The 56099-nt window shown below is 71.0% G+C and carries 53 protein-coding genes; 34 read left to right on the forward strand and 19 right to left on the reverse strand.

The annotated features are described in order from the left end of the window. A partial coding sequence (locus ACZ6SA_RS46695; RefSeq protein ID WP_465835758.1) for a hypothetical protein occupies positions 1-930 on the reverse strand: 930 nt, incomplete at its 3' end. Between ACZ6SA_RS46695 and ACZ6SA_RS46700 the strand changes: the two genes are divergently transcribed. Beyond that, entirely contained in the window at positions 883-2007 is a 1125-nt protein-coding gene (locus ACZ6SA_RS46700; protein ID WP_465835760.1) for a hypothetical protein, read from the forward strand. The two genes, ACZ6SA_RS46695 and ACZ6SA_RS46700, sit on opposite strands and share 48 nt — an antisense overlap. Before the next feature lie 93 nt (positions 2008-2100). On the opposite strand, the gene ACZ6SA_RS46705 is transcribed toward ACZ6SA_RS46700, so the two are convergent. Then, on the reverse strand, positions 2101-3027 hold the full coding sequence (locus ACZ6SA_RS46705; protein WP_465835762.1) for an MBL fold metallo-hydrolase: 927 nt from the start codon (positions 3025-3027) through the stop codon (positions 2101-2103). Positions 3028-3139: 112 nt separating this feature from the next. On the opposite strand from ACZ6SA_RS46705, the gene ACZ6SA_RS46710 reads away from it, so the two are divergent. Continuing rightward, entirely contained in the window at positions 3140-3559 is a 420-nt protein-coding gene (locus ACZ6SA_RS46710) for a single-stranded DNA-binding protein (protein WP_465835764.1), read from the forward strand. Positions 3560-3698: 139 nt separating this feature from the next. On the opposite strand, the gene ACZ6SA_RS46715 is transcribed toward ACZ6SA_RS46710, so the two are convergent. Further along, on the reverse strand, positions 3699-5474 hold the full coding sequence (locus tag ACZ6SA_RS46715) for a DUF1015 family protein (protein ID WP_465835766.1): 1776 nt from the start codon (positions 5472-5474) through the stop codon (positions 3699-3701). Positions 5475-5584: 110 nt separating this feature from the next. Between ACZ6SA_RS46715 and ACZ6SA_RS46720 the strand changes: the two genes are divergently transcribed. Then, complete coding sequence (locus ACZ6SA_RS46720) at positions 5585-6007, forward strand: tetratricopeptide repeat protein (protein WP_347644772.1); 423 nt, start codon at positions 5585-5587, stop codon at positions 6005-6007. 361 nt (positions 6008-6368) lie between these two features. Further along, a complete protein-coding gene (locus ACZ6SA_RS46725) occupies positions 6369-7340 on the forward strand; it encodes an HAD-IIA family hydrolase (RefSeq protein ID WP_465835769.1) in 972 nt (323 codons plus the stop codon). Between the two features lie 21 nt (positions 7341-7361). Here the strand turns inward: ACZ6SA_RS46725 and ACZ6SA_RS46730 are convergent, their stop codons facing one another. The 3 genes from ACZ6SA_RS46730 to ACZ6SA_RS46740 all read right to left on the reverse strand — a co-directional run bounded on the left by ACZ6SA_RS46730 (position 7362) and on the right by ACZ6SA_RS46740 (position 9306). Continuing rightward, a complete protein-coding gene (locus tag ACZ6SA_RS46730; protein WP_347644770.1) occupies positions 7362-8138 on the reverse strand; it encodes an ABC transporter permease in 777 nt (258 codons plus the stop codon). Beyond that, the gene (locus tag ACZ6SA_RS46735) at positions 8135-8887 is read right to left on the reverse strand and encodes an ABC transporter ATP-binding protein (RefSeq protein WP_465835771.1); all 753 of its coding nucleotides are present in this window, start codon (positions 8885-8887) and stop codon (positions 8135-8137) included. The genes ACZ6SA_RS46730 and ACZ6SA_RS46735 overlap by 4 nt, the downstream gene beginning before the upstream one ends. Positions 8888-8958: 71 nt before the next feature. Continuing rightward, positions 8959-9306 carry an SCP2 sterol-binding domain-containing protein gene (locus ACZ6SA_RS46740; protein ID WP_347644768.1) on the reverse strand — a complete coding sequence of 116 codons (348 nt, stop codon included), beginning with the start codon at positions 9304-9306 and terminating at the stop codon, positions 8959-8961. A gap of 125 nt (positions 9307-9431) precedes the next feature. Between ACZ6SA_RS46740 and ACZ6SA_RS46745 the strand changes: the two genes are divergently transcribed. The 13 genes from ACZ6SA_RS46745 to ACZ6SA_RS46805 all read left to right on the forward strand — a co-directional run bounded on the left by ACZ6SA_RS46745 (position 9432) and on the right by ACZ6SA_RS46805 (position 22715). Further along, entirely contained in the window at positions 9432-9644 is a 213-nt protein-coding gene (locus ACZ6SA_RS46745) for a hypothetical protein (RefSeq protein ID WP_347644767.1), read from the forward strand. Beyond that, positions 9641-10453: a TlyA family RNA methyltransferase gene (locus ACZ6SA_RS46750; RefSeq protein WP_465835774.1), complete on the forward strand. Its 813-nt coding sequence runs from the start codon at positions 9641-9643 to the stop codon at positions 10451-10453. The genes ACZ6SA_RS46745 and ACZ6SA_RS46750 overlap by 4 nt, the downstream gene beginning before the upstream one ends. Further along, entirely contained in the window at positions 10450-11349 is a 900-nt protein-coding gene (locus ACZ6SA_RS46755; RefSeq protein ID WP_347644765.1) for an NAD kinase, read from the forward strand. Before ACZ6SA_RS46750 ends, ACZ6SA_RS46755 begins: the two co-directional genes overlap by 4 nt. A gap of 156 nt (positions 11350-11505) precedes the next feature. Beyond that, positions 11506-13215, forward strand: a complete 1710-nt coding sequence (gene recN / locus ACZ6SA_RS46760) for a DNA repair protein RecN (protein ID WP_465835830.1) — start codon at positions 11506-11508, stop codon at positions 13213-13215. A 73-nt stretch (positions 13216-13288) separates the two neighbouring features. Then, a complete protein-coding gene (gene steA / locus ACZ6SA_RS46765) occupies positions 13289-14485 on the forward strand; it encodes a putative cytokinetic ring protein SteA (RefSeq protein WP_347644797.1) in 1197 nt (398 codons plus the stop codon). Beyond that, positions 14482-15462: a copper transporter gene (locus ACZ6SA_RS46770; RefSeq protein WP_347644763.1), complete on the forward strand. Its 981-nt coding sequence runs from the start codon at positions 14482-14484 to the stop codon at positions 15460-15462. Before steA ends, ACZ6SA_RS46770 begins: the two co-directional genes overlap by 4 nt. Before the next feature lies 1 nt (position 15463). Then, positions 15464-16327, forward strand: coding sequence for a hypothetical protein (locus ACZ6SA_RS46775; RefSeq protein ID WP_465835777.1), 864 nt, complete (start codon positions 15464-15466; stop codon positions 16325-16327). A gap of 66 nt (positions 16328-16393) precedes the next feature. After that, positions 16394-18022, forward strand: a complete 1629-nt coding sequence (gene murJ / locus ACZ6SA_RS46780) for a murein biosynthesis integral membrane protein MurJ (protein WP_465835779.1) — start codon at positions 16394-16396, stop codon at positions 18020-18022. A 207-nt stretch (positions 18023-18229) separates the two neighbouring features. Beyond that, complete coding sequence (locus ACZ6SA_RS46785) at positions 18230-19678, forward strand: glycosyltransferase family 4 protein (RefSeq protein WP_465835781.1); 1449 nt, start codon at positions 18230-18232, stop codon at positions 19676-19678. A gap of 174 nt (positions 19679-19852) precedes the next feature. Then, positions 19853-20836, forward strand: coding sequence for a TerC family protein (locus tag ACZ6SA_RS46790; protein ID WP_347644759.1), 984 nt, complete (start codon positions 19853-19855; stop codon positions 20834-20836). 102 nt (positions 20837-20938) lie between these two features. Further along, on the forward strand, positions 20939-21592 hold the full coding sequence (locus tag ACZ6SA_RS46795; RefSeq protein ID WP_347644758.1) for a phosphatidylserine decarboxylase: 654 nt from the start codon (positions 20939-20941) through the stop codon (positions 21590-21592). Continuing rightward, positions 21579-22403, forward strand: a complete 825-nt coding sequence (gene pssA / locus ACZ6SA_RS46800; protein ID WP_347622288.1) for a CDP-diacylglycerol--serine O-phosphatidyltransferase — start codon at positions 21579-21581, stop codon at positions 22401-22403. Before ACZ6SA_RS46795 ends, pssA begins: the two co-directional genes overlap by 14 nt. Positions 22404-22439: 36 nt before the next feature. Continuing rightward, positions 22440-22715: a hypothetical protein gene (locus ACZ6SA_RS46805; RefSeq protein ID WP_347622287.1), complete on the forward strand. Its 276-nt coding sequence runs from the start codon at positions 22440-22442 to the stop codon at positions 22713-22715. Positions 22716-22733: 18 nt separating this feature from the next. Here the strand turns inward: ACZ6SA_RS46805 and ACZ6SA_RS46810 are convergent, their stop codons facing one another. Further along, entirely contained in the window at positions 22734-23390 is a 657-nt protein-coding gene (locus ACZ6SA_RS46810; RefSeq protein ID WP_347644757.1) for an MBL fold metallo-hydrolase, read from the reverse strand. Continuing rightward, positions 23387-24193 carry a maleylpyruvate isomerase family mycothiol-dependent enzyme gene (locus tag ACZ6SA_RS46815; RefSeq protein ID WP_347644756.1) on the reverse strand — a complete coding sequence of 269 codons (807 nt, stop codon included), beginning with the start codon at positions 24191-24193 and terminating at the stop codon, positions 23387-23389. The genes ACZ6SA_RS46810 and ACZ6SA_RS46815 overlap by 4 nt, the downstream gene beginning before the upstream one ends. Positions 24194-24422: 229 nt before the next feature. Here ACZ6SA_RS46815 and uvrA point away from each other — a divergent pair, with 229 nt between their 5' ends. Continuing rightward, positions 24423-27263: an excinuclease ABC subunit UvrA gene (gene uvrA, locus ACZ6SA_RS46820; protein WP_465835785.1), complete on the forward strand. Its 2841-nt coding sequence runs from the start codon at positions 24423-24425 to the stop codon at positions 27261-27263. A gap of 51 nt (positions 27264-27314) precedes the next feature. Here uvrA and ACZ6SA_RS46825 read toward each other — a convergent pair whose 3' ends face one another. Continuing rightward, positions 27315-28076, reverse strand: a complete 762-nt coding sequence (locus ACZ6SA_RS46825) for a DUF2306 domain-containing protein (protein WP_465835787.1) — start codon at positions 28074-28076, stop codon at positions 27315-27317. Positions 28077-28240: 164 nt separating this feature from the next. On the opposite strand from ACZ6SA_RS46825, the gene ACZ6SA_RS46830 reads away from it, so the two are divergent. From ACZ6SA_RS46830 to whiA, 7 genes are all read left to right on the forward strand, one after another. Next, positions 28241-28714, forward strand: a complete 474-nt coding sequence (locus tag ACZ6SA_RS46830; RefSeq protein ID WP_347644753.1) for a Rieske (2Fe-2S) protein — start codon at positions 28241-28243, stop codon at positions 28712-28714. 151 nt (positions 28715-28865) lie between these two features. Continuing rightward, complete coding sequence (locus ACZ6SA_RS46835; RefSeq protein ID WP_465835790.1) at positions 28866-29315, forward strand: Rieske (2Fe-2S) protein; 450 nt, start codon at positions 28866-28868, stop codon at positions 29313-29315. A gap of 46 nt (positions 29316-29361) precedes the next feature. Next, positions 29362-29823 carry a Rieske (2Fe-2S) protein gene (locus ACZ6SA_RS46840; protein WP_347644751.1) on the forward strand — a complete coding sequence of 154 codons (462 nt, stop codon included), beginning with the start codon at positions 29362-29364 and terminating at the stop codon, positions 29821-29823. Positions 29824-29930: 107 nt separating this feature from the next. Then, positions 29931-31835: an excinuclease ABC subunit UvrC gene (gene uvrC, locus ACZ6SA_RS46845; RefSeq protein ID WP_465835832.1), complete on the forward strand. Its 1905-nt coding sequence runs from the start codon at positions 29931-29933 to the stop codon at positions 31833-31835. A gap of 127 nt (positions 31836-31962) precedes the next feature. After that, a complete protein-coding gene (gene rapZ, locus ACZ6SA_RS46850) occupies positions 31963-32829 on the forward strand; it encodes an RNase adapter RapZ (protein WP_347644750.1) in 867 nt (288 codons plus the stop codon). 485 nt (positions 32830-33314) lie between these two features. After that, positions 33315-34232, forward strand: a complete 918-nt coding sequence (locus ACZ6SA_RS46855) for a gluconeogenesis factor YvcK family protein (protein ID WP_465835792.1) — start codon at positions 33315-33317, stop codon at positions 34230-34232. Between the two features lie 71 nt (positions 34233-34303). Further along, the gene (gene whiA / locus ACZ6SA_RS46860; RefSeq protein ID WP_026214667.1) at positions 34304-35284 is read left to right on the forward strand and encodes a DNA-binding protein WhiA; all 981 of its coding nucleotides are present in this window, start codon (positions 34304-34306) and stop codon (positions 35282-35284) included. 399 nt (positions 35285-35683) lie between these two features. Here the strand turns inward: whiA and ACZ6SA_RS46865 are convergent, their stop codons facing one another. Further along, the gene (locus tag ACZ6SA_RS46865; RefSeq protein ID WP_347644748.1) at positions 35684-36328 is read right to left on the reverse strand and encodes a hypothetical protein; all 645 of its coding nucleotides are present in this window, start codon (positions 36326-36328) and stop codon (positions 35684-35686) included. 186 nt (positions 36329-36514) lie between these two features. On the opposite strand from ACZ6SA_RS46865, the gene gap reads away from it, so the two are divergent. From gap to ACZ6SA_RS46890, 5 genes are all read left to right on the forward strand, one after another. Further along, entirely contained in the window at positions 36515-37519 is a 1005-nt protein-coding gene (gene gap, locus ACZ6SA_RS46870) for a type I glyceraldehyde-3-phosphate dehydrogenase (protein WP_347644747.1), read from the forward strand. A gap of 123 nt (positions 37520-37642) precedes the next feature. Further along, positions 37643-38839 (forward strand): phosphoglycerate kinase, encoded by a 1197-nt coding sequence (locus ACZ6SA_RS46875; RefSeq protein WP_443153438.1) that lies wholly within the window; start codon positions 37643-37645, stop codon positions 38837-38839. A 1-nt stretch (position 38840) separates the two neighbouring features. Next, a complete protein-coding gene (tpiA, locus tag ACZ6SA_RS46880) occupies positions 38841-39623 on the forward strand; it encodes a triose-phosphate isomerase (protein WP_347644746.1) in 783 nt (260 codons plus the stop codon). 99 nt (positions 39624-39722) lie between these two features. After that, positions 39723-39953 carry a preprotein translocase subunit SecG gene (secG, locus tag ACZ6SA_RS46885; RefSeq protein WP_347644745.1) on the forward strand — a complete coding sequence of 77 codons (231 nt, stop codon included), beginning with the start codon at positions 39723-39725 and terminating at the stop codon, positions 39951-39953. Positions 39954-40027: 74 nt separating this feature from the next. Beyond that, complete coding sequence (locus tag ACZ6SA_RS46890; protein ID WP_132632554.1) at positions 40028-40372, forward strand: RNA polymerase-binding protein RbpA; 345 nt, start codon at positions 40028-40030, stop codon at positions 40370-40372. A gap of 65 nt (positions 40373-40437) precedes the next feature. On the opposite strand, the gene ACZ6SA_RS46895 is transcribed toward ACZ6SA_RS46890, so the two are convergent. Beyond that, entirely contained in the window at positions 40438-42039 is a 1602-nt protein-coding gene (locus tag ACZ6SA_RS46895) for an amidohydrolase (protein WP_465835797.1), read from the reverse strand. A 160-nt stretch (positions 42040-42199) separates the two neighbouring features. On the opposite strand from ACZ6SA_RS46895, the gene ACZ6SA_RS46900 reads away from it, so the two are divergent. After that, entirely contained in the window at positions 42200-43222 is a 1023-nt protein-coding gene (locus tag ACZ6SA_RS46900) for a GNAT family N-acetyltransferase (protein WP_465835799.1), read from the forward strand. Here the strand turns inward: ACZ6SA_RS46900 and ACZ6SA_RS46905 are convergent. Beyond that, positions 43214-43810, reverse strand: a complete 597-nt coding sequence (locus tag ACZ6SA_RS46905; RefSeq protein ID WP_465835801.1) for a Clp protease N-terminal domain-containing protein — start codon at positions 43808-43810, stop codon at positions 43214-43216. The genes ACZ6SA_RS46900 and ACZ6SA_RS46905 overlap by 9 nt on opposite strands. A 74-nt stretch (positions 43811-43884) precedes the next feature. Here ACZ6SA_RS46905 and ACZ6SA_RS46910 point away from each other — a divergent pair, with 74 nt between their 5' ends. Next, positions 43885-44649 (forward strand): hypothetical protein, encoded by a 765-nt coding sequence (locus ACZ6SA_RS46910; protein ID WP_465835803.1) that lies wholly within the window; start codon positions 43885-43887, stop codon positions 44647-44649. 140 nt (positions 44650-44789) lie between these two features. After that, complete coding sequence (locus ACZ6SA_RS46915; RefSeq protein WP_465835805.1) at positions 44790-45668, forward strand: oxidoreductase; 879 nt, start codon at positions 44790-44792, stop codon at positions 45666-45668. Positions 45669-45670: 2 nt separating this feature from the next. Here ACZ6SA_RS46915 and ACZ6SA_RS46920 read toward each other — a convergent pair whose 3' ends face one another. After that, complete coding sequence (locus ACZ6SA_RS46920) at positions 45671-46417, reverse strand: class I SAM-dependent methyltransferase (RefSeq protein ID WP_465835807.1); 747 nt, start codon at positions 46415-46417, stop codon at positions 45671-45673. Between the two features lie 94 nt (positions 46418-46511). Here ACZ6SA_RS46920 and add point away from each other — a divergent pair, with 94 nt between their 5' ends. After that, positions 46512-47531 carry an adenosine deaminase gene (gene add, locus ACZ6SA_RS46925; protein ID WP_465835809.1) on the forward strand — a complete coding sequence of 340 codons (1020 nt, stop codon included), beginning with the start codon at positions 46512-46514 and terminating at the stop codon, positions 47529-47531. Between the two features lie 104 nt (positions 47532-47635). Here the strand turns inward: add and pgl are convergent, their stop codons facing one another. The 6 genes from pgl to tkt all read right to left on the reverse strand — a co-directional run bounded on the left by pgl (position 47636) and on the right by tkt (position 55809). Then, entirely contained in the window at positions 47636-48409 is a 774-nt protein-coding gene (gene pgl, locus ACZ6SA_RS46930; protein ID WP_465835811.1) for a 6-phosphogluconolactonase, read from the reverse strand. A 67-nt stretch (positions 48410-48476) separates the two neighbouring features. Further along, a complete protein-coding gene (locus ACZ6SA_RS46935; RefSeq protein WP_347644736.1) occupies positions 48477-49391 on the reverse strand; it encodes a glucose-6-phosphate dehydrogenase assembly protein OpcA in 915 nt (304 codons plus the stop codon). A gap of 61 nt (positions 49392-49452) precedes the next feature. Then, entirely contained in the window at positions 49453-50982 is a 1530-nt protein-coding gene (zwf, locus tag ACZ6SA_RS46940; protein ID WP_347644794.1) for a glucose-6-phosphate dehydrogenase, read from the reverse strand. Between the two features lie 73 nt (positions 50983-51055). Next, positions 51056-52681 carry a glucose-6-phosphate isomerase gene (locus ACZ6SA_RS46945; protein ID WP_465835835.1) on the reverse strand — a complete coding sequence of 542 codons (1626 nt, stop codon included), beginning with the start codon at positions 52679-52681 and terminating at the stop codon, positions 51056-51058. Next, complete coding sequence (gene tal, locus ACZ6SA_RS46950; protein WP_465835814.1) at positions 52681-53772, reverse strand: transaldolase; 1092 nt, start codon at positions 53770-53772, stop codon at positions 52681-52683. The genes ACZ6SA_RS46945 and tal overlap by 1 nt, the downstream gene beginning before the upstream one ends. Before the next feature lie 6 nt (positions 53773-53778). Continuing rightward, a complete protein-coding gene (tkt, locus tag ACZ6SA_RS46955; protein WP_465835837.1) occupies positions 53779-55809 on the reverse strand; it encodes a transketolase in 2031 nt (676 codons plus the stop codon). Between the last annotated feature and the right edge of the window lie 290 nt (positions 55810-56099).

Genomic DNA, 56099 nt, shown 5'->3' on the forward strand with positions numbered 1-56099 from the left:
CGTCGTGAGGGCGAGCGTGGTTCGCGGCGTGAGGGTGGGTTCGACCGTGGTCCCCGTCGTGAGGGTGGCTATGGGGAGCGGCGTGAGGGCGGTTACGGTCCCCGTCGTGACAGTGATCGTGGTCCGCGGCGTGAGGGTGGATACGATCGCGGTCCCCGTCGTGATGATGACGGTCGTCGGCCGTTCCGGGATCGGGATGATCGTGGTTCGTGGCGTGAGGGTGACGATCGTCGGTCGTTCCGGGATCGCGATGATCGGGGTCCGCGTCGCGAGGGTGGTTACGGTTCTCGTCGTGAGGGCGAGCGTGGTTCGCGGCGTGAGGGTGGGTTCGACCGTGGTCCCCGTCGTGAGGGTGGCTATGGGGAGCGGCGTGAGGGCGGTTACGGTCCTCGCCGTGACAGTGATCGTGGTCCGCGGCGTGAGGGTGGATACGATCGCGGTCCCCGTCGTGATGATGACGGTCGTCGGCCCTTCCGAGACAGGGATGACCGTGGTCCGCGTCGCGAGGGCGGTTACGGTTCTCGCCGTGAGGGTGGATACGACCGTGGTCCCCGTCGTGACGATGACGGTCGTCGGCCGTTCCGGGAGCGGGACGATCGCGGCCCTCGTCGCGGCGGTTATGGGGAACGGCGTGAGGGCGGCTACGGCGCTCGCGGCGACAGCAGCTCTCGCGGTGACCGGCCGTTCTCCCGCGACGACCGTGAGGAGCGCACCGGATCCCGAGCCAGGTACGGCAGGTCCGATCGCGAGGCCGAGGCGCCACAGCGCGAGCGGTTGCCCGAGGTCGCGCCCGACATCACCGCGGACGAACTCGACAAGGAAGTCCTGGAAGAGCTCCGTTCGCTGCCCGGTGACCTCGCCGACCTCGTCGGCCGGCACCTGGTGGCCGCCGAACGCGCGCTCGAGGACGACGACCCCGACCGGGCGCATGAGCACACGAAGGTCGCGCGCAGGTTCGCGGCGCGCATCGGTGTCGTACGCGAGGCCGCAGGCATCGTCGCCTATCGCGCGGGCCATTTCTCCGAGGCGCTGAGCGATCTGCGGGCGGCCAGGCGGATGACGGGCTCGGATGTGTACCTCGCGGTCATGGCCGACTGCGAGCGGGGCCTCGGCCGTCCGGAAAGGGCCATCGACCTCGTACGCTCGCCGGAAGCCGAACGTCTCGACAGGGCCGGACGCATCGAGCTGACCATCGTCGAATCCGGGGCCCGGCGCGACCTGGGCCAGCACGACGCCGCCGTGATCACCCTGCAGCGCCTGCCCGAGCTGCGCGACCCGCAGCCCAAGCCGTGGTCGGCCCGGCTGGCCTTCGCCTATGCGGACGCACTGGCCGATGCCGGCCATCAGGAGGCGGCCACCGACTGGTTCGGGAGGGCGATGGCGTTCGACGAGGACGGGGAGACGGACGCGGCGGAGCGGTACGCGGAGCTGACCGGGTCCGTTATCGAGGACCTCGAGGAGGACTTCGACGAAGAAGTGTCCGACGACGGCGGGAGCGAGGCCGGCGACCGCGCTGCGGGGAGTCTCCTGGAGAGGGAGGCGGAGCAGGTCAGGGCCGTCGACGTGCCCGACGCGGAGCAGGCGGACGTACCTGATGAGAAGGGCGCGGCCGCTGAGGAGGAGCCCAGGACGGAGCGAGCTCCGGCAGGCGTTCAGGGCGTCGAGGCCCGGGAGGCGGAGGTCGAGGCTCCCGAGGCTCGTGACGCCGGCGTTCGGGACGTCGAGGTCCGGAAGGACGATGCGGATCCCGAGGTTCGTGACGTCGATGTGGCGGACGCGGCGGGTCGGGTCGAGGACCGAGACGTTCGGGACGCGAAGCCGGCAGCTGAGGGCGAAGGGCCGGAGCAGGGCGAGAAGTCACCGGGTCGCGCTGCTGACCGGCAGCATGCTCCTGCGGCCAAGGACGAGGATGGCGAGACCCCGGCTATCACACCGGCGTTCATCGAGCCTGACTTCGGCGACGTACTTGATGAGCCCGCCTCGGACCGGCCCAAGACGGACGACTGACACCGGACACCCCGCCGCTACCCGATCCGGGGCGGCGGGGTGTCGCGTCCCCAAGGCTGCTGTCGGCCCTGCGTCACGCGCGATGATCACCCGTTACGGTGAGACGCGGTCGAGCCAGTGGAGAATCCCCGCCACGTTCGAGGGTGCTCCGCTCAGCAACTCGAAGTGCTCGGCCGTCGGGTCGTCGGCCTTGAGCGCGGTGTAGCGCTCCTTGGTGCGGTCTCTGACCATGGCGACGGCGTGGTCCAGGTCCATGCCTTCGGAATGGGCCTGCCGGGTGAGGTCAACCCAGACGCGGAGCTCTTCGGCGGACCGCTCGAGAGTCTCCTGAACGGCGTCGACCGGCCCGTAGTGGCTGAAAAGCAGACGTTGTGGCCCAAGCGCCTCGAACAGCGCGATCGAGTCGAGCGCCGTCCGCAGGTCGAAGTCCGGCGGGGGCGTCGCGGGGCGTAGGTCGCCCGTCTCGGGCAAGTAGACGCCTGCGGCGTCGCCGACGTACAGATCTCCGGTGGCGGAGTCGACCAGCCCCACGTGGTGTTTGGCGTGTCCGGGCGAGTAGTGGCTGCTCAGCGTGCGCCCGTTGCCCAGGTCGATGGCGCCGGTGTCGCCGAGGGCGACGATGCGCTCGGACTCGGTGGGGGACAGCTCGCCGAAGAGCGTGTCGAGACGGTCACCCCAGACCATGCGCGCACTGGCCATCAACCGGGCTGGATCCGCGAGGTGCCGGGCCCCTTTCTCGTGGACGACGACCTGGGCGGAAGGGAAGAATCTGGCGATGTCCCCCACGCCTCCGGCGTGATCCAGATGAATGTGGGTCACCACGACGGTGGCCAGGTCCTCCGGCCCGACGCCGAGTGACGCGAGCGCGTCACGGACTACGGGAGCGGACGTCGAGGTGCCCGTCTCCACCAGGCACGGTCGATCGCCCAGAATCAGATAGCCGGCCGTGATGCCCGAGTATTCCGCCATTTTGGTGTCGATCTCATAGACGTCGCCGCCCAGAGCGGTGATGTTGTCCACAGGCACTCCCGCGCGTTCAGCCGCTATCCCCAGAACAGCATTCCAGCCGGTCCGGCTTTCTCCTCATCGTAGAGAGTGATCTCCACCAGAGCACCGACAGGGAGGATGACAAGTGGACCGCAACGAGGTCTTGCTGGTGGGAAGGCTGTCAGCGGCGGCCGAGGAGCACGCGCTGCCGAGCGGCGACACCGTGACGAAGTGGCGTGTCATCGTGCGCCGCCGACGGCACAGGCGCGGCGCCGCCCTGACGGACAGCATTCCGTGTGTCACCTTCGACCCGGAGGTCGCCGCCATCGTGCGCACTGTCGAACCACGCGACTTCATCGAGGTGACAGGGGCATTCCGCTGCCGGGTCTTCGGCCCTTCCGCGGCCAAGATCTGGAGGTACGAGGTGGAGGTGAGCTCCGCCAAACCGTTCGAGGCCGAGCTCACCGAACCCGCCGACCCGGCCGCCGATCCGCCCTCCGGCTCCGAGGGGACCGTCACCGCTCTGATCCCCAGGCAGGTGGCCTACCTGGCGCGCGCCAGCTGACCTCGGCCACTCGCCCTGGTCCGCCCGGCCTCGCGCCTGCACACCGCGCAGGGCCCGTACGCCAGCGCGCACAACCCGCAGGGTCGCAGGGCTGCGCGTCCGCGCGATTCCGTACGGGGCTTCGAGGGAGGCGGGGGCCTCAGTCGATCGCGAACGTGCGCAGGACCAGACCGGTCCTGGGTTTCGGGCCGAAGGAGGTGCTCTTGCGGGGCACCCGTTCGCCGCCGGCGGCGACGGCAAGCACCTCTTCGGCCTTGAGAGGGTTGAGGATCACGGCGGTGCCGCCAGAGCGGGCAGCCAGCCGCGCCGCTGCCCGCGCGTCGTGATGCACGATGCGCACGGTTCGCTCGTCGTCGCGCATTCCCCACACCTTGGGCATGACGAACTCGGAAAGGACGGAAGTGTTGAGGGAGTTCCAGCGGCCGGAGCGGTCGGGCGGCATCGCGTGGGCGAGTTGCACCGGGTCGGGATCGGTGAGCAGGTGCGCACCGCTCTCCCCGGCGAGCAGGAACGCCGGCTCCGCCGCCGTCTCGAGCGCCGCCAGCCCCAGTGCAAGGTCGTCATAGTCGTGCACGCGCCACGATCCCTTCGCCCTGGCGGCCGCCTCGTCCAGCGGAAGCCCGGGGATCACGCGGTGGATGGCCTGCAGGTCGGGTGGGTACGCGGAGGTGTCGACGAGCAGGGCCAGCCCGAAGTCCCACGGCCCGGCCGTCGAGCGGCCAGCGTCCGCGGGGCCGTCCTCACCGGCCTGGGCGCCATCGACCTGGGCAGAAGGGTCGTGCCGCCCAGCCCCGGCGCTGTCGACCCGTTGCGACGCCTGATCGATCGGCTCCGGCACCGGACGGATCGGTCCGGCTGCGGGCCCGGTCCGGTCCGGCGCCGGGCCGGTCGGTGGCGGCGTGGGCTCGTCCCCGTCGGGGGCCGGCTCGCCGGCCGGGTCGGCCTGAAGGTGGGATTCGTGCTCCTGGCACTGGAGGACGCGGTACGTCGCATACCTGTGGTGTCCGTCGGCGATCAGCGCCTGCCGGTCATGGAGGTCGGCATTGATGGCGGCGATCTCTTCCGGGTCCGTGATGGCCCAGAGGCGGTGTGTGAGGCCGTCCTCCGTGCGGGCCGACACCTGGGGCTGCCGATCCGAGGCCACCGCGTCGACCAGGCGGGTGGCGGTGCCGTTGGCGCCGTCGTAGAGGAGGAAGATGGGCTCGAGGTTGGCCTGAGTGGTGCTCATGAGAGCGAGCCGGTCGGCGACGGGGCCCGGCATGACATCCTCGTGCGGGAGGATGATGCGCTGCTCGGGGTCGGTCAGGCCCACGTCGCCGATGAGGCCGCGCTGCAGCACGCCTGCCCCGCTCTGCTCGTAGACGTAGAGCGCCGGCACGTCGTCGGCCACCAGCACGCCGGAGTTCAGCCACGCCTTCAGCGTGTCCCTCGCCTCGATGTACCGCGATTCGAGCGGCGCCTGGGCCGGCAGGGGAGTCACGGTGTCGGGTTGCCCTCCGAGCGGCGCCTGGGGTTGCGGGGAAGGCCCGGCGCCGGGGCGCTTCTCGGGCGCCGTGCCCGTGCGCGAGCCCTCGGGTCCTGTGCCGGGGCGGGGGCTCGCGGGGCCTGTGCCCGGGTGGGAGTTCTCCCTTCCTGCTTCCGGGGAGGAAGGAGCGCCGTCGGCGGGCCGGGGCTCGGTGTCTTGCCCGGGGACGGGAGCGGAGGACGAATCGCCGGCGGGCGAGCAGGGAAGGATGAGCCGGACGACGTTGTTGGGGTGGGAGCTGAGGAGGGCTTCCACGTCGGCGTCGGAGATCAGGTCGTACGGCGGGGAGGTCACCTTGGCTGGATCTTCGACAGCGAAACGCACACCACGGAAGGGCCGTAGCACCAGTCCATCAGGCACCGGCAGTTCAGGAGTCCCCATACCGGGCATGCTCCCATAAATGTCTACGCTGTCCGGAAGTCGCCCCGGGGTTGCAGTCGGTCCCGTTCCGCGCCAGGGCGAACGGGGATCATCATTCAGAGATGAAGGAGTCCTCACGCATGGATCAGAGTGGCAACGTTCACGATGAGAGCTCGGGAGCTCCTGAGGGCGGTGTTTACGACTGGTACCAGCGTGGGGTGCGGTTGCTGAAAGACGGCAGCCCGGCGGCGGCCGCGGCGCTGCTGGAGAGGGCTGCCGCGGCTGAGCCTGAGTCACGCAGCATCTTGGAGGCGCTGGCCAGGGCGCAGTTCAACTCCCGGCAGTACGCCGAGGCGGCGGCCAGTTTCCGCCAGATCGTGGACGCCAATCCGGCAGAGGATTACGCCTATTTCGGGCTCGGATTGTCGTTGTGGCGGACCGGGGACGTGAAGGGCGCGCAGGAACCGCTGGCCATCGCGGTCGCGATGCGGCCGGACGAGCGGCATTACGTGTCCGCGTTGAAGAGCGTCCGCGCGACCCTGCGGGCACGCCGGGAGATGTAGGCGTCCGGCCTACCCAGGCTGTCGCGGGACGTACGCGGCGGCTGGCCGGATCGGTGACGTGCGTGAACGATGGCGATCCGGCCATGCGGGCGTCGATGCCGGCCGCCTCGGCCATGAAGCGTTTCCAGCCCTCCTTCGTGAACGACGCGGTGCGCCGTCGCGCGTCCGCGCCAGGACCCGGGTGTTCCGGAGCCGCTCGGCCTCGGCCGGCGTGCTCGTCCCGGGGGAAATCACCGAACAGTTCGGCGCGTTCCTCGGTAGTGAGGTCGGTTCCGCGGACATGGTCGTCCCTTCTGCGGTTCGCGTACGGGGGCGACGCTAAAGTCTCACGCGACGTGGGAGTCGAAGAGGAAGAGGCGCTGTGCTGATCGACGGCTATGACACCCTGCTGCTCGACCTCGATGGCGTGGTCTACCTCGGCGGTTACGCGGTGCCCGGGGCTCCGGCGGCGCTGGAGGAGGCGCGGCGGAAGGGGGTGCGGCTGGCGTACGTGACCAACAACGCCTCCCGGACGCCGGCGGCCATCGCGGCGCACCTGCGTGAGCTCGGGGCGCCCGCCACGGCCTCCGACGTGGTCACGTCGGCTCAGGCCGCCGCCCGGCTGGTCGCGGAGCGGGTTCCGCCGGGGTCGAATGTGCTGGTGGTCGGCGGGTCCGGGCTGCGGCTGGCCGTACGAGATCGAGGGTTGCGGCCCGTCTCGGCCGCCGCCGAGTCCCCTGCCGCCGTGGTGCAGGGGATCGCGCCCGGCCTGTCGTACGAGCTGCTGGCGGAGGGGACGCTCGCGGTGCGGCAGGGGGCGCTTTTCGTGGCCTCCAACGGCGACAGCACGATGCCCACGCGCCGGGGCGAGTTGCCGGGCAACGGGTCGATGGTCCGGGTGATCGCCTCTGCCACGGGGGTCGAGCCGGTGTACGCGGGCAAGCCCGATCCGCCGCTGCACCGGGAGTCGATGCTGCGTACGGAGGCCCGGAGGCCGCTGGTGGTGGGCGACCGGCTCGACACCGACATCGAGGGGGCCTCCAACGCCGGGGTCGAGAGCCTGCTGGTCCTGACGGGGGTGGCCACGCCGGTCGAGGTGCTGACGGCGGCGCCCCGGCACCGGCCCACGTACGTGGGGGAGGACCTCGGGACGTTGCTGCGGCCCTATCCCGAGGTACGCGACGGCTCGTGCGGCGGCTGGCGGGCCAGGTGGCGCGACGGCGTGTTGTGCCTCGACGGTGATGGCAGGCGGATCGACGGGCTGCGCGCCGCCTGCGACGCCGCCTGGTCCGCGGCCGGCGACGGGCAGATCGACGAGGGCGCCGTCAAGCCCGTGCTGGATCGTGTGGGGTGATGCCGGGCGGGCGGTTCACGGTCATGCGATCCGTTCGCCGGTCTGGCGGGCGAACTGCCAGGCGCCGACGGCGAGGAGCAGGACGCAGGCTATGACCAGCACCGCGAGGGACAGCGGCACACCGCCGCCCCAGCCCCGCAGCACCAGCAGCCGGATGGCCTCGATGGCGTAGGTGAGCGGGTTGGCCCTGGCCACGGCCTCCATCCACGCCGGCATGGCCGACAGGGGCACGAACGCGTTGCTCATGAACAGCAGCGGCAGCGAGACGAACCCCGTGACCGCGAAGAACGTGCCGTGCGAGGGCACCGCGCAGGCCAGGGCCATCGCCGCGGACGTGAGCGCCAGCGTCAGCAGGGCCGTGGCCACCAGGATCGCCGGCACCCCCAGCGGCCCGGACTCCAGACGAACGCCCAGGGCCAGCGCGACCACCAGGATCACCAGCGTCTGAGCCGCGTTCATGCCCGTCTGGAACAGGAACCGCGAAAGGATCAGCGAGCTGCGCCTGATCGGCATGCTGAGCAACTTGTCCAGATATCCCGTCTCCTTGTCGAACAGCAGCGGCATCGCCGCCGTCACCCCGTTGCCCACCACGGTGAAGGCGATGACGCCCGGCACAGCGAACGCGATGTAGTCGCCCGTCCCCACCACCCGGGGATCGACCGCGCCCCCGAGCGCACCGGCGAAGAAGACCAGCCACACGGCCGGCTGCAGCACGCTGAACAGCAGGCTGAGCCGTTCGCGCAGCGCCACGAGCAGCCATCGCCTGGACAGCGCCAGCACCTCCTGCGTCACCATCATGCGACCTCCTCCCGCAGCGCGTGCCCGGTGTGCCGGAGGAAGACCTCGTCGAGTGACGGCGCTCCGATGGCCGCCTTGAGCTCGGCCGATGTGCCACCGGCCACCTGTCGCCCGCGGTCGATGATCGACAGCCGGTCGCAGAGCCGGTCCGCCTCGTCCATGTAGTTGGTGGCCAGCAGAACGCTCATGCCCTCGTCGCAGAGCGATCGGACGTGCTCCCACATGTGATGGCGCGACTGCACGTCGAGACCGAGCGTCGGCTCGTCGAGGATCAGCAGCTCGGGCCGGTGCAGCAGGCCGCAGGCCAGGTCGAGGCGTTTCTGCATGCCCCCCGAATATCCCGCCACGAGACGGTCGGCGCTGTCCGACAGCCCCACCAGCTGCAGGACCTCGCGGGCCCTGGCCTTCACCTGCCGCCGCGGCACGTGGTAGAGGGACGCCTCGATCTCGGCCTTCTCCCTGCCGGTCAGCAGGTAGTGGCCCATGGGAGAGACCTGCTGCATCACGTAGCCGATGCGGCGGCGTACGGCTCCCGCATCCGTCACCACGTCGAACCCGCACACTCGCGCGGCGCCCGCGCTCGGCGGGAGCAGCGTGGACAACATCCTGATCGTGGTGGTCTTGCCCGCGCCGTTGGGGCCGAGGAGGCCGAAGATCTCGCCGGGCGCGACCGCCAGGCTCAGCTCCTCGACGGCGTGGTGGTCGCCGAAGGCGCGGCAGAGGCCCTCGGTCTCGATGATCCAGCGCATTGCTGAACAGTATCGCCCAATAGTTAACTTGTCCATTAATTAATCAGGCGATGGTGCGGGTCAACGGCCCCTCAGATCAGCCTGCGCAGCCGCAGCAGGTCGCCGAAGCTGGCGTCGACCTTCACCCGCCCACCGAGCAGCGCACGGGCCAGATCGAGCTCCCCGTCGACCAGCGCGATCAGGTCGTCGCTCACGATCGTGAGCTTGACGTCGGCGGGCTTGCCGTCACCCGGCGGCGTCTCGGCGAACGGGTCGAGCCCTCCGTGGGTCAGGCGGCCGTAGAAGGTCACGTCGAGGTCGGAGACCCGGCAGCTGACCGTGCGCTCGACGACGTGCTTGGCACGATCTGCCTCGTCGATCTCGTCGAACTGGTCGACGAGCCTGGCCAGTGCCGCCCGGCACTCCTCGACGCTTGCCATGATGCGCATCCCTTCTTTCTTTCGCGGACGGTAGCGTTCCACATCAGTAGCACCCCGTACGAGCTACAACGACCGACGGGCCTGCCAAGGTCCCGGACGCTCGCGGGAGGCGTTAACGTCAAGACATGAGTGAGCTGCCGGAAGGGACCGGCGACGAGCGGGTCGACGCCATCGTGACCGGCCTGGGCCGTCTGGGCGAGCAGCCGGTGAGCGAGCACGTGGCGATCTTCGACGAGGCGTTCTCCGGGCTGGAGAGCGCGCTGGCGGTCGTGGACGAGCCGGGCGGCCAGGCCGCGGGCGGGCAGGGCGCCGGCGAGCGGCCCGCGGGAGAGCGGTGAGCCGCAGGATCCGCCTCGACAGCGAGCTGGTGCGCCGAGGGCTGGCCAGGTCGCGCGAACAGGCCACCCAGCTCATCGAGGCCGGCCGGGTCAGCGTCGGGGGCCGGCGGGCCGGCAAACCGGCCACCCAGGTCGACACCGCCTCCGCCATCGTCGTGGCCGACTCGCAGGACGGGCCCGACTACGTCTCGCGCGGAGCGCACAAGCTGCTCGGCGCGCTGGAAGCGTTCGGGAGCCTGGCGGTCGAGGGCCGCCGCTGCCTCGACGCGGGCGCCTCCACCGGCGGGTTCACCGACGTGCTGCTGCGCCGCGGGGCCGCGCACGTGCTGGCCGTCGACGTCGGATACGGCCAGCTGGCCTGGTCCCTGCGCACCGACGAGCGGGTGACGGTGATGGAGCGCGTCAACGTGCGGGACCTCACCCCCGGCATGGTCGGCGAGCCGCCCACGCTGGTCGTGGGCGACCTGTCGTTCATCTCGCTCCGGCTCGTGCTGCCCGCCCTGGCCGAGGTGGCCGCGGCCCGAGCCGATTTCGTGATGCTGGTCAAACCGCAGTTCGAAGTGGGTAAGGACCGTGTCGGGGCGGGTGGCGTGGTGCGCGATCCCGGGTTGCGGGCAAGTGCCGTGCGCGACGCCGCCGCCAAGGCTCAGGACCTGGGGCTGACCGTACGCGGCGTGACCGCGAGCCCGCTGCCGGGGCCGTCGGGAAACGTGGAATATCTCCTGTGGCTGGGCAAAGGGGAAGGCGAGCCGCCGGTCGCCGACCTCGACGCAGAGATCCAGCGGGCCGTCGAGGAAGGGCCGCAATGAACCGGACCGTGCTGGTCGCCGTACACACCGGGCGTGACGCCGCGGTCGAGAGCGCGCGCCTCGTCGTCGACCGGCTGATCGACGCCGGCATCACCGTCAGGGTGCTCGATTCCGAGGCCGGCGAGATCGGCAGCGACCGGGTCGAGGCCGTGCCGGGCGATCCGGGCGCGGTCAAGGACACCGAGGTCATGATCGTGCTCGGCGGCGACGGGACGTTGCTGCGCGCGGCCGAACTGGCCAGGCCGGCCGGCACACCGCTGCTGGGGGTCAACCTCGGGCACGTCGGGTTCCTGGCGGAGGCGGAGGTCGCCGACCTGGCCACGGCCGTCGACAGCGTCGTGGCGGGGCGCTACGACGTCGAGGAGCGCATGACGGTCGACGTCGTCGCCAGGCTGAACGGGCAGGTACTGGCCGACACCTGGGCGCTCAACGAGGTCACCGTCGAAAAGCAGGAGCGCCTGCTCGAGGTCGTCGCGGAGATCGACGGCCGGCCGCTGTCCAGGTGGGGCTGCGACGGCGTGATCTGCGCCACCCCGACGGGCTCGACCGCCTACGCCTTCTCCGCCGGCGGCCCCGTCGTGTGGCCCGAGGTCGAGGCGCTGCTCATGGTGCCCATCAGCGCCCACGCGCTGTTCGCCAAACCGCTGGTCATCTCGCCGCGCTCCACGCTGGCCGTCGAGATCCTGCCCGACACGCCGTGCGGGGTCCTGTGGTGCGACGGGCGCCGCAGGTTCGAGTTGCCGCCCGGCACGCGCGTGGAGGTCCGCAGGGGCTCCGAGCCCGTACGCCTGGCGCGCCTGCACGGTGTGGAGAGCACCGGCGCGCCCTTCACCGACAGGCTGGTGGCCAAGTTCGAGCTGCCCGTGCAGGGATGGCGCGGAAGGGTGCGACCCTGAATGAATGGAGGGCAGAGCGCGTAGGATCACGTGGGCGTACACGTGGGCATGGTGGGCCGCCCCCAGCGGTCCAGCGCCGGCAGCGGCGACCGCGGCTGCGGGCTTCCGGAGGCGATCCGGGTGACCATCAGACAGGGCAGTGAACGGGAGTGGGCAGTGCGACCAAGGGTCGAGGAGGTCCGCATCCAGGGGCTCGGCGTCATCGATGAGGCCGTTCTCGAGCTCTCGCCGGGCTTCAACGTGGTCACCGGCGAGACCGGCGCGGGCAAGACGATGGTCGTCACCGGGCTCGGCCTGCTGTTCGGCGGCCGGGCCGATCCCTCGCGCATCCGGCCGGGCGCCGACAAGGCGACCGTCGAGGGCACGCTCGTGGTCCAATCGGCCGGTCACGTCGCCCAGCAGGTCGAGGACATCGGTGGCGAGGTCGAGGACGGCACGCTGATCATCTCGCGCGTCGTCTCCGCTGAAGGCAGGTCCAGGGCCTGGCTCGGCGGGCGCACGGTGCCCGTCGGCACCCTGACCTACCTCGCCGACGACCTGGTGGCGGTGCACGGGCAGATGGACCAGCAGCGGCTGCTCCAGGCGACCCGGCAGCGCGCGGCGCTCGACCGCTACGCCGGCGACGAGCTGGTCAAGCCGCTGCGGGCCTACACGCAGGCGTACAAACGGCACAAGGATGTCACCGCGCTGCTCGAGGAGCTGACCACGAGGGCCAGGGAGCGGGCGCAGGAGGCCGACATGCTCCGCTTCGGGCTGGAGGAGATCGAGAAGGTCGACCCCAAACCGGGCGAGGACGCCGAGCTGCGCGGCGAGGAGGAGCGGCTCTCGCACGCCGACGCGCTGCGCAGCGCCGCCACCACGGCGCACACGGCGCTGCTCGGCGATCCGATGGAGGCCGCGGGCGGCCCGCACGACGTGGTCTCGCTGCTCGGCGAGGCGAAGTCGGCGGTGGAAGCGGTGCGCGACTTCGACGCCCAGCTCGCCGGGGTGGCCGACCGGCTGGCCGAGGCCGGCTACCTGATCTCCGACGTGGCCACCGACCTGGCGGCGTACGCGGAGTCGATCGAGGCGGACCCCGCTCGGCTGGCGGCGGTGCAGGAACGCCGGTCGGTGCTGTCCGGCCTGATCCGCAAGTACGGCGAGGACAGCGCCGGGGTGCTGGCCTGGGCCCAGCGGGCCGCCGCCCGCCTGTCCGAGCTCGAAGGCGACGACGAGCGCATCGACGAGCTGACCCGCGAGTGCGACGAGCTGACCGACCGGCTCACCGAGCTGGCGGCCGAGCTCACCAAGGTGCGCCAGGCCGCCGCCGAGCGGTTCGGCCAGGCCGTGACCGAGGAGCTGACGGCGCTGGCCATGCCGCACGCCAAGGTCGTCGTCCAGCTCGGCCGGAGCGAGGAGTTCGGCCCCGAGGGCCGCGACGAGGTGGAGTTGCGGATGGCCGCACATCCGGCCGCGCCGCCGCTGCCGCTCAACAAGGGAGCGTCCGGCGGCGAGCTGAGCCGGGTGATGCTCGCGATCGAAGTGGTGTTCGCCGGCGCGGATCCGGTGCCGACGTTCGTGTTCGACGAGGTCGACGCGGGCGTCGGAGGCAAGGCCGCGGTCGAGATCGGGCGCCGCCTCGCCCGGCTGGCCCGCACCGCGCAGGTGATCGTGGTCACCCACCTGCCTCAGGTGGCGGCCTTCGCCGACCAGCATCTGGTGGTCGAGAAGGCGAGTGACGGCAGCGTCGTGCGCAGCGGGGTCGTGGCGCTCGACCACGAGGGGCGGGTGCGTGAGCTCTCCCGCATGCTGGCCGGTCTGGAGGACTCCGAACTCGGCCGCGCGCACGCTGAGGAACTGCTGGGGCTCGCCGCGGCCGACAGGTGATCCTGGGTGACATAGTGGACACGCCGCGTCATGCGTGGCCCCTGCACGGTTTCTCTCTGGCAGGATGGTCATGATGAAGGTTCCGGGGAGCAGGATGCCGGGCCTCCGCGGTTGGAAGGCCGAGAGCCTTCCCGGTGTAACGGCAGTGGCGAGAATCGACCGGCGAACCAAGAGGCTCACCAAACGCCTCCAGCCGGGGGAAATTGCGATCATCGACCATGTCGACGTAGACCGGGTCAGCGCGGAGGCTCTTGTAGCGTGTGAGGCTGCGGCCGTGGTCAACACCGCCGCCGGCATCAGCGGCCGCTATCCCAACCTGGGGCCGCAGATCCTGCTGGAAGCGGGCGTTCCGTTCATCGACAACGCCAACCAGGAGCTGTTCGAGCGGGTCAAGGACGGCGACGTCGTCCGGGTCTGCGACGGCGTCGTCTACCTCGACGACGACATCGTCGGCAAGGGCGACGAGCAGAGCGTCGAGACGGTCGAGGCCGCCATGGCCGAGGCGCGCGCGGGGCTGGCCGTCCAGATCGAGGCGTTCGCCGTCAACACCATGGAATACGTACGCGGTGAGGGCAGGCTCCTCATCGAAGGCGTCGGCGTGCCCGAGATCCGCACCTCCATGGAGGGCAGGCACGTCCTCATCGTGGTGCGCGGCTACCACTACAGAGAAGACATCGCCACGCTGCGGCCCTACATCCGCGAATACCGTCCGGTGCTCGTCGGCGTCGACGGCGGCGCCGACGCGCTGCTGGACGCCGGCTACCAGCCCGACGTGATCGTCGGCGACTTCGACTCGGTCTCCAGCAAGGCCCTGACCTGCGGCGCCGAGCTCGTCGTGCACGCCTACCGCGACGGCCGGGCCCCCGGGCTCGAGCGTGTCCACCAGCTCGGCCGCGAAGCCGTGATCTTCCCCGCCACCGGCACCAGCGAGGACATCGCGATGCTCCTGGCCGACGACAAGGGCGCCGAGCTGATCGTCGCGGTCGGCACCCACGGCACGCTGGAGGAGTTCCTCGACAAGGGCCGTCCCGGCATGGCCAGCACCTTCCTCACCCGCTTGATCATCGGCAGCAAGCTCATCGACGCCAAAGGCGTGAGCAGGCTCTACCGCAGCCGCATCACCACCCCGCAGCTCCTCCTGCTGGTGATCACCGCGCTGATCACCATGGGGGTCGCGCTCTTCCTCTCGCCGATCGGCCAGACCTGGCTGAACGGCCTGCAAGACGCCTGGAACGCGTTCATCTTCTGGCTGGTCGGACTCTTCTCGTGATCGATTTTCGTTACCACCTTGTCTCCATCGTCGCCGTCTTCCTGGCCCTGGCGGTGGGAATCGTGCTGGGCACCACGCTGTTGCAGGAGCCCGCGGTCAAGTCGGCGCAGGAGATGACGGCCGCGCTCACCAAGACGAAGGAGGAGCTGCGCGGGCAGATCGACACGCTGCAGGGCCGTGAGGTGGCCAACGACACGCTCATCACCTCCATGACGCCCGACATCGTGGCGGGCGACCTGGCCGGGCAGAGCGTGCTCCTCGTCGAGACGCCCGGCTCCAGCACCACGATCCGCGAGGCGGCGCAGCAGGTGCTCGGCCAGGCGGGCGCGGAGATCTCCGGGCGCGTCACGCTGTCGGAGAAGTTCCTCGATCCCAAGGGCACCGGCGTGCTCGACGGCCTGGTCAACCAGCTCAAACCGGCCAACATGATCTTCCCCGAGACCGCCACCGCCTGGGACCGCGCCGCCACGTTGCTCTCCGCCGCCCTGGTCACCTCCGACCCCGCCCAGGTCGGCACCCCCAACGCCGCCACCACCGAGGTGCTGAGCGCCTTCGAGACGGGAGGGCTGCTCAGCATCGACGGCGACCCCGGAAAGCGGGCCACGCTCGTCGTGGTGCTCGCGCCGGAGAAGCCGTTCGAAGGGGAGAGCGCGGAGACCCAGGCGGGGGCGATCGCCTCGATGGCCGACGGGCTCGACGTGGGCGGCAACGGCACGGTGCTCGCCGGAGGCCCGGCCGCCGCCACCGCTGTTCCCGGCGACCCGATCGGCCACGCCCGCGACGACAGCGACATCGCCAAGCGCGTCACCACCGTCGACGCGGGCGACATGCCGCTGGGCCGCGTCGTGATCGTCCAGGCTCTCCAGGAACAGCTGGCCGGGCGCTCCGGTCACTACGGCGTGGGCATCGGGGCGTCGGCCCCCATGCCGGCGGTGCCGTCCGCCACTCCATCCCCCACCAGCGAGTCAGGGAGCTGACATGCCTGCGAGCCGGGCCCGTGGCCTGCTCTACGCCCTAGCAGGAGCCGCGATCGGCGCCGTCGCCGCCCGCGCCGCCTACACCGCGTTCACCCGCAACCGGCCGGCCGAGCTGAGCGGTAGGTGGACGCGCAAGAACCATCGCGGTGAGCCCATCACCCTGCTGGAAGGCCCCGCGTTCGTCGCCGGCACGAGCGCCGCCGCCGCGCTCGCGCCCGGCATCCCCGGCCGCGTACGCGCCGCCGCGCTGCTCGCGGGCGCCGGCAGCGGCGCGCTCGGCGCCTACGACGACCTCTACGGCACCACAGCCTCCAAGGGCTTCAAGGGGCACCTGACCGCGCTCGCCCGCGGCGAGGTCACCAGCGGAGCCGTCAAGATCCTCGGCATCGGCGCCACCGGCCTCGGCGCCGCCGCCCTCGTCTCCGACGGTCCCGCCGACACCCTGGTCAACGGCGCGGCCATCGCGGGAGCAGCCAACCTCGCCAACCTCTTCGACCTGCGCCCGGGCCGCGCCATCAAGGTCGGCCTGCTCGCCGGCGGGCCGCTGCTCGCCGCCTCGGTCCTGCGCGACTCGCCCGCCGCCGCGGCGCTGGCCGCCGTCCCGCTCGGGGCCGCGGCCGCGCTGCTGCCCGACGACCTCGGCGAGCGCGCCATGCTCGGCGACGCCGGCGCCAACTCCCTGGGCGCGCTGCTCGGGCTCGCCGCGGTGACCAAGCTCGGCAGGCCCGGCCGCTACGTCCTGCTCGGCACCGTCGTGGCCCTGACCGCGGCCGCGGAGAAGATCAGCTTCACCAAGGTCATCGCCGGCAACCCGGTGCTCAATCGCCTCGACATGATGGGCCGCCGTCCCGTCGGCCCCGCGTGACCCGCCTTCTGTCGGTACGAACTGCCAGGATGTCTGCGTAAGCATGATCGTGCGCGGGGAGGCGGCGTGCGGGTGGTGACGGCGCGGGGCGTTGCCGGGGGTGCCCTGCTCATCGGGGCGCTCACGGTGCTGGCACGCGTCGCCGGCTTCGCCAAGCAATATGCCTTCGCACAGACGGTCGGCACCAACTGCCTGTCCACCGCCTACATGACGGCCAACCAGATCCCCAACATCGTGTTCGAGGTGGTCGTCGGCGGCGCCCTGGCGGGAATGGTCGTTCCCGTCCTCGCGGGGGCGTCCGGGCGCGGCGCGGACGCGGCTGACGACGGCGGGCCCGGCGAGCGGGCAGGCTGGATCAGCTCCGCTCTGCTGACGTGGGTGGTCGTCGTGCTCGTCCCGCTGGGCGTGCTCACCGCGCTGCTCGCAGAGCCGATCACCGGGCTGTTCTTCGGCGACGTCATCGACAACTGCCGCGACGCCGGTGCTGTGACGGCCGTCGCCACCCGGATGCTGGTCGTCTTCGCCCCCCAGATCCCCCTGTACGGCGTCGCCGTCGTGCTCTACGGCGTGCTGCAGTCGCACAAGCGCTTCGCCGGGCCCGCGGTCGCCCCCCTGGTGTCCAGCATCGTGGTCATCGTGGCCTACCTGCTGTTCGTGCCGTTCAGCACCGGGATCCGCGATCCCGCCGAGGTGCCGCGGGCGGCCGAGCTGGCGCTGTCGATCGGCACGAGCCTCGGCGTGCTGTCCCTGGTGCTGGCCGTGGCGGGCCCCGTGGCCCGCCTGGGCCTGCGATGGCGGCCCACCTTACGTTTCCCCAGCGGCGTGGCCGTGCGGGTGCGCAGGCTCGCCCTGGCCGGCATGGCGGCCCTCCTCGCCCAGCAGGCTGCCATGATCGTGGTGCTGCTGCTGTCGAACAACGCGATCGGCAACGGCGCCATCACCATCTACAACTACGCGTGGGCGATCTACCTGATGCCGTACGCCGTGCTGGCCGTGCCCATCGCCACCAGCGCGTTCCCCCGGCTGTCCGCGCAGGCCGGCGATCCGGAGGCGTTCTCGGCGCTCGCCGCGCGCACGACGCGGGCCGTGGTGCTGGTGTCAGGGCTGGCCGCCGGGGCGCTGGCCGCCGCCTCGGGACCGGGGGCCGTGGTGTTCCTCGGGGCCAGGAGCGAGGTGCCCGCGCCCGAGCTGGCCGCGGCGATCGCGCTGTTCGCGCCCGGTCTGGTGGGATACGGGCTCATCGCGCACGCGAGCCGGGTGCTGTACGCGGCCGGCCGTGGCCGGGCGGCCGCCGTCGGCACCGTGGCGGGGTGGATGGTGGTGATGGCCGCGCAGGTCGTCTTCGTGCTGCTGCTTCCCGACGGGTGGAAGGTCGGCGGGATGGCGCTCGGCATGAGCGTGGGCATGAGCGTGGGCGGGGCGCTGCTGCTCGTTTCGGTCGTGCAGGCCCGGGGGCGCGGCGCAGTGGCGGGGCTCGCCAGGGCCGTCGGCGCCGCCGCGGCCGGAGGGGTTCTGGGTTACCTGGCGGGGGCGTCCGTGGCTGGGTGGCTGGGCTGGGGCGGCGGCTGGGCAGGCCTGATGGCCGCGGTGGTGGCGGCGGCCGTGGCGCTGGCCGTGGGCGTCGGTGTCGTGGCCCTGGCGGACCGGCCCGACGCCGCGGCCGTCGCCGAACTGCTGCGGCGCAGGCGGACGTGACCGGCGGGCATGGTGTGATGGTGCGCCGGTTGCGTGCGGCGCGGTGCTCCGCGGGATGGATGCCCGGCGGTCGTGAGCGAGCACCTAGAACGCACGGGCGCGCGTGCCGCGAACGGGCGTGTGCGGTGAGTGGACGTGCGGTGGGCGGGCGTGTGCGGTGAGCGGCTGGTGCCGGCGGGTCCGGTGAGGAAGGAGAGGGTCGTGCGGGTGGCTTTCGTACTGGGCACCACGTCAGGAGGCACCGGGCGGTATGTCCTGATGTTGGTCGAGGGGCTGGTGCGGCGGGGGCACCGGGTGCTCGTGCTCGGGCCACGCAGCGTGGAGGAGCAGTTCTCGTACGCCGGGGCGGGTGCGCGTTTCGTGGAGGTCGCCGTCGCCGATCGGCCGCATCCGGTCAACGACCTGCGCGCGGTGCTGGCGATCAGGCGGCTGACGCGCGACGCGGACGTGGTGCACGCCCACGGGTTGCGGGCCGGGGCACTCGCCGCCCTGGCCAGACCGGGCACCCTGGTCAGGCGAGGCAGGGCGGCGGGCCCGGATGCGGTGGCGGCGCCGGGTGCGCCCACCGCTTCCGGCGGGAGATCTGGACCGGATGCGGTCGCAGGTCTGGGCGGGAGCTCTGGGACGGGGGTGGAGCCGGGCGGGGCGGACCGTCCGGGCTCGCGGGGAGCACGGCACGCGGGGAAGGCCGGTGGGCGGGGGAGGGGCGCGCCCAGGCTGGTGGTCACGCTGCACAACGCGCTGACCGCCGGAGGGCTCGTCGGGGCCGTCTACGGGGTGCTGGAGCGGCTCGTGGCCAGGGGCGCCGGGCAGGTGGTCGTGGTGTCGCCCGACCTCGGCACGCGGATGGCGCGGCTCGGTGCCAGGGAGGTGCGGGCCGCGGTGGTGCCCGCGCCCGTGCCGAGGCCGGCCAGGCGCACACCCCAGGAGGTCAGGGACGAACTGGACGCCGGCGAACGGCCGATCCTGCTGACCGTCGCCAGGCTCGCCCAGCAGAAGGGCCTCGAGACGCTGCTCGACGTCGCAGCCGGGCCGTGGGAGGACCGCGCGCCTGAGCCGCCCCCTACGTCCGCGGCTGGGCCTGCTTCCGAGCTTCGATCCGCCCCTGCGGCTGAGCCCTCTCACGAGCCTGCCTCCGCGCCCGAGCCTGCGCTCGGGGCCGGGCTTGGCGACGGAGTGGGGCCGGAGGCGGGTGGCGTACGCGGCGGCGCGAGGGTGCCCCTGTTCGTGGTGGCGGGTGACGGGCCCCTGCGCGTGGAGCTGCAGCGGAGGATCGACGCTGAACGCCTTCCCGTGAGGTTGCTGGGACACCGGGAGGATGTGCCCGACCTGTTGCGGGCCGCCGTCGCCCTGGTGATGCCGAGCCGCTGGGAAGGGCAGCCGCTGACCCTGCGGGAGTCGCTGATGACGGGCACACCGGCGATCGCCTCCGATGTCGGTGGAATTCCAGAGATCTTGGGTAATGCTGGAATCCTGGTCCCCTATGGGGACGTGGAGGGGTTGCGGAGGGCCGTACGGAAGCTGCTCGCAGAACCGGGAACTGCGCGGACCCTCGCCGCGGAGGCCGGGCGGCGTGGGCGGGAGATGCCCGGCGAGGACGACGCCGTGCGGAGCGTGCTGACCGTCTATGCCGGGGAAGATCCCAAGGATGATTAGGCGGGCTCAGGGCGTTCTCGTATACTGCCTGGGTTAGGGAGGGGAGTATCCCTTCGCGACAGCCTCGTCATCACGGTGCAGCCCCGCTCCACGGGGCCCCCGGGGCTGCCGGTCCGCGGGTGGTGCGGGCGGGAGAGACCTCCGGCAATGGTTCGTGTATGCCGGAGGCGTTGAGTGAGCGTACCCGTGTGGGCCTGGATCGCCGTGATCGGCGGTCTTCTCGTCGTGCTGGCCGTTGATCTGTGGATCGTCGACCGCGGCGAAGCCCGTGAGTTCTCCATGCGGCAGGCCGGCTACTGGGTGACCTTCTACGTCGCTCTGGCCGCGGCGTTCGGTGTCGTGTTGTGGACCACGTACGGCGGCGACAAGGCGGGTGAGTTCTTCGCCGGCTACATCACCGAATACAGCCTCAGCGTCGACAACCTTTTCGTCTTCTTCATCATCATGGGCAGGTTCGCCGTGCCGCGGGCCTACCAGCACAAGGTTCTGCTCGTCGGCATCGTCCTCGCACTCGTCATGCGCGGCATCTTCATCGCGCTCGGCGCCGCCGCGCTCCAGCGGTTCAGCTGGCTCTTCTACGTGTTCGGCGCCTTCCTCATCTACACCGCTGTCAACATCGTCCGTGACCACCTCAAGGGCAAAGAGGAAGAGGTCAAGGAGAACGTCCTGCTCCGGTGGGTGCGCGGGGCGTTCCCCACGACCGAGGGGTACGTCGGGTCGAAGGTCACCGTCAAGATCGACGGTAAGCGCATGGTGACGCCGATGCTCATCGTGATGGTCGCGATCGGGAGCACCGACCTGTTGTTCGCCCTCGACTCGATCCCCGCCATCTTCGGGCTCACCAAGGATCCGTTCATCGTCTTCACGGCCAACGCGTTCGCCCTGATGGGGCTGCGTCAGCTGTACTTCCTCCTTGGTGGGCTTCTGCAGCGGCTCGTCTACATCAGCTATGGTTTGGCGTTCATCCTCGGGTTCATCGGGGTTAAGCTGGTTATGGAGGCCTTGCATGCCAGCCATGTCTCCTGGGCGCCCGAAATTCCTATCTGGGTGTCGCTCTCGGTCATTGGTGCCACCATGGTCATCACCACCGTGGCGAGCCTGGTCAAGGCCCGTATAGACACGCGCAAGGGCGAGGCGGCTCATTCAGAGCAGGTCTAGCTGCTGGGCTTCGTGGCGCTTTGCTTGTGTAGTTGCGCTGTGTCATAGTTGCTAGCTTTGTAACGTCACAGCAAAGCGCCCAGTCCAGTCCACCACCAAAGGTTGTACGTGTCCGATTCTGCCAAGTCGAGCCGCGCAAAATCTGTCAGGCTCGCACGCGGGGTCTCCCCGTGGCTCTTCCCCACAGCGGCCGCGGCGGCCGCCACCGCGTTGTTGACGCGCAGAGACCGGCGATGGGCGCTCGCGGCGGTGCCGCTGGGCGCGCTCACCGGGGGCATGCTCTGGTTCTTCCGCGATCCTGACCGCACGCCGGGCCAGGGACGCATCCTGTCGCCCGCCGACGGCGTGGTGCAGAGCATCGACCCGTGGCCGGACGGCCGCACCCGGATCGCGGTCTTCATGAGCCCGCTGAACGTTCACGTCAATCGAGCCCCCCTTGCGGGAAATGTCACATCCGTGCAGCATGTGCCAGGTGGGTTCTTGCCGGCGTTCAACAAGGACAGCGACCAGAACGAGCGCGTGGTGTGGCATTTCGCGACCGCGCTGGGCGACATCGAGATGGTGCAGATCGCGGGCGCGGTGGCGCGCAGGATCGTGCCGTACCTGAGCGCGGGCGCGAAGGTCACGCCGGGCGAGCGAATCGGGCTCATCCGGTTCGGTTCGCGGGTCGACATCTACCTTCCCGAAGGGATCACTCCTGCGGTGTCCGTGGGGGAGAAGACAGTTGCGGGGGTGACCAGAATTGACCGCGGCTGACGCCGGTAGTTGGCAGGCGGATGAGGAAGAGCCTCGTGGCCCCGTCGGCAAGGCGTTCCGCCTGTCCGCCGCCGACTCCCTCTCGCTGGGCAACGCGGTCTGCGGGTTCATGGCGGTGTGCGTCCTGGCCTACTCCGCGATCATGCAGCTCCAGATGGCCGGTGGCCCGTTCGTGCCCAATCCGAGCTATTTCGCCACCGCCATCGTGCTGCTCCTCATCGGGGCGACGTGTGACCTGTTCGACGGCCTCGTCGCGCGGCGCTTCCGCGCGTCGGCGATGGGCGCCGAGCTCGACAACCTGGCCGACGTGATCAGCTTCGGGTTCGCGCCCGCGTTCATGGTCGTGATCTGGGGCGGGTTCACCGATCAGGTGCCGTTCACCGCGGTGCTGGTCGCGGCGGCGTCCGTGCTGGTCGCCGGGGTCGTGCGGCTGGCCAGGTTCGCCTGTGTGAAGACCAAGAGCGGCGACTTCATGGGCCTGCCGATCCCGATGGGCGCCATGACGGTGATCTCGATCGTGCTGCTGTTCCAGCCGAGCATCTACGCGCTGCTGGGCGTGCTCGGCGTGGCATGGCTGATGGTCAGCCGGATCGAATATCCCAAGCCGAAGGGCCAGCTCGCGGCGGTCGTGCTCGGCTGGATCATGGTGAACGTGGCATTCCTCACGTTCTGGGTCGCCTGGCCGGAAGGGGGCGACCTGCCCATCAAGATCGGCGCGAGCATGCAGATCGCGCTCGTGGCGGCGATCCCGCTGCGGATGCTCTTCTACAAGCGCGAACTCCGTAAAGAAGCCGAACGCATCGGCAACTGATGGGATTTTCCGCCCGCCGTCGGATGTGATGGAACCATGCCGGCCCAGCCGCGCGAGCACACGCGCACGTACTTCCTCGCCAAGCTGGCCGAGGAACTGGAGCAGCGCGGGCTGACCGCCACCCTTCGGTCCCATCCGCCGGCGTTGCGGATCAGCGATCCTGACACGATCCTGCTGGCCGAGACCGTCGACTGCGTACCCCTCTCGGAGGGATGGTTCTACCGGTGGTCGTGGGGCGAGCTCGTCGGCCTGGCCGACGATCCCGCCCTCGCGGCCGAGCGGATCGTGCACGTGCTCGCCGCCCGGCACTGACCCTGCCCGCGGGCGCGACTACCAGCCGCGGGCCTTCCACTCGGGCAGCGCGGGGCGCTCGGCCCCGAGCGTCGTGTCCTTGCCGTGGCCCGGATAGACCCAGGTCTCGTCGGGGAGGCGGTCGAAGACGCGCTCCACCACGTCGTTGTAGAGCTGGGTGAAACGCTCGGGATCCTTCCGCGTGTTGCCGACGCCGCCGGGGAACAGGGAATCGCCGGTGAAAAGGTGATGGCCGGCCTCGCCGCCGTCGTAGAGCAGCGCGATCGACCCTGGCGTGTGCCCCCGCAGGTGGATGACCTCAAGGCTGAGCGCGCCGGCGGTGATCGTGTCGCCGTGCTCGACCGTGCGGTTGACCGGTACGGGCAGCTCGGGCGCGTCGAGCGGATGGGCGATCGCCTGAGCCCCGGTCACCCGGATCACCTGCTCCAGCGCCTGCCAGTGGTCGGGGTGCTGGTGCGTGGTGATGACCGCGCGGATCGGCTGGTCGGCGATCAGCGCCAGCAGACGGTCGGAGTCGGCGGCCGCGTCGATGAGCAGGCCCTCGCCCGTCTCCGTGCAGCGCAGCAGATAGGCGTTGTTGTCGTAAGGGCCGACGGCGAGCTTGGAGATCGTGAGCGCGGGCAGCTCTCGCACGTCGGCGGGGCCACCGACCTGGACGTCACCTGTATAGGTCATGGGTAGTCCTCCGGGGGCGTCGCGGGCAGATCAGCGGGGGCCGTAGCCGCCAGCCACGGCGGAGGCGCAGGAAGCGCCGCCGGGTCTGGTGTCGGCAACCGCCCCACGGGCACCAGCGTAACGCCCTCGCCGCCCGACCTGCCGGTGAGCCAGGCCAGCACGGCCGCAGGGGCGCCCTCGACGGTGGGGCCGGGGCCGAGCCGCGGCCACCTGGAGACGATCCCGCCCGCCTGGCTCCTGAGGACGATTTCGCCCACCGGTTCGCTCACCGTGCCGCCGTCGCGGGGCCAGCACGCCCGGCAGTCGTGGAGCTCCCGCGCGACGAACTGCTCCGGCCAGTCCGCCGGGCCGTACCCGGCGTCGAGGTCCACGTGGTGGAATCCGACCTCGCGCAGGCGGCGTACGAGGAGGTACCAGGCGGGATGCGGGGGCGGGCGCATGCCCTCCACGTGCGCGGACCAGTACTCGACCGGCATGTCGCGGATCGCGGCGGCCACGCGGGAGGCGCCCTCCTCGATGTCGGCCAGGTGACGGGCGACCGGGTGGGTGGCCGCGGCCTCGATCGCCGTGGCCCTGGCCTGGAGCGAGGCGTACTGCGGGGTTCGTACGCCGGTCCTCGCCCAGGCCAGGAGGTTGAGGTGGGAGCCGGCGTTCTGGGCGACGTGGGCGAGCACGTGGCCCCTCGTCCAGCCCGGCAGGAGGGAAGGGGCGGCCAGGTCGGCGTCACTGAGCGACGCGGCCGTGGCCAGCAGCCGATCGGTCGCGGCGGAGAGTTCGGCTTGGAGCGCGGGTAGGACCACCATGTCTGGATTTTTCATCATTCCTGGGTGTCCCCACTGGATCGGGGATGAAAGCGGCAGGTCAGGAGGTTGAGCGGTGAAGGGCTCCTGCGAGGTGGGAGATGGCCGTAACCTGTGATGGACGCGTTTGGGGGGCCGGTCACTCGCACGTGAGTCCGCGCCGCCGAAATTGTCGGAGCCCCCGTCTACCATCCGCCGTGGACCTATCCGCCTTTCGACCTCCGGGATCGCCGTGGCAGACCGCCTGATCGTGCGTGGTGCACGAGAACACAACCTCAAAGACGTCTCGCTCGACCTGCCGCGAGACTCGCTGATCGTCTTCACCGGCCTGTCCGGCTCCGGGAAGTCGAGCCTGGCCTTCGACACGATCTTCGCTGAAGGCCAGCGGCGCTATGTCGAGTCGTTGTCGGCCTATGCCCGCCAGTTCCTCGGTCAGATGGACAAGCCCGACGTCGACTTCATCGAGGGCCTGTCGCCCGCGGTGTCGATCGACCAGAAGGCGACCAGCAAGAACCCCCGCTCGACGGTCGGCACGATCACCGAGGTCTACGACTACCTCAGGCTGCTGTGGGCGCGCATCGGCAAGCCCCACTGCCCCGTGTGCACCCGCCCGATCGCCAGGCAGACCCCGCAGCAGATCGTCGACCGGGTGATGGACCTCGAGGAGGGCACCCGTTTCCAGGTGCTCGCCCCGGTCATCAGGGGCCGCAAGGGCGAATACGCCGAGTTGTTCCGCGAGTTGCAGACCAAGGGCTTCGCCCGGGCCAGGGTCGACGGCACCGTCGTGCGCCTGGAGGAGCCGCCCACCCTGAAGAAGTACGAGAAGCACGACATCGAGGTCATCGTCGACCGCCTGTCGGTCAAGGAGTCGGCCCGGCGCAGGCTGACCGACTCGGTCGAGACGGCGTTGCAGTTGTCCGGCGGCACCATCACGCTCGAGTTCGTCGATCTTCCCGAAGACGACCTCAACCGCGAGCGCTTCTACTCCGAGCACCTCTACTGCCCCTACGACGACCTGTCGTTCGAGGAGTTGGAGCCGCGCTCGTTCTCGTTCAACTCTCCGTTCGGCGCCTGCCCCGAGTGCACGGGCCTGGGCACCAAGATGGAGGTCGACCCCGACCTGGTCGTGCCCGACCCCGAGCGCACACTGCGCGACGGCGCGCTGCACCCGTGGTCAGGCGGCCACACCAGCGAATACTTCAGCAGGCTGGTCGAGGCGCTCGGCCACACGGTCGGATTCACCCTCGACACGTCGTGGGAGAAACTGCCCAAGAAGGCCCAGAAGTCACTGCTGTACGGCCACGACGAGCAGGTGCACGTCCGCTACAGCAACCGCTACGGCAGGCAGCGCTCCTACTACACGACCTACGACGGCGTCATCCCATGGGTGCAGCGCAGGCACGCGGAGGCGGAGAGCGACACGGCCCGCGAGCGGTTCGAGGGCTACATGCGGGAGATCCCGTGCCCCACCTGCAAGGGGGCCAGGCTCAAGCCGGTCACCCTCGCCGTGACGGTGGCAGGGAAGTCGATCGCCGAGGTGGCGGCGATGTCGATCGGCGAGTGCGCGAAGTTCCTGGCCGCGCTCAAGCTGTCCGACCGCGACATGCAGATCGCCGAGCGGGTGGTCAAGGAGATCAACGCCCGCATGGGCTTCCTGCTCGACGTCGGCCTCGACTATCTCACCATGGACCGCGCCGCCGCGACCCTCGCGGGCGGAGAGGCCCAGCGCATCAGGCTGGCCACCCAGATCGGCTCCGGCCTGGTCGGGGTCCTTTACGTGCTCGACGAGCCGTCCATCGGCCTGCACCAGCGTGACAACATGCGCCTGCTCGACACGCTGGTCAGGCTGCGCGACATGGGCAACACGCTGATCGTCGTCGAGCACGACGAGGACACGATCGCGGCGGCCGACTGGGTGGTCGACATCGGGCCGGGCGCCGGCGAGCACGGCGGCCAGGTGGTCGTCTCCGGCACGGTGCAGGACCTGCTCACCAGCGAGGAGTCGCTCACCGGGCAATACCTGTCGGGGCGCAGGAGCATCCCGATTCCCGCCAACCGCCGAAAGCGCGACAAGAAGCGGCAGATCACCGTCAAGGGCGCGCGCGAGCACAACCTCCAGGGCGTCGACATCGAGTTCCCTCTGGGCGTGTTCACGGCGGTGACCGGCGTGTCGGGCTCAGGCAAGTCGACGCTGGTCAACGACATCCTCTACAACGCGCTGGCCAAGGAGCTCAACGGCGCCCGCACGGTGCCGGGGCGGCACTCGCGGATCAACGGCATGGACCAGGTCGACAAGGTCGTTCACGTCGACCAGTCGCCTATCGGGCGCACGCCACGCTCCAACCCGGCCACCTACACCGGCGTGTTCGACCACGTGCGGAAACTGTTCGCGGCCACGTCCGAGGCCAAGGTGCGCGGCTACCAGCCGGGGCGCTTCAGCTTCAACGTCAAGGGCGGCCGCTGCGAGGCGTGCGCGGGCGACGGCACCATCAAGATCGAGATGAACTTCCTGCCCGACGTCTACGTCCCCTGCGAGGTCTGCCACGGCGCCCGCTACAACCGGGAGACGCTGGAGGTCCACTACAAGGGCAAGACGATCGCCGAGGTGCTCGACATGCCGATCGAGGAGGCCCTCGGCTTCTTCGACGCGATCCCCGCGATCAAGCGCCACCTGCAGACGCTCAACGACGTGGGCCTGGGCTACGTGCGTCTCGGACAGCCGGCCACGACCCTGTCCGGCGGCGAGGCGCAGCGTGTCAAGCTCGCCTCCGAGCTGCAGCGACGGCAGACCGGCCGGACGATCTACGTGCTCGACGAGCCCACCACCGGCCTGCACTTCGAGGACATCCGGCGGCTGCTCGGCGTGCTCGGGCGGCTGGTCGACGGCGGCAACACGGTGATCGTCATCGAGCACAACCTCGACGTCATCAAGACCGCCGACTGGATCGTCGACATGGGGCCCGAGGGCGGGTCGCGCGGCGGCACGCTCGTCGCCAGCGGCACACCGGAGCAGGTCGCCCTCGTGGACGAGAGCCACACGGGGCGCTTCCTGCGCAAGATCCTGACGCACTGACCTCCGTACGCGCGGCGCAGCTCCGGGCTCGGGTTCCGGGGCCCGGGCGGATCAGCCCTTCGGCGTGCGGAGGTCCGCGGCCACCGGCGTCGTGGCCGCGTGTCCGCGGGCGAGGCGGCGGCGCTTGGCGGCGTCGCCTCGCTCCAGCCACCACTCAGCCAGCAGGAGCGGCAGCACCCAGCCCAGCCAGGCGCTCATCGCCGCCACCGTGTTCCCCATGACGGCCTCGTCGCCGCCGAACGTCGTTTCTAGCTGCGGTATGAACAGGATGGTCAGCGCCACGCCATAGAGGCGGTTCGTGATGATGGACACGGTCAGGGCGAAACTGCGCACCATCCACCTGCGGTGATCGACGAACCTGCGCTGCCTGGCCATCCGCCATCCGGCGAACGTGCAGCCCAGCCAGAGCAGCGCCAGCAGCACGTTGCTGACCATGGTCACCGGGCCCCACGGGGTGGCCACCCCGACCACCAGGCCCATGGTTGCGCTGGGAAGACAGCCGCCGAAGATGTACACGCGGCCGATCCATCGGTGCGCCCGCGGATGGCGCGCGCGGAACCAGGGCCAGACCTGCAGGCAGCACGTGATCATCGCCACCGAGCCGAACACGACGTGCGCTGAGAGGACCGCGAAGTGCGGCGGGAAGAAGTCCGGTGCGGGAACGCGCGACTGGCTCGGGTCCAGGGACAGGTACGGCGGGAGCGAGAACGCCAGGAACGCCGCCGCCACCACCATCAGCGGCGCCACCCAGGGACGCCGCCACCATCGGGGCCCGGCGGGCGCGGCGGGCGGCTGTGTCGAGGAAAGGGTCATGACCGCAGGTTCGGCGCCGCCGCTGACCGGACGCCTACCACCCGCTGACCGGACCGAGGGGGCAGGCCCATAAAGTTGACATTGACAGCGGCCTGACCTGCAGGGGGTCAGTGGCGACGCGAAGGGTCGGCAGAACAATGACAGTTACGGAGACGGGCGGAGCCATGCCCGGAAACGGGCACGAGCCGGCGGCCGGGCAGGGGTACGCTCCGCCGGCGGGGCGCGGGTGCGCGCCGGGGACCAGCGGGCCCGGGCGGCGTGCGGTGCTGGGAGCGGCAGGGGTGGCGGCGTGCGGGGCGGCGCTCGCCGGATGCGGGGCGGGCGGCGCCGAGGCCGAGCCGAGCCTCAAGGGCAGGGTTCTCGCCAAGACGGCCGACGTGCCCGTGGGCGGGGGCACGCTGGTCGAAGACCTGAAGATCGTGGTCACGCAGCCGACGCAGGGCGTCTACAAGGCGTTCAGCGCGCTCTGCCCCCACAAGGGCTGCGTCGTCAGCACGCCTGAGGACAACGTCATCGCGTGCGCCTGCCACGGCAGCGAGTTCGCCGCCGACAGCGGGAAAGCCACCAAGGGCCCCGCCACCGGCGCGCTGGCCTCGTACCAGGTCAAGGTCGAGGGCGACGGCATCGTGGTCGCCTGACCTGGCGCGCGAAGCGGTGGGCCGAACAGGTAAATGTGCGTGGTTACCAGGGATTGGGCTCAGGCACGCTGAACCGGCGCGGGAGCGCTGCCGTACCTGAAGTGGAACCGATCTGGGAGGACGCACCATGACGGAAACGACACGCCGGAATGTGGTGCTCGGTGCCGGAGGCGCCGGGCTCGCGGCGATTCTGACGGCCTGCGCGAGCTACGGTTCGCCGACGACGGAAGCGGCCGCGGAGCCACCGGCGGAGGAGCCGTCGTCTGACGCGCCGGAGAAGAAGCCGGAGAGGAACAAGGCGGCGGCCGGCGGAGGAAAGGCCCTGGCCGACACCAGCGACATCCCCGAGGGTGGCGGGAAGGTCTTCGAAAGCGAGAAGGTCGTCGTCACGCAGCCGACCGCGGGCGATTTCAAGGCGTTCAGCGCGGTGTGCACCCACGCGGGGTGCACTGTCGCCACGGTCTCGAACAACACGATCAACTGCCCCTGCCACGGCAGCAAGTTCAGCATCGAGGACGGCTCGGTGGCGGACGGCCCGGCCGGCGGGCCGCTCGAGGAGAAGAGGATCAGCGTGGACGGCGATAAGATCAGGCTCGCCTAAACCTCGTCTCATGATTTTCTCACCTGGGTGCGTTTGGGTGAGGCGCATGGGAAACGACCTTCAGAGCCGCCGGGCGATGATCGCGGGTGTCGGGGCCAGTGGCCTCGCGCTGGCGGTCACCGCGTGTGGCGGCGGCACGGACACCGCACAGGACGCCGGCACTGCCGCGGAGTCGAGCGCACCTCAGTCGAGCGCACCCGAGTCCGGCGCGCCGCAGGCCGGCGGGGCCCTGGCCAAGACCGCTGACATCCCCGTCGGCGGCGGCACGATCTTCAAAGACCAGAAGATCGTGGTCACCCAGCCCACCGAGGGCGACTTCAAGGCGTTCAGCGCGCTGTGCACGCACAAGGGTTGCCCGGTCGCCAGCGTCGAGGGCGGTTCGATCGTCTGCCCGTGCCACGGCAGCAAGTTCGCGATCGCCGACGGCGCGGTGACCGACGGCCCTGCCGAGAAGCCGCTGGCGGCGCAGGAGATCAAGGTCGACGGCGACCAGATCACCCTGGCGTAGCGGGCGCGGCCGGCCGGTCCCGCCATGGCGCGGGCGCGGCGGGCCGGGCAACCTTGTCGGTCGGGGCTACTAGTCTTTGAAACGTGGCGAGATCAGCGGGCAGCCCTTTGAGTTTCCGGCCCAAACCAGGTGCGATCCCCGATTCCCCGGGGGTCTACCGGTTCAGGGACGCGCACGGCCGGGTGATCTACGTCGGCAAGGCCAAGAGCCTGCGCCAGCGGCTCAACTCCTACTTCGCCGACTTCTCCGCGCTCCACCCGCGCACCCAGTCGATGCTGACCACGGCGGCCGACGTCGACTGGACGGTGGTGGGCACCGAGGTCGAGGCGCTGCAGCTCGAATACTCCTGGATCAAGGAGTTCGACCCGCGCTTCAACGTGAAATACCGCGACGACAAGTCCTACCCCTACCTCGCGGTCACCATGGCCGACGACTTTCCGCGCGTGCAGGTCATGCGCGGGGCCAAGCGCAAGGGCACACGTTACTTCGGCCCCTACTCCCACGCGTGGGCCATTCGCGAGACGGTCGACCTGCTGCTGCGGGTCTTCCCTGTGCGCACGTGCAGCGCCGGCGTGTTCAAGCGGGCCGGGCAGATCGGCCGGCCGTGTCTGCTCGGCTACATCGACAAGTGCTCGGCGCCGTGCGTCGGCCGGGTCACCCCGGAGGAGCACCGCGAGCTCGCCGAAGACTTCTGCGACTTCATGGCGGGCAACACCAGCCGCTTCATCAAGCGGCTGGAGAAGGAGATGCGCGAGGCGGCCGCCGAGCAGGAGTACGAACGTGCCGCGCGGCTGCGCGACGACGTCCAGGCGCTCCAGCGCGCCCTCGAGAAGCAGGCGGTCGTGCTCGGCGAGGGCACCGACGCCGACGTGATCGCGCTTGCCGAGGACCCGCTCGAGGCCGCCGTGCAGGTCTTCTACGTGCGCGGCGGCCGCATCCGCGGCCAGCGCGGCTGGGTGATCGACAAGGTTGAGGAGATCACGCCGGGCGAGCTGGTCGAGCAGTTCCTGCTGCAGATGTACGCCGAGGCGAGCCCCGACGCGATGCCCCGCGAAGTGCTCGTGCCCGCGCTGCCGCCCGACCACGAGGCGGTCGCCGAGCTGCTGACCGAGCAGCGGCGCGCCCGCGTCGAGGTGCGCGTGCCTCAGCGCGGCGACAAGAGGTCGCTGATGGAGACGGTCGAGCGCAACGCCAAGGAGTCGCTCGCCCAGCACAAGGTCCGCCGGGCCGGCGATCTGACCACGCGCAGCAGGGCCCTGCAGGAGATCGCCGACGCGCTCGACCTTGACCAGGCGCCGCTGCGGATCGAGTGCTACGACGTCTCCCACCTTCAGGGGGAGAACGTCGTGGCGTCGATGGTGGTGTTCGAGGACGGCCTGGCGCGCAAGAGCGAATATCGCCGCTTCGCCGTCAAGACCAAGGAGGGCGACGTCGCCTCGATCCACGAGGTGATCATGCGACGCTTCCGCCGCTACCTCGAAGAACGCTCCGCCACCGGTGAGCTGGCCCCCGACACCGAGGACGGCCACGGCCCGATCGATCCCGAGACGGGCAAGCCCCGCAAGTTCGCCTATCCACCCAACCTGGTGGTGGTCGACGGCGCGGGGCCCCAGGCGGCCGCCGCGCAGCGGGCGCTCGACGAGCTCGGCATCGACGACGTGGCCGTGTGCGGCCTGGCCAAGCGGCTGGAGGAGGTCTGGTTGCCCGGCGACGACCAGCCTGTGATCATGCCTCGTTCAAGCGAGGGCCTTTATCTGTTGCAGCGTGTGCGTGACGAGGCGCATCGGTTCGCCATCACTTACCATCGTTCCAAGAGGTCCAAGACGGTGAAGGAGAGCGCGCTCGACGGCGTTCCAGGTCTCGGGCCGGCGCGCAGGCAAGCGCTTCTCAAGCACTTCGGCTCCGTGAAGAAGCTCCGCGCGGCCACGGCCGCCGAGATCTGCGAGGTTCCCGGCATCGGCCCGTCCATCGCCGAGGTGATCGTGTCGACGCTGAAGGGAGATTCGCCTTGATCTCGCCAGGATGTCAGGACGTTCACGTCGCCGGCCGCCCGCTTGCCCGCCTCCGCTATGGTGATGGGGCCGGGAGGGCCGCTGACATGGACATTCGTGAGGCCGAGCCGGCGGACGGAGTGAGACAATGAGCACCGAGCCGGCGTTCGTCATCGTCACCGGCATGTCGGGCGCGGGGCGCAGCACGGCGGCCAAAGCGCTTGAAGACCTGGGCTGGTTCGTCATCGACAACCTGCCGCCCGGGTTGCTGTTCGCGATGGCCGAGGAGGCGGGCAAGGTCAAGCTGGCCGCCGACAAGGTGGCGGCCGTCGTCGACGTGCGCAGCCTGGCCTTCACCACCGACCTCAACGCCGCCATCGAGGAGCTCGAAGGGCGCGGCGTACGCGTGCGGGTGGTGTTCCTGGAAGCCAGCGACGAAGAGCTGGTGCGCCGGTTCGAAAACGTCCGCAGGCCGCATCCGCTGCAGGGCGAGGGGCGCCTGGTCGACGGCATCGCCAGGGAGCGGGGCATCCTTCGTGAGGTCAGGGCCAACGCCGACCTCGTGATCGACACGTCGTCGCACAACGTGCACGAGCTGCGTCACAAGATCGTCTCCTTCTTCGGCGGGGAGGACCGGCCGGGACTGCGGGTCAACGTCGTGTCGTTCGGGTTCAAGTACGGGCTCCCGGTCGACGCCGACCTCGTGGTCGACTGCCGTTTCCTGCCCAACCCGCACTGGGTGCCCGACCTGCGGCCGTTGAACGGGCTCGACGCCCCGGTCCGCGACTACGTGCTCGGGCAGCCAGGGGCCAAGGAGTTCCTCGACGCCTACGAGGAGGTCCTGCAGGTGGTCGCTGCCGGCTACGCGCGCGAGGGCAAGAGCTACGCCACGCTCGCGGTCGGCTGCACGGGCGGCAAGCACCGCAGCGTCGCCATGACCGAGCAGGTCGCCGCCCGCCTGCGCGATCGCGGGATGGAGGTCCAGGTGAGCCATCGGGATGTGGGTCGGGAGTGACCGACGAGGGCGTCCAAGCCGCCTCGCCGCATCCGGTAGCCGGCGGGGCGCGAGCTCCCCGCAGTGGTGCGGGGGAGGCCACCGAGGGCCCGGCGGAGAGCGGCCCGGGTGAAGGTGTCGGGGGTTTCCCGGGGAGTGGCCCGGGTGAAGGTGTCGGGGGTTTTTCGGGGAGTGGTGCCGGCGGGCTTGCCGTGCGTCCGTCGGAAAGTGGCTCGGATGCCGTCGTTGCGGGCTCGCCGGCCAGCGGCGCGGGTGATGGCGTAGCGGGTGATGACGTAAGGGCGCCGAGCGGGGGTGCGGGCCTCCCGGGCGGCGGCGTGGCGCCCCTCGGTGATGGCGCGCGAGCGATGGGCGACGTCGCGGATGAGGGTGTGCGGTCCCTGAATGCGGACGCTGCCGACGGTGCGGACCCCTCGTGCCGTACCGCCGGGTCGCTGACTGCCGGCCCGGATGGGCGCGGGGCCCGGGGCGGGATCGCACCGAACGTGGTGGCGCTCGGAGGCGGGCACGGGCTCTACGCCTCCCTGTCAGCCTTACGGATGGTCACCGACCAGCTGACCGCCGTGGTGACCGTCGCCGACGACGGCGGATCGAGCGGCCGGTTGCGCCGCGAGCTCGGCGTGCTGCCGCCCGGCGACCTGCGGATGGCGCTGGCCGCTCTGTGCGGCGACGACGAGTGGGGCAGCACGTGGAGCGAGGTCGTGCAACACCGCTTCCGCAGCGAGGGCGAGCTGCACGGGCACGCCGTGGGCAACCTGCTGATCGTCGCGCTGTGGGAGCTGCTCGGCGACTCCGTGGCCGGGCTCGACTGGGTCGGCCGGCTGCTCGGCGCGCACGGCCGGGTGTTGCCGATGGCGTCGGTGCCACTCGACATCGTTGCCGAGGTGGAGCTGGACGGCGTCATCTCGACCGTACGCGGGCAGGTGGCGTGTGCGCTGACGCCCGGCAGGGTGCAGGCGATCTCGCTCGTGCCCGAAGACCCGCCGGCGCGGCCCGAGGCCGTCGCGGCCGTGTTCGACGCCGACTGGGTGGTGTTCGGACCGGGGTCGTGGTTCACCAGCGTGTTGCCGCACCTCAAGGTGCCCGAGCTGGCCAGGGCCCTGCACGCGACCAAAGCCAGGCGGCTCGTCACGCTCAACCTGGCGCCCCAGCCGGGCGAGACCGACGACTTCTCCCCCCAGCAACATCTGGAGGTGCTCCGACAGCACGCTCCCGACCTGTCGATCGACGTCGTGCTCGCCGACACCGGGATCGTCGACGATCCCGGCGCGCTGGAGAAATCCGCCGCCGCCCTCGACGCCCGGCTGGTGATGGCCGATGTGGCGGCCGCCGACGGCTCTCCCCGGCATGACCCACGACGTCTTGCCTTCGTCCTGGACGAGATTTTCCTCCAGAAGCGTTGATCCTGGTCGGCGTGGCGCCAAGGTGCGAGAGACTGACGGGAGCCGGTCTGAATGGGGGAGGACTAACGCTTATGGCGATGACAGGTGTGGTGAAAGACGAGCTGAGCCGCCTGCCGGTGCTGAAGCCGTGCTGCCGCAAGGCGGAGGTTTCGACGCTGCTGCGGTTCGCCAGCGGCCTGCACCTGGTGGGCGGGCGGATCGTGATCGAGGCCGAGCTCGACACCAACGCCACGGCGCGGCGGCTGATCAAGGACATCGGCGAGGTGTTCGGGCACAAGGCGGAGGTCCTCGTGCTCGCGCCCGCCGGGCTGCGCAAGGGCTCGCGCTACGTGGTCCGCGTCTACCGCGACGGCGAGGCGCTCGCCCGCCAGACGGGCCTCATCGACAACCACGGCCGGCCGGTTCGCGGCCTGCCCCGCCAGGTGGTGGCGGGAGCGGCCTGCGACGCCGAGGCCGCCTGGCGCGGGGCCTTCCTCGCCCACGGCTCGCTGACCGAGCCGGGCCGCTCGATGTCGCTCGAGGTCACCTGCCCCGGCCCGGAGGCCGCCCTCGCGCTAGTGGGCTCGGCACGGCGGCTGAAGATCCACGCAAAGGCGCGCGAGGTGCGCGGCGTCGACCGCGTCGTGGTGCGCGACGGCGACGCGATCAGCGCCCTGCTCACCCGGCTCGGGGCGCACGACAGCGTGCTCGCCTGGGAGGAGCGGCGCATGCGCCGCGAGGTTCGGGCCACCGCCAACCGGTTGGCCAACTTCGACGACGCCAACCTGCGGCGCTCGGCACGGGCCGCGGTTGCGGCCGGAGCGCGGGTGCAGCGGGCGCTCGAGATCCTCGGCGACGAGGCGCCCGAACACCTGGTCGTGGCCGGACGGCTGCGGGTCGAGCACAAGCAGGCGTCCCTGGAGGAGCTGGGGCAGATCGCCGACCCGCCGCTGACGAAGGACGCGATCGCCGGCCGCATCCGGCGACTGCTCGCCATGGCCGACAAGCGCGCCTCCGACCTGGGCATCCCCAACACCGAGGCCAATCTCACCGTCGACATGCTCGCCCCCTGACCGTCGTTGCGGTGCTTCCCCCCGCACCGACCTCTCTGCCATCTCTTACGGCACAGCACAGTGCACCGCACGCGCCGACGTGCGTTGCCGTCCGTCCTGGCCGGTCGTGAAGGCTCACGGGGTGCTCGCCGTGACGAGCGCGCTGCCGGCCGGGTTCCGTGGTTCGGAGGGTGGCCGGGTGCGCCCGGCAGATGTGCCTGACGGGATCGGCGCGTGCGGTGCGGGCACTGGCCCGGTGGGGCTTCATGGGCTCTGCGCCGGGCGGTCACAGGTCGGCTCGTGCAACAGCGGGGGGTTCGGTCTGCCCGCCTGGTCATGGGTGGAGTTGTGCTGAGTGGTCAAGGGGCCGCCTGGTCACGGGTTGAGCTGTGCTGGGCTTCCTGGCCGCACTGTGGTCGGTCAGTCGCGGGCCGGTTTGCGGGGGGTGAACAGGTCGGTGGTGGGCTTCGGCGCCGGGGCCTGGGCGGGCTCGAACGGCGCCCGGTACTCCGGCTCGCGAGGCTCCTCGATCTCCTCCGCCTGGGCTTCCTGGGCCCGCTGCGAGCGGCGTACGCGGGTGACCCGGAGGGTGACCAGGACGAGGGCGGCCAGAGCGGCGACGGCGATGTAGAGCCAGGCGGGCCAGGTCTCCGCCAGCGGGTCACGGTAGAGGGCCAGCGCCTCGGGCAGGCCTTCGGCGAAGGAGGGCAGGGTGATGTCGGACAGACCGGCGGGGGTCTGCCTGCCGGGTGCGCGCTGGGCGGAGCCGATCATGATGGCCAGCCCCGCGATCTGTCCCGTGGCCACGGCGCCGCCCGCGTACAGCGTGGCGATGGGCACCAGGACGAAGGTGCGCGGGCGCACCGAGCCCATGGCGAAGGAGACCGCCAGAGCGATGACGAGAGACAGGGCCAAGGGGAGAGGAAGCCCGTTGCCGAACGTCGTGATGTCGCCGGGCAGGCTCTCCTGCAAGAGCACGGCCGCCCCCAGCCCTGCCGCGCAGAACAGCCCTGCCAGCAGGCCGACGATCAGTCCGGACAGCAGGCCGGACCGCTTGTGTGACATCTCAGCCCCCCGAGAATCACGAATTTACTCCGACGAGTCGGGCACTTTACTCGAACCTCGCAAAACGCGCCCACAGAACGACGATTCACAGCGGGGCACCTGAAGTGGTCTAAACCAATTTGAGTCCGATAAGGTTCGTGGTTGAGGTACCAGCCCGCCATCATTTGTTCGAGGAGATCGGTTCCCGTGAGCATCCGAGTAGGCGTCAACGGCTTCGGCCGCATCGGTCGCAACTTCTGGCGCGCTGTCGCCGCCAGCGGCAAGGACATCGAGATCGTCGCGGTCAATGACCTGACCGACAACGCGACGCTCGCTCACCTGCTGAAGTACGACAGCATCCTCGGCCGGCTGCCCTACGAGGTGAAGGCCACCAGCGACGAGATCACCGTCGACGGCAAGACGATCAAGGTCTTCGAGGAGCGTGACCCGGCCAAGCTGCCCTGGGGTGACCTCGGCGTCGACGTCGTGCTCGAGTCCACGGGCCTGTTCACCGACGCCACCAAGGCCAAGGTGCACGCCGACAACGGCGCGAAGAAGGTCATCATCTCCGCGCCCGCGAAGAACGAGGACGTCACGATCGTCCTGGGCGTCAACGACGGCGCCTACGACCCGGCCAAGCACACCATCGTCTCCAACGCCTCCTGCACCACCAACTGCCTGGCGCCGATGGCCAAGGTCCTGCACGACACCTTCACCATCGAGAAGGGTCTGATGACCACCATCCACGCCTACACGCAGGACCAGAACCTGCAGGACGGCCCGCACAAGGACCTGCGCCGCGCCCGCGCCGCCGCGCTCAACGTGGTGCCGACCTCGACCGGCGCCGCCAAGGCCATCGGCCTGGTCCTGCCCGAGCTCAAGGGCAAGCTCGACGGTTTCGCCATGCGCGTGCCGATCCCCACCGGCTCGGCCACCGACCTCACCGTCGACGTCAGCCGCGAGGTCAGCGTCGACGAGGTCAACGCCGCCGTCAAGGCCGCCGCCGAGGGCCCGCTCAAGGGCATCATCAGCTACACCGAGGACGCGATCGTCTCCTCCGACATCGTCACCGACCCGGCCTCATGCATCTTCGACGCCGGCCTCACCAAGGTCATCGGCAACCAGGTCAAGGTCGTCGGCTGGTACGACAACGAGTGGGGCTACTCCAACCGCCTCGCCGACCTGATCGAGCTGGTCGGCCGCGGCCTGTGATCCTGCGAGGGAGTGCCGTCGCCTGGAGGAGCGGCGGGAGTGAAGCGACCAGAGTGGGGGCCAGATTGGGGAAGGCGGCGGCATATGGCGACCGGGCCCGCCTCGCGGAGTGAGGCCATGAGCATGCGCACGCTCGACGATCTCGACGTGAAGGGCCGGCGCGTGCTCGTGCGCGCCGACCTCAACGTCCCCCTCGACGGGGAGAAGATCACCGACGACGGCCGCATCCGGGCGTCCGTGCCGACGATCAGCGCGCTGGCCGGCGCGGGCGCCAAGGTCGTGGTCTGCGCCCACCTGGGCCGGCCCAAGGGCCAGGTCACGCCGAAATACTCGCTGCGGCCGGTGGCCGGGCGGCTCGGCGAGCTGCTCGGCCAGGACGTGGCCTTCGCCTCCGACGTGGTCGGCGACAGCGCCCGCGGTTGTGTCGAGTCGCTCCAGGACGGTCAGGTCGTCCTGCTGGAGAACCTGCGCTTCGAGCCCGGCGAGGAGTCGAAGGACGACGCCACACGGCGCGCCTTCGCTGAGCGGCTGGCCGGGCTGGCCGAGCTCTACGTCGGGGACGGCTTCGGCGCGGTGCACCGCAGGCACGCCAGCGTCTACGACGTCCCCCAGCTGCTGCCGCACGCGGCGGGCGGGCTGGTCGTGGCCGAGGTCGAGGTGCTCAAGAAGCTGACGCAGGAGCCCGAGCGGCCCTACGCGGTCGTGCTGGGCGGCGCCAAGGTCTCCGACAAGCTGGATGTCATCGCCAACCTGCTGACCAAGGTCGACCGGCTGCTCGTCGGCGGCGGCATGGCCTACACCTTCCTCAAGGCCCAGGGCCACGAGGTGGGCAGGTCGCTGCTCCAGGAAGACCAGCTCGACCAGGTCCGCGGCTTCCTCGACGAGGCCGCCGAGCGGGGCGTCGAGCTCGTCCTGCCGGTCGACGTCCTGGCCGCCGTCACCTTCGCCGCCGACGCAGAGCACGAAGTGGTCGACGCCACAGCGATTCCGGCCGATCGGGAGGGTCTCGACATCGGGCCCAGAACGCGCGAACTGTTCGCGAGCAAGCTGGCCGACGCCAAGACCGTGTTCTGGAACGGCCCGATGGGCGTGTTCGAGTTCGACGCGTTCGCGGGTGGCACGAGGGCCGTGGCCGAGGCCCTGATCGCCCGGACCGGCGAGGGCGCCTTCACCGTGGTGGGCGGCGGTGACTCGGCGGCGGCCGTGCGCAGGCTGGGGCTGCCGGAGGACGGGTTCTCGCACATCTCCACAGGTGGCGGTGCCAGTCTCGAATATCTTGAGGGCAAGACCCTTCCCGGACTCGCGGCTCTGGAGGCGTGACGTGACCACTCGCAAGCCGCTCATCGCCGGCAACTGGAAGATGAACCTCAACCACCTCGAGGCCATCGCGCTGGTCCAGAAGCTGGCCTTCGGGCTCAGCGACAAGGACTTCGACAAGGTCGAGGTCGCCGTCCTGCCGCCGTTCACCGACCTGCGCAGCGTCCAGACCCTGGTCGACGGCGACAAACTGCGCATCGTCTACGGCGCCCAAGATCTCTCCGAGCATGACGCCGGGGCCTACACCGGCGAGGTGTCGGGCGCCATGCTGGCCAAGCTGGGCTGCACGTACGTCACGATCGGACACTCCGAGCGGCGGCAGTACCACGACGAGGACGACGACCTCGTCAACGCCAAGGTGCAGGCCGCCTACCGGCACTCGCTCACGCCCATCCTGTGCGTGGGCGAAGGGCTGGAGGTGCGTCAAGAGGGCGGCCACATCGCGCACAGTCTTGGCCAACTCGACGGTGCGCTGCGCAAAATCACGGCCGAGCAGGCAAAATCGATAGTGGTGGCCTACGAACCGGTGTGGGCGATCGGCACCGGCGAGGTGGCCACCCCGGAGGACGCTCAGGAGGTCTGCGGAGCTTTGCGAGTGAGACTCGCTGAGCTCTACGACTCCGAAGTGGCCTCCGCGGTCCGTATCCTTTACGGTGGCTCGGTCAAGTCAGGCAATATCGCAGGGATCATGGCTCAGCCCGATGTCGATGGCGCGCTCGTTGGTGGCGCGAGCATCGACGCCGGGGAGTACACGAAGCTCTGCCGTTTCTCCGATATGCCCGGCTAACTGAGCCGTTCTGGGGGTGCGACTTGACATCAGGCCGTACCCTCAAGAGGCAAGTCTGAATCGTCACGCGTAACAGAGCATTGAAGGAACAGGCATACCGTGGAACTCGGAATCTCTATCGCCCTCATCCTGGCGAGCCTTCTCATGATCCTGCTCGTCCTGATGCACAAGGGTAAGGGCGGCGGCTTGTCCGACATGTTCGGCGGCGGGTTCTCGTCGAACTTCGGTGGTTCCTCGGTGGTGGAGCGCAACCTCGACCGGCTGACCGTCATCACCGGCATCATCTGGTTGGTCTGCATCATCGCTCTCGGCCTGCTTCTGCGGCCCTGAGCAAGCAAGTCAACGCGTGACAGTGATTCTCCCCCCGTGTCTGCGCGCGGGGCGATCGAGCGAGGAGTTCATCCGTGGGTAGTGGCAACGCGATCCGTGGCAGCCGAGTCGGCGCCGGCCCTATGGGGGAGGCCGAGCGCGGCGAGGCAGCTCCGAGAGTGCGGGTCTCGTTCTGGTGCGCCAACATGCACGAGACGCGCCCCAGTTTCGCCAGTGACGCGGCGGTCCCCGAGCTGTGGGACTGCCCGCGGTGCGGCCTCCCAGCCGGACAGGACGAGGAGGCGCCGCCTGCCCCGCCCAAGAACGAGCCGTACAAGACGCACCTGGCCTACGTGAAGGAGCGCAGGAGCGACAAGGACGGCAAGGCGATCCTCGAGGAGGCACTGGAGCGCCTGCGCAGCAACAAGTCCCCCTGGTAGGTGTGTCAGCGGAAGGGCCCCGGCGTCGTGCGGGGGCCCTTCCGCCGTTCCCGGCCCCGGGCTCGTCAGCCCCGTTCGTGGACCGGCTCGCCGTCCACGAACGTCATGCGCACCCGCGTCGTCCAGAGGTCGCCGGGCGGCAGTTCGAACGGGTCCCGGTCCAGGACCACCAGGTCGGCGGGGCGCCCCGGTTCGACGACGCCCGCCGGGGAGCGGTTGATCCAGGCCGAGCCCGCCGTGTAGGCGGTCATGGCCGTCGCCAGGTCGAGGCGCTGGCCGGGCAGGAACGGGGTCTGCGCGGTGGGGTAGCCGGCGTGCACCGAGCCGCCCGGCTCCGTACGGTTCACCGCGACGTGCATGCCCTGGAGCGGGTCGGCGTCCGACACAGGCCAGTCGCTGCCCGCGCAGCACCGGGCGCCGTGCGCGACCAGGTCGGCGAAGGGATACTGCCACGACGCGCGCGGTTCGCCCAGGAACGGCAGTGTCAGCTCGTCCATCTGCGCGTGGTGGGTGGCCCAGAGCGGCTGCAGGTTGGCCGTGACGCCCAGGGCGGCGAAGCGCGGCACGTCGGAGGGCTCGATGATCTGCAGGTGGGCGATGTGGTGGCGGTTGGCGGGGTCGGTGCCCTCGAAGCCGTCGAGGGCCTCGCGTACCGCCCGCTCCCCGATGGCGTGGACGTGCACCTGGAAGCCGTGCCTGTCCAGCTCGGCCACGTAGCGCTTGAGTTCGACCGGGTCCACGTAGGACAGGCCCGTGCCGCCGCACAGGCAGTACGGCTCCAGCGTGGCCGCGGTGAAGTTCTCTGTGATCCCGTCCTGCATGATCTTGACTGAGGTGGCGCGGAACCGGTCGAGTCCGCCGGCTGCGGCCCGCCGCTCGATCAGGCCGGGGATCTGGTCCAGGCCGCGCGTCCTGTCCCACCACAGGGCACCCACCACGCGGGCCCGCAGCAGGCCGGAGCCGGCCGCCGCCACATAGGTGGGCAGCTGGTCGTCGGAGCCCGCGTAGGAGCCCACGATGGCGTCCTGCCAGCCGGTGATGCCCAGCGAGAACAGGTGTTCCTGTGCCCGTGCCAGCGCGTCGAGCAGATCCTGGGCGGACGGGCGCGGGGTGAGCAGGCCGACGAGCTCCATCGCGCCCTCGTGCAGGACCCCGGTGGGCACGCCCCCGGCGTCGCGCTCGATCCGGCCGTCGGGCGGGTCGGGGGTGGCGGCGGTGATGCCGGCCAGTTCGAGTGCCCGGCCGTTGACCCAGGCGGCGTGGTGGTCGCGCTGGATGAGGTACGCGGGCCGGTCGAGGAAGTCGAGCTGGTCGCGGTGGGGGAGCCCGTTCGGAAATGCCGACATATCCCAGCCGCCGCCATCAATCCACGCTTTATCCGGATTTGTCGCAGCATAAGCGGCGATCATTTCGACATACGCATCAAGTCCGAATACTTCGGACAGATCGCACTTCGCGCGTTCGAGGCCCGCCTGCACCGGGTGCATGTGCGCGTCGATGAACCCCGGCGTCAGCAGCCCGCCGTCCAGGTCCACGGTCTCGTGGGGCGGACGTGCCAGGTCGCGCTCGGGGCCCACCGCGGCGATCACGCCGTCGCGTACGAGCACCGCCTCCGCCACAACGCCGTGGGGCGTGAAGACGCGGCCCCCTCGGAAGAGGACGTTCATGGGGTATTCCTCTCTCGGCAGGTCGTCCGGCGCCCGTCGTGCCGCCGCGCGGCGTACCCCGATGAGCGCAGGTGCCGCTAGATAACGTGATAAACCGACACATATCCCGATGAAACACTTCGTTAGCGGTGGTGTAACAGCCACCAGGCATGCTCGTCGCATGGGATTCTTGCGCATCCGGACCACGGTGGACGAGCGACCCGGACGGCTGGCGTCACTGGCGGCGGCCCTGGCCGACAGGGGCGGCAACATCCTCGGGCTGAGCGTCCAGCCCGACACCGACGGCACCGTCGACGAGTTCGTCGCCGACATCCCCGCCCACCCCGAGACCGTGCGCCAGGCTCTGGAGGCGGCCGGTGGCCGCCGGGTCCAGGTGGTCCCCGCCACGGCCCACGAGCTCACCGACGAGCCCACCAGGGCCCTGCTGCTGGCCTCCCGGCTACGCTCGATGCCGTGGCGGCTGCCCGAGCTGCTGGCCGACCTGCTGCGCGCGGACGACGCCCGGTGGATCTATGGTGAACCCGTGCCTGATCTTCCCGACCCCACTCTGCTCGTCGTGCCCGTGGCCGCCCGGCGCGCGGTCAGGTTGCGCCGCGGCGAGTTGCCCTTCACCTCGACCGAGGCGGCGAGGGCGGCCGCGTTCGCCCGGCTCGCCCAGCCGGCGGCCGAGCGGGAGGGCGCCGAGCGCGGGATCAAAGTCGCCGACGGGGTGGAGGTCACGGTCCGCCCGCTCACCTCGATCTACCGCGAGGCCGTACGCGACCTGCATGACCGGTGCTCGCCGGAGTCACGCAGGTTCCGCTACTTCACCGCACTGCCGGTGCTGCCCGAGCGCGTGTTCGACCGGATGTGCGACAGGAATCGGGGGCATTCGCTGGTCGCCGGGCACGACGGGCAGGTCGTGGGGCTGGCGAACCTCATGTTCACCGCCGATCCCGGGAGCGCCGAGATGGCCGTCCTGGTCGAAGACCGCTGGCAGGGGCGCGGTCTGGGCGCGGTGATGGCCAGGATGCTGGTGCACGCGGCCCGCGACCTCGGATACGCCGAGGTCAGGGCCACCATGCTGGCCGACAACGCCAGGATGCGCAGGCTCCTGATCTCTTTGGGCGCCACGCTCGCCTACACCGAGGACCCGGGCGTCGTGGCCGCCCGGCTGCCCGTGGGCGCGATGGCCTCAGCCTAGGCCCTCTTCCTCCTGCGGCCTCGTGGCCGGCGGCTGGACGCCCTGGATGCCCAGGTGGCGTTCGATGCGCTCCAGGCTCTCCTGGATCTGCGCGAGCCGTTCGTTGAGGGCGGCGCCGCCGGAGTGGAACATCTCGCCGGGGCGTTCCCTGGAGCCGCGGCCCACCCGGTCCAGCAGGCGCTGGCGTACGTCGGCCAGGTCCGCGCCGGCGTCCACGAGCGCCTGGGCGGCCAGCCCTTCGCCTTCCCTGATCAGCCCGAGCAGGATGTGCTCGGTGCCGATGTAGTTGTGGCGCAGCTGCAGCGCCTCGCGCAGCGACAACTCCAGCACCTTCTTGGCGCGCGGCGTGAACGGGATGTGCCCGCCCGGCGACTTCGCGCCGCGGCCCCGCACGCGCTCGACGAAGGCGCGTACGGGGTCCAGCTCCACGCCGCAGCCGTCGAGCACCAGGGCGGCCAGCCCCTCGCCCTCGTGGATGAGGCCGAGCAGGATGTGCTCGGTGCCGATGCGGTCGTGGTCCAGCCTCCGCGCCTCCTCCTGAGCGAGGACGATGACCCTGCGCGCACGGTCGGTGAAGCGCTCGAACACCGGATGTCTCCGTTCGACTCGGGGCTGTTTCCACTATGCGCTACAAACCCGCGGATGTGGGGTATTTGTCCTGTGTGGATCTTGACGAGGTGGCCGGCCGGCTCTACGCCCTGCCGCCGTCCGAGTTCACCGCCGCCCGCGCGGACGAGGCCCGCGCGGCCAAGGACGCGGGTGACGTGCGCCTGTCGCGCGAGATCGCCAAGCTGCGCAAGCCGACCGTGTCGGCCTCCGCGGTGAACAGGGTCGCCCGCGAGCACCCCGGCGAGCTGGGCGAGCTGCTGGAGGTGGGGGAGCGGCTGCGGGCGGCCTGGGAGGAGCAGGACGCCGCCGCGCTGGCCGAGCTCACTCGCCGCCGCGGCGAGGTGACGCGTACGGTGGGCAGGCTCGTCAGGCAGGCCGGGGACCTGTCGGCGGCGGCGTCCGCCGAGGTGGACCAGACCCTGGACGCCGCCATGGTCGACGCCGGCGCGGCCGCGCAGGTGCGGCGCGGCACCCTGGCGAAGCCGCTCAGCTACAGCGGTTTCGCTCCCGCTCCGGTCCCGCGCGAGCGGCCGGCGGGCCGCAGGAAGCCGTCGCCCGACGAGCAGGCCGCCCGGGCGAGGGAGCGCGAGGAGGCCGAGGCGAGGAAGGCCAGGGAACGCCAGGAGGCCGAGGCCGCGCACCGCGAGTGGCGCGAGGCGCTCGATGCGGCCGCGAAGGAGCACGACGAGCGCGCGGAGAAGGTCGCGTCGCTGGAGCGCGAGCTGGCCAAGGCACGCGGAAGGCTGGCCGACAGCCGGCAGCGGCTCGAGGTCGCCCAGCGCGAGGAACGGCACGCGCGCCAGCGGCTGGAGCGTTGACCTGCCGGAAGGCTCCGCGGGCCGGCGGCTGAGGCGCTGAGCGGCGAGGAGGGCCCCGAGTGGAGCGCCGGCCTGCGGGGCGGACGTTCCTGGGCGGCTTGTAGCGTGGAGAAAACGCTGCGCACCACCCAGGAGTGGCGATGAGCTGGACTCCCGCCTCGATGCCCGCCCTCGCGGGCACGACGGCCATCGTGACCGGCGCCAACACCGGCATCGGCAAGCCCACCGCCCTTGAGCTGGCCAGGCACGGCGCCCACGTGGTCGTGGCGGCGCGCGACCCGGACAGGGGGGCCGCGGCCGTCGCGGAGATCCGGCGGGCCGCGCCCGGCGCGCACGTCGGGTACGGGCGGCTCGACCTGGCCGACCTGGCCTCCGTCAGGGAGTTCGTCAGGGAGTTCGCCGCCGGGGTCGAGCGGCTCGACCTGCTGGTGAACAACGCGGGCGTCGGCATGGTCCCCAGGCGGGAGACCAGGGACGGGTTCGAGCTGCAGCTCGGCACCAACCACCTGGGCCACTTCGCGCTCACCGGGTTGTTGCTGCCGCTCCTGCTCGCCGCCCCCGCCGCCCGCGTGGTGACCGTCGCCAGCGACGCGCACGTCGCGGGCAGGATCGACCTGGACGACCTGGGCATGCGGCACGATTACGGCAGGATGGCGGCCTATGCCCGCTCCAAGCTGGCCAACATGCTCTTCGCCCTCGAGCTCCAGCGCCGCGCCGAGCGGGCCGGCGCGGGTCTGATCAGCGTCGCCACCCATCCGGGCATGACCGCCACGGGTATCTTCGGCACCGGGCTGGTCAAGCCTGTCGTGAGCCTGCTGATGAAGCGGCCCGAGCGCGGCGCCGTGTCCTCGCTCTACGCCGCGACCTCGCCGGACGTCCGCGGCGGCGAGTACATCGGCCCCACGCTCAGGCGGCTCACGCCCTCCGCGACGGCCAGGTCGGAGGAGCTCGCCCGGCGGCTCTGGGAGGCTTCCACGGAGCTGACGGGCGTGCGTTTCGAGGAGCTCGCCCCCGGCTGACGTCAGCGGGCGGCTCGGGCCAGGTGGGCGCAGACGGGAAACCCCTCCAGCGCGTACGGGGCCGCGAGCCGGGCGTAGTGGGCCTTGACGCGCTCGACGGTCTCCCGCGGTTGCCGGGAGATCACCGCGAAGCGTGGGCCGCCCGCCTGGACGATGTCGTCCCACCAGGAGCCGGGGTCGACGCGGTGCCGCCACCGCAGGGTGTCGACGGCCGCGTTCCTGAAGCCCGCCGCCCGCAGCAGCGCGGTGAAGCGCGGCGGCGTGTCGTGGGCCGTGAAGGGGCGTGGCGGTGGGTCGTACGGGACGCCGGCGGCGGCGATGGCGTCGGCGAGGACGCTCGTGGCGGTCATCTCGTCGGACTCCCACCAGGACAGGGCGATCGTGCCGCCCGGACGCAGCACGCGGTGCAGCTCGCCGAGCGCCGCCGCGGTGTCGGGCACATGATTGATGACGAAATTTCCCGCTATGGCGTCGAATGCTTCGTCCGCGAACGGCAGGTCGGGCAGCGCGGCCGCCCGTACCGTCGCGTGCGGGTGGCGGCGGGCGACCAGCTCCAGCATGCCGGGATCGGGGTCGACGGCGGTGACCTCGATGCCCAGCGCGAGCGCCGCCGCCGTCACCACGCCGGTGCCGCAGCCGACGTCCAGCAGCCGCGGCGCCCTGGTCTCGCGGGCCTGAGCGAGCAGGGGCGCGACGGTGTGCGCGCTGAGGCGGGCGAAGCCGCGCTCGTACGCTTCGGCGTTGCTCACGGATCTCACCCTAACGCAGAAAACTAACATTCTGGTGTGAAATTTCGTGCCAAAGCCTGTTTTCCCCTGTGAAGCCGCTCGTACTGTCGTCGTCATGACCATCGACGCCTTCATCGACGCCCTGCCCAAGGTCGAACTCCACGTGCACCTGATCGGCTCGGCCTCCGTCGCGACCGTGCTGGAGCTCTCGCGCCGCCACCCCGGCAGCGAGGTCCCCGCGACGGAGGAGGACCTGCGCCGCTTCTACGCATTCCGCGACTTCCCCCACTTCGCCCAGGTGTACGGCGCCGTCAACTCGCTCGTACGCGAGCCGGAGGACGTGGCCACGCTCGTGCTCGGCCTGGCCCGCGACCTCGCAACCCAGGGAGCCCGCTACGTCGAGCTGCAGGTCACGCCCTACGCCCACCACGTCGTCGGCATGCCCAGGCGCGAGGTGACCGAGGCCCTGGACCTGGCCGCCCGCCGGTCGCCGGCCGAGTACGGCGTGGAGGTGGCCTACATCTTCGACATCCCCGGCGAGTACGGGGAGGAGGCCGCCAGGGTCACCGTCGAGCACGCCCTGCAAGAACCTCCCGCCGCGCTGGTAGGTTTCGGCATCGGCGGGATCGAGCAGGAGCGCCCGAAATATCGTGACGCCTACCGTTCGGCCTTCTCGGCGGCGCGCGCGGCCGGACTGCACAGCGTCCCGCACGGCGGCGAGATGAGCGGGCCGGAGACGATCTGGGAGGTCATCGAGGGCTACGGCGCCGAGCGCATCGGCCACGGCATCACCTGCCTGGCCGACGACCGCCTGGTCGCCCACCTGCGCGACACGCAGATCCCCTTGGACGTCTGCCCCACCTCCAACCTCCGCACCGGCCAGGTCGCCCGCATAGAGGACCACCCGCTGCCACGGATGCTGGAGGAAGGCCTGTACGTCACGCTCAACAGCGACGACCCGCCCATGTTCGCCACCACCCTGGCCGAGGAGTACCGGCTCGCCGCCGACGTCTTCGGACTCGGCGCTCCCGAACTGGCCCACCTCGCCCGCAACGGCGTCCGGGCCTCCTACCTGGCCGAGGAGCGCAAGCAGGCCCTGGTGGCGGAGATCGACGCGCTCGTCGCGGCCGGCTGACCGGACGGCGACCGCCCGGCCCACGGCGAGCGCCGCCGGCTCACGGGAGGAGGCCGGTGGCAGGGCCCGCGGCTCACGGCGCGGTCGCCGGCGGAACGGCTGGGCTACGGCGAGGCCATACGGCCGAGCCCCGGCGGGATCTTGCCGGCCGCCGCCCGGTCCAGGAGGAACAGGGTGCGCCCCCGGCCCCTGGCGCCCGCCGCCGGCACCTGCACGTGCCCCGAGTCGGACAGGGCCAGGCGTACCGCCCCCGACTTCTCCTCCCCGGCGGCCACCACCCACACCTCGCGCGCGGCCTGGATGGCGGGCAGCGTCAGGGAGATGCGCGTGGGCGGCGGTTTCGGCGAGCCGTGCACGGCCACCACCGGGCGCGTGTCGTAGAGCGCGGGCATGCCGGGGAACAGGGAGGCCACATGGGAGTCGGGGCCCATGCCGAGCAGCATCACGTCGAAGCTCGGCACCGGCCCGTGATCCTCCGGCCTGGCGGCCCTGCGCAGTTCGGCGGCGTAGGACTCGGCGGATTCCTCGGCGGTCATGCCCGTGTCGGGGCCGCGCATGACGTGCACCCGCTCCGGGTCGACGTCGACGTGGTCGAGCAGCGCCTCGCGGGCGCCGGTCTCGTTGCGTTCCCTGTCGCCCGCGGGCACGAACCGCTCGTCGCCCCACCAGACGTCCAGGCGCCGCCAGTCGACCGCGTCGCGCGCGGGCGTCGCGGCGATGGCGGCCAGCGTGGCGATGCCGACCGTGCCGCCGGTCAGCACGATGGACGCCGCCCCCTTGGCCGACTGCACGTCGACCAGCCGGGTGATGATCCGCGCCGCCACGGCCTTGGCCAGGACGTCGGCGTTGCGGTGTACGACAACATTGGGCACGCTCACGAGCACTACTCTCTCACCAGGATCAGCAGGAAACCCCGGACGGCCGGAGCCGCCCGGGGAGGCAGGGTCATCCCTTGTACGTGCGGGCGAAGTGCTTGACCGCGGCCTCGTAGACCTCGTCGCTGTCGAGCCTGCGCAGCTCCTCGGCCAGCAGCTCGGAGGTGTGGCGCCGGGCCAGCGCCACGTTCCTGTCGGGCTGCCCCGGGCGCGACAGCGTGGCCAGGCGGGCGTCGCTCCGGCAGATGGACAGCTCGCCGTCGTCCAGTCGCAGCCGCACGGACGTCAGGCCGGGGCCGCCCGAGTCGGCCACCTCGATCGGCGCGCCGAGGCGCTCCGACAGCCAGGAGGCCAGCAGCGGCGCGCTCGGGTGACCCTTCGCGCTCTCCACGACCCCCTCGTGCACCCGGCCCACCGGCTGGTCGAACGCGGCGGCCAGCAGGCTGCGCCACGGCGTCACCCTGGCCCACGACAGGTCGGTGTCGCCGCGGGCGTACCCCTTGGCCCTGGTCACCAGCGACTGGATGCCGCCCTCGTCCAGGCCCTTGGCGTCGGTGATGCGCCGCTGCGCCAGAGCCCCGATGGAGTCCTTCGACGGCACCTCGGGCGCCGCGCCCGGCCACCACACCACGACCGGGGTGTCGGGCAGCAGCAGCGGGCTGACCACGGAGTCGGCGTGCTCGGTGAGCTCGCCGTACAGGCGCAGCACCACGACCTCGCCGGGCGTGGACTCGCCGATGCGCAGCTCGGCGTCGAGCCTGATCGGCTCGTCCTCCTCACGCTTGATCACGACGATGATGCGGGAGGGGTGTTCGCGGGCCGCCTCGGTGGCGGCGCGCAGGGCGTCGTACTGGTGGCGCTCCTCGCAGACGACCACGAGCGTCAGCACCATGCCGATGGCGGGCGCGCCCATCTGGTGGCGCAGGTGCATGAACTGCGCCGAGATCTTGCCCGCCGTGGTGTCGGACAACATGAAGGTCGTCACGGGCGCTCCTCCGTCGGTCTCGCGGCGACAGCCGTACCGGATGTGTCAACGCGTCCGCTCACTAGAGCCTCCTCCAGACGCGGCCGTCGCGGGCCATCATCGCATCGGCCGACTCCGGCCCCCACGAACCCGACTCGTAGCCCTCCGGCTGGCCCTGCGTGGCCCAGAACTCCTCGATCGGGTCGAGGATCTTCCAGGACAGCTCGACCTCCCGCTGGTGCGGGAAGAGCGGCGGATCGCCGATCATCACGTCGAGCAGCAGCCGCTCGTACGCCTCGGGGGACGACTCGAGGAACGACTCGCCGTAGGCGAAGTCCATGGAGACGTCGCGCACCTCCATGGCCGTGCCCGGCACCTTGCTGCCGAACCTGACGGTGATGCCCTCGTCCGGCTGGACCCTGATGACCAGCGCGTTGTGGCCGAGTATCTCGGTGTCGTCGGCGCTGAAGGGCAGGTGCGGCGCCCGCTGGAACACCACCGCGACCTCCGTCACCCGGCGGCCCAGGCGCTTGCCGGTGCGCAGGTAGAACGGCACGCCCGCCCACCGCCGGTTGGCGATCTCCAGCTTGATGGCGGCGTACGTCTCCGTGGTGGACGCCGACGAGATGCCGTCCTCCTGGAGGTAGCCGACGACCTTCTCGCCGCCCTGCCAGCCCGCTTTGTACTGCCCGCGCGCGGTGTTGAGCCCGAGGTTGGCCGGCAGCCGCACGGCCTTGAGCACCTTCTCCTTCTCCCGGCGCAGCGCGGAGGCGTCGAACGAGGTCGGGTCCTCCATCGCTACCAGCGCGAGCAGCTGGAGCAGGTGGTTCTGGATCACGTCGCGGGCGGCGCCGATGCCGTCGTAGTAGCCGGCCCGCCCCCCGATGCCGATGTCCTCGGCCATCGTGATCTGCACGTGGTCGACGAAGCTGCGGTTCCAGATCGGCTCATAGAGGTTGTTGGCGAACCGCAGCGCCATGATGTTCTGGACGGTCTCCTTGCCCAGGTAGTGGTCGATCCTGAAGATCGAGCTCTCCGGGAAGGCGGAGGTGGTGATCTCGTTCAGCTCGTGCGCCGAGCGCAGGTCGTGACCGAACGGCTTCTCGATGACCACCCGCCGCCACGAATCCTCGGGCGCGTCGGCCAGCCCCGTCCGCTTGAGCTGCTCGACCACCACGGGGAAGAACTTCGGCGGCACCGAGAGGTAGAACGCGTAGTTTCCGCCGGTGCCCCGTGTCTCGTCGATCTCGTTCAAGGCCATGGCCAGCGCGTCGAACGCCCCGTCGTCGTTGAACTCGCCGGGCACGAAGTGGATGCCCTCACGCAGTTGCTTCCATACCTCCTCGCGGAAGGGCGTCCTGGCGTGTGCCTTGACGGCGTCGTGCGTCAGCTGGGCGAAATCCTGGTCCTTCCAGTCGCGCCTGGCGAACCCGACCAGCGAGAAGCCGGGCGGCAGCAGCCCCCGGTTCCCCAGGTCGTAGATCGCCGGCAGCAGCTTGCGCTTGGCCAGGTCGCCTGTCACGCCGAACAACACCATCACGCACGGTCCGGCCACCCGGGGCAGCCGCTTGTCACGCGGGTCGCGCAGCGGGTTGGCCGCCAGGACTTCCATGGTGGTGGAGGTGCCCGCGGCCGAGGTGGCCACCGTGGCGGCCTCCTCCGCGGGTGCTGCCGGGTCTGTCATCTCAAGCCTCCTGTGCGGCTGCGAGCAGGTGCGCGACTCCCGCCGCGCGGTCGGTCAGATGCAGGCGTACGGCGGGACGCCCGCGGGTCTCCACGGCGCCGAGGTCACCGAGAGCCTGCGCCAGCTGGAGCCGGCCCAGGGTGTACGGCCGCCCGGGGACCGGGACGTCCTCGGCCACCGCACCTGTGATCATCAGGAACACGCCGTTCGGAGGGCCGCCCTTGTGATACTGGCCGGTCGCGTGCAGACAGCGCGGGCCCCAGCCGAAGGTCACCGGCCGGTCGGTACGCAGCGCGAGCAGCGCCCGCAGCGTCGCCGCGTCGGCCATCATCCAGGCATCGGTCATCTGCTCGAAGTCGGCGCCGTCGGGCACCGGAGCGTCGAACGCGGCCAGCCGGTCGAGGTAGGCCATGATCGACAGATATCCGCCGGCCGGAACGGTGTGCAGCAGCTCGGCGAACAGCCCGGGCAGGTCCTTGGCCGTGACCCCGCCGTACACCTCGACGGGGCCGTCGGTGAACGCGGGAGCGCCGGTCGGCAGGTCGGGCAGGGCCAGCAGCGCGAGGGTGCCGTCGCGCGCGCCGGCCTCGTCGGGCCGGTCGAACGGGTCGACGTCCAGCGCCAGACCGGCGACGGCGGCGGCATATTCCCACACCGGGAACTGCGCGCCGAGGGGCCCGTCGACGCGCACGTCGCCGACGTCGGACTCGATGGCGACGACGAGTTCGTCGCCACTGCGACGGGGGTCGGCGCCGACGACGGGGAGGATGCCCCTGCCCCGCTTGCCGGTGGACCCCGCGACGAGCTCCTCGATCCAGCCGGGCAGCCCGGCGATGGCCGAGAGCTGGTCTTCGAGCAGCAGCTTGTCGCGCCCGCCCAGCGCCGCGCCGCCGAGCGCCGCCCCCAGGTCGAGCCCGGGGTTGCCGGAGTCGAGGGACAGCAGCGGCAGCGCCTGCTCGGCGTCGTCGAGCAGCCGCTCCACGCGGGCGCCCGCCAGCGCGCAGGCCACCAGCGTGTACGCCGACAGCGCCGGAGCCCGGCCGCCCGCGACCGGGGCGGCCGGCACCACCTGGTGGCCGCTCTCACGCGCGCGCCGCTCCAGCGGCGAGCCAGGGCCGGTGACCACCACGATGCGCCCGGCCGGCGCGATGCCCGCGTCGGTGAAGTGACGTTGGTAGATCCGCAGCAGGCAGTCGGTCTCCAGGGCCGAGCCGCCCGCGTCGGCGACGACCACGATCGTGGCGTCCGGCGGCTCGGCGAGCGCGCGGCGCACCTGCCCGGGGTCGGTCGTGTCGAGAACGGTGAGCGGCACGTCGTCGGTGTCGCAGATCACCTCGGCGGCGGCGGGCGAGCCGCCCGCCCCCGCCAGCACCACGTTCGTCAGTCCCTGCGCGCGTGCTCGCTCGGCGAGCCTGCCCAGCTCGGGCAGCAGCTCGCGCGAGGCGCGGGACGGCGTTCGCGGGCGCGCAGGGCGGCCCCGACCGGCCTGCGCGCCCGCATCGGCGTCCTCACCCCACAGCGTGGGGTCGCCGGCGGCGAGCCGCGCGGGCACGCCGCCGGCGACGAGGCGCCCCGCGAGGGAGGCGGCGGCGGACGCCACCTCCTCATCGCGGCAGGAGACCTCCATCACGGGACCAGGTTCTTGGTGACGCTCTCGAGCAGCTCGTTCCAGGACGCCTCGAACTTGTCGACGCCCTCGTCCTCCAGGACCTTCACCACGTCGTCGTAGTCGACGCCGGCCTCCTTGAGCGCGGCCATGGTGTTCCAGGCCTGCTCGTAGAAGGGACGCACGGTGTCGCCCGAGACGTTGGCGTGGTCGGCCGTGGCGTCGAGCGTCTTCTCCGGCATCGTGTTGACGGTGCCGGGGACGACGAGCTGGTCGACGTAGAGGGTGTCGGAGTATTCGGGGTTCTTCACGCCGGTCGAGGCCCACAGCGGCCGCTGCGGGCGGGCGCCCGCGGCGCGCAGCCGCTGCCAGCGCTCGGAGTTCATCACGTCCTCGAACGCCGCGTACGCCAGGCGCGCGTTGGCCACGCCCGCCTTGCCCTTCAGCTCGGGCTTGCCGAGCTTGTCGAGCCGCTTGTCGATCTCGGTGTCGACCCGGCTGACGAAGAACGACGCCACCGAATCGATCTTGCCGAGGTCGAGGCCCTTGGCCTGCGCCGCCTCGAGACCGGCCAGCCAGGCGTCCATGACCGCGCGGTAACGCTCGAGGGAGAAGATCAGCGTGACGTTGACGCTGATGCCCTCCGCCAGCGCCTGCGTGATCGCCGGCAGCCCCTCGACCGTCGCCGGGATCTTGATGAACAGGTTGGGCCGGTCGACCAGCCACCACAGCGCCCGCGCCTCGGCCACGGTCTTCTCGCTCTCGCGGGCCAGGCGCGGGTCGACCTCCAGCGACACCCGGCCGTCCACGCCGCCGGTGGCGTCGTAGACGGGGCGCAGCACGTCCGCGGCCCAGCGGATGTCGTAGGTGGTGATGGCGCGTACGGCCTCGCCCACGTCGACGCCGCGTACGGCGAGGTCGTGCAGCTGGGCGTTGTAGGCGTCGCCCTTGCTGAGCGCGTTGGCGAAGATCGTCGGGTTGGAGGTCACCCCGACGACGTTCTTCTCGCGGATCAGCTGATCGAGGTTGCCGGTGCGCAGGCGCTCGCGGCTGATGTCGTCGAGCCAGATGGCGACGCCCTGGCCGGACAGCTTGTTCAGGATCTCACTCATCTTCGTTCAGTTTCCCGTCGTCTCGCCCTTTTCCTGACCGAGCTTGGCCAGGCTCGCATGCGCCGCCGCGGCCACGCGCTCCGCCGTCAGCCCGAACTGCTCGTACACGGTCCTGTACGGGGCCGACGCGCCGAAGTGTTCGAGGCCGACGACCTCGCCGCACTCGCCGACGAACTGGTGCCAGCCGAGAGCGACGCCCGCCTCGACCGCGACCCGGGCCCGGATCGACGCGGGCAGGACCGTCTGCCTGTATGCGATGTCCTGCCCGTTGAACCATTCGACACACGGCATCGACACCACGCGCGTCGGGATGCCCTGCGCCTCCAGCAGGTCGCGGGCGTTCACCGCGATCTCCACCTCGCTGCCCGTGGCGATGAGCAGGACCTGCGGCTGGCCGTCGGAGGCCTCGCGCAGGACGTAGCCGCCCCTGGCCACGCCCTCGGCGCTGGTGCCCTCGAAGACGGGCAGGTTCTGCCTGGTCAGGGCCAGGGCCGCGGGCCGGTCGGTGTGCTGGAGCACCGCCTTCCACGCGTACGCGGTCTCGTTGGCGTCGGCCGGGCGGACGACGTCGAGGCCGGGGATCGCGCGCAGCGCCCACAGGTGCTCGATCGGCTGGTGCGTGGGGCCGTCCTCGCCCAGGCCGATGGAGTCGTGCGTCCACACGTAGGTGACCGGCAGCTTCATCAGCGCGGCCAGGCGCACCGCCGGTCGCATGTAGTCGGAGAAGACCAGGAACGTGCCGCCGTAGGGGCGGGTGCCGCCGTGCAGGGCGATGCCGTTGAGAATGGCGCCCATGGCGTGCTCGCGGATGCCGAAGTGCAGCGTGCGGCCGTAGCGGTTTCCGGGGAATTCCTTGGTCTGGTATTCCTCGGGGACGAAGGACGGCTCGCCCTTCATGGTGGTGTTGTTCGAATCGGCCAGGTCGGCCGAGCCGCCCCAGAGCTCGGGCAGCACCGGCGCCAGCGCGTTGAGCACCTCGCCGGAGGCCTTGCGGGTGGCCATCGAGGCGCCCGCCTCGAACGACGGCAGCGCCCCTGCCCAGCCGTTGGGCAGTTGCCGCCGGGAGATGCGGTCGAGCTCCTCGGCCCGCTCGGTGTCGGCCGCGCGCCACTTCGCGTAGCCCTTCTCCCACTCGGCGTGCTCGGCGCGGCCTCGCTGGGCGACGGCGCGGGCGTGCTTGAGCACCTCGTCCGGCACGTCGAAGCTCTTGGAGGGGTCCATGCCGAGGACTTCCTTGGTGGCGGCGACCTCCGCCTCGCCCAGGGCCGAGCCGTGGATCTTGCCGGTGTTCCGCTTGTTGGGCGCGGGCCAGCCGATGATGGTGCGCAGCCGGATGAACGACGGCCGGCCGGTCTCGGACCTGGCCGCCTGCAGCGCGTCGTAGAGCGCCTGGACGTCCTCGGCGTAGTCGCCGTTCTCGGTCCAGTCGACGCTCTGGGTGTGCCAGCCGTAGGCGTCGTAGCGGGCGACGACGTCCTCCGACTTGGCGATGAGCGTGTCGTCCTCGATGGAGATCTGGTTGTCGTCCCAGATGACGATGAGGTTGCCCAGCTTCTGGTGGCCGGCGAGCGAGCTGGCCTCGTGGCTGATGCCCTCCTCGATGTCGCCGTCGCTGACGAGGCACCAGATGTGGTGGTCGAACGGCGAGGCGCCCGGCTCGGCGCCGGGGTCGAACAGGCCGCGCTCGCGGCGGGCCGCCATCGCCATGCCGACCGCGTTGCCCAGACCCTGGCCGAGCGGACCCGTCGTGGTCTCGACGCCGGCCGTGTGGCCGTGCTCGGGGTGACCGGGCGTGAGGCTGTCCCACTGGCGCAGCCGCCTGAGGTCGTCGAGCGACAGGCCGTAGCCGGAAAGGAAGAGCTGGATGTAGAGCGTCAGGCTGGTGTGGCCGCATGACAGCACGAAGCGGTCGCGTCCGATCCATCCGGGATCGGTCGGGTCGTGGCGCATCACGCGCTGGAAAAGCAGGTAGGCGGCGGGGGCGAGGCTCATGGCGGTGCCGGGATGACCCGAGCCCGCCTTCTCCACTGCGTCCATCGCCAGGGCTCGAACGACGTCGACCGCCTTCTTGTCGAGGTCGGTCCATTCGAGGGCTGGCACGAGTTCGGTGCTCAAGTGCTCGATCTCCGGAATCTAGTTGTCATTGGTCACGCCGGTTTGGCTATCCCGCCCACAGGGACCCTAACCGAGTGGAGGTGACGATCAATTCCCGTTCCACCCCGGCGTCCCACGTGGGGCGCAAGCCCCCCATTGGCCGGACCGGCCGACCCTGCGACTACAGTTTGGTTGTTCGCAGAGGCGTCACGGCGCCCACCCATGGATCCGCT

This window comes from Nonomuraea sp. NPDC049378, assembly GCF_055586745.1.

What these genes read in the sequence shown, in the direction of transcription:
- zwf (WP_347644794.1), bottom strand. Translation starts at nt 50,982, where the DNA reads ATGGAAGTCCTGGCGGCCAACCCGCTGCGCGACCCGCGTGACAAGCGG.
- ACZ6SA_RS46900 (WP_465835799.1), top strand. Translation starts at nt 42,200, where the DNA reads ATGGGATTCTTGCGCATCCGGACCACGGTGGACGAGCGACCCGGACGG.
- tal (WP_465835814.1), bottom strand. Translation starts at nt 53,772, where the DNA reads ATGAGTGAGATCCTGAACAAGCTGTCCGGCCAGGGCGTCGCCATCTGG.
- ACZ6SA_RS46825 (WP_465835787.1), bottom strand. Translation starts at nt 28,076, where the DNA reads ATGACCCTTTCCTCGACACAGCCGCCCGCCGCGCCCGCCGGGCCCCGA.
- ACZ6SA_RS46740 (WP_347644768.1), bottom strand. Translation starts at nt 9,306, where the DNA reads ATGGCAAGCGTCGAGGAGTGCCGGGCGGCACTGGCCAGGCTCGTCGAC.
- ACZ6SA_RS46805 (WP_347622287.1), top strand. Translation starts at nt 22,440, where the DNA reads ATGCCGGCCCAGCCGCGCGAGCACACGCGCACGTACTTCCTCGCCAAG.
- ACZ6SA_RS46840 (WP_347644751.1), top strand. Translation starts at nt 29,362, where the DNA reads ATGGGAAACGACCTTCAGAGCCGCCGGGCGATGATCGCGGGTGTCGGG.
- ACZ6SA_RS46945 (WP_465835835.1), bottom strand. Translation starts at nt 52,681, where the DNA reads ATGGAGGTCTCCTGCCGCGATGAGGAGGTGGCGTCCGCCGCCGCCTCC.
- add (WP_465835809.1), top strand. Translation starts at nt 46,512, where the DNA reads ATGACCATCGACGCCTTCATCGACGCCCTGCCCAAGGTCGAACTCCAC.
- ACZ6SA_RS46715 (WP_465835766.1), bottom strand. Translation starts at nt 5,474, where the DNA reads ATGCCCGGTATGGGGACTCCTGAACTGCCGGTGCCTGATGGACTGGTG.
- whiA (WP_026214667.1), top strand. Translation starts at nt 34,304, where the DNA reads ATGGCGATGACAGGTGTGGTGAAAGACGAGCTGAGCCGCCTGCCGGTG.
- ACZ6SA_RS46830 (WP_347644753.1), top strand. Translation starts at nt 28,241, where the DNA reads ATGCCCGGAAACGGGCACGAGCCGGCGGCCGGGCAGGGGTACGCTCCG.
- rapZ (WP_347644750.1), top strand. Translation starts at nt 31,963, where the DNA reads ATGAGCACCGAGCCGGCGTTCGTCATCGTCACCGGCATGTCGGGCGCG.
- ACZ6SA_RS46720 (WP_347644772.1), top strand. Translation starts at nt 5,585, where the DNA reads ATGGATCAGAGTGGCAACGTTCACGATGAGAGCTCGGGAGCTCCTGAG.
- ACZ6SA_RS46735 (WP_465835771.1), bottom strand. Translation starts at nt 8,887, where the DNA reads ATGCGCTGGATCATCGAGACCGAGGGCCTCTGCCGCGCCTTCGGCGAC.
- ACZ6SA_RS46745 (WP_347644767.1), top strand. Translation starts at nt 9,432, where the DNA reads ATGAGTGAGCTGCCGGAAGGGACCGGCGACGAGCGGGTCGACGCCATC.
- steA (WP_347644797.1), top strand. Translation starts at nt 13,289, where the DNA reads ATGAAGGTTCCGGGGAGCAGGATGCCGGGCCTCCGCGGTTGGAAGGCC.
- ACZ6SA_RS46810 (WP_347644757.1), bottom strand. Translation starts at nt 23,390, where the DNA reads ATGACCTATACAGGTGACGTCCAGGTCGGTGGCCCCGCCGACGTGCGA.
- ACZ6SA_RS46775 (WP_465835777.1), top strand. Translation starts at nt 15,464, where the DNA reads ATGCCTGCGAGCCGGGCCCGTGGCCTGCTCTACGCCCTAGCAGGAGCC.
- ACZ6SA_RS46755 (WP_347644765.1), top strand. Translation starts at nt 10,450, where the DNA reads ATGAACCGGACCGTGCTGGTCGCCGTACACACCGGGCGTGACGCCGCG.
- ACZ6SA_RS46865 (WP_347644748.1), bottom strand. Translation starts at nt 36,328, where the DNA reads ATGTCACACAAGCGGTCCGGCCTGCTGTCCGGACTGATCGTCGGCCTG.
- ACZ6SA_RS46815 (WP_347644756.1), bottom strand. Translation starts at nt 24,193, where the DNA reads ATGGTGGTCCTACCCGCGCTCCAAGCCGAACTCTCCGCCGCGACCGAT.
- ACZ6SA_RS46730 (WP_347644770.1), bottom strand. Translation starts at nt 8,138, where the DNA reads ATGATGGTGACGCAGGAGGTGCTGGCGCTGTCCAGGCGATGGCTGCTC.
- ACZ6SA_RS46915 (WP_465835805.1), top strand. Translation starts at nt 44,790, where the DNA reads ATGAGCTGGACTCCCGCCTCGATGCCCGCCCTCGCGGGCACGACGGCC.
- ACZ6SA_RS46875 (WP_443153438.1), top strand. Translation starts at nt 37,643, where the DNA reads ATGCGCACGCTCGACGATCTCGACGTGAAGGGCCGGCGCGTGCTCGTG.
- ACZ6SA_RS46895 (WP_465835797.1), bottom strand. Translation starts at nt 42,039, where the DNA reads ATGAACGTCCTCTTCCGAGGGGGCCGCGTCTTCACGCCCCACGGCGTT.
- tkt (WP_465835837.1), bottom strand. Translation starts at nt 55,809, where the DNA reads ATGGACGCAGTGGAGAAGGCGGGCTCGGGTCATCCCGGCACCGCCATG.